Origin of the sequence: Thermoanaerobacter sp. X514 (assembly GCF_000019065.1) — a bacterium.
Classification (GTDB): Bacteria; Bacillota; Thermoanaerobacteria; order Thermoanaerobacterales; family Thermoanaerobacteraceae; genus Thermoanaerobacter; species Thermoanaerobacter pseudethanolicus.
Map to the genome: position 1 here is coordinate 1,880,172 of NC_010320.1, position 57,671 is coordinate 1,937,842.

59 protein-coding genes, 4 pseudogenes and 2 other annotated features (2 of these 65 cut by a window edge) are annotated in these 57,671 nt (G+C 33.9%); of the genes and pseudogenes, 6 read left to right on the plus strand and 57 right to left on the minus strand.

Annotation, left to right across the window (positions count from 1 at the left end; all coding sequences use genetic code 11):
- The 9 genes and pseudogenes from trpB to TETH514_RS12395 all read right to left on the minus strand — a co-directional run.
- On the minus strand, positions 1-410 hold the beginning of the coding sequence (gene trpB / locus TETH514_RS09395; RefSeq protein WP_009052483.1) for a tryptophan synthase subunit beta. It extends 766 nt beyond the left edge of the window; 410 of the gene's 1,176 nt are visible here — the first part of the coding sequence; it begins with the start codon at positions 408-410; the stop codon falls past the left edge of the window.
- The gene (locus tag TETH514_RS09400; protein ID WP_009052484.1) at positions 407-1,018 is read right to left on the minus strand and encodes a phosphoribosylanthranilate isomerase; all 612 of its coding nucleotides are present in this window, start codon (positions 1,016-1,018) and stop codon (positions 407-409) included. Before TETH514_RS09400 ends, trpB begins: the two co-directional genes overlap by 4 nt.
- A 1-nt stretch (position 1,019) precedes the next feature.
- Positions 1,020-1,802, minus strand: coding sequence for an indole-3-glycerol phosphate synthase TrpC (trpC, locus tag TETH514_RS09405; RefSeq protein ID WP_009052485.1), 783 nt, complete (start codon positions 1,800-1,802; stop codon positions 1,020-1,022).
- On the minus strand, positions 1,802-2,818 hold the full coding sequence (trpD, locus tag TETH514_RS09410; RefSeq protein ID WP_003867686.1) for an anthranilate phosphoribosyltransferase: 1,017 nt from the start codon (positions 2,816-2,818) through the stop codon (positions 1,802-1,804). Before trpD ends, trpC begins: the two co-directional genes overlap by 1 nt.
- Positions 2,799-3,386: an aminodeoxychorismate/anthranilate synthase component II gene (locus TETH514_RS09415; protein WP_009052486.1), complete on the minus strand. Its 588-nt coding sequence runs from the start codon at positions 3,384-3,386 to the stop codon at positions 2,799-2,801. The genes trpD and TETH514_RS09415 overlap by 20 nt, the downstream gene beginning before the upstream one ends.
- Complete coding sequence (gene trpE / locus TETH514_RS09420) at positions 3,386-4,813, minus strand: anthranilate synthase component I (protein ID WP_009052487.1); 1,428 nt, start codon at positions 4,811-4,813, stop codon at positions 3,386-3,388. Before trpE ends, TETH514_RS09415 begins: the two co-directional genes overlap by 1 nt.
- Before the next feature lie 37 nt (positions 4,814-4,850).
- Positions 4,851-5,148, minus strand: a binding site (T-box leader).
- A gap of 103 nt (positions 5,149-5,251) precedes the next feature.
- A complete protein-coding gene (locus TETH514_RS09425) occupies positions 5,252-6,430 on the minus strand; it encodes a CapA family protein (protein WP_009052488.1) in 1,179 nt (392 codons plus the stop codon).
- A 32-nt stretch (positions 6,431-6,462) separates the two neighbouring features.
- A complete protein-coding gene (locus TETH514_RS09430) occupies positions 6,463-6,756 on the minus strand; it encodes a thiamine-binding protein (protein WP_003867682.1) in 294 nt (97 codons plus the stop codon).
- A gap of 20 nt (positions 6,757-6,776) precedes the next feature.
- Positions 6,777-6,992: pseudogene (locus TETH514_RS12395) on the minus strand (PLP-dependent transferase); the annotation flags it as partial.
- A gap of 138 nt (positions 6,993-7,130) precedes the next feature.
- Between TETH514_RS12395 and TETH514_RS09435 the strand changes: the two are divergent.
- The 3 genes from TETH514_RS09435 to TETH514_RS09445 all read left to right on the plus strand — a co-directional run bounded on the left by TETH514_RS09435 (position 7,131) and on the right by TETH514_RS09445 (position 9,992).
- Entirely contained in the window at positions 7,131-7,712 is a 582-nt protein-coding gene (locus tag TETH514_RS09435) for a DUF6431 domain-containing protein (RefSeq protein ID WP_003870792.1), read from the plus strand.
- Between the two features lie 136 nt (positions 7,713-7,848).
- Complete coding sequence (locus TETH514_RS09440; protein WP_009051794.1) at positions 7,849-9,174, plus strand: IS481 family transposase; 1,326 nt, start codon at positions 7,849-7,851, stop codon at positions 9,172-9,174.
- A 17-nt stretch (positions 9,175-9,191) separates the two neighbouring features.
- Positions 9,192-9,992, plus strand: a complete 801-nt coding sequence (locus tag TETH514_RS09445; protein ID WP_009051793.1) for an ExeA family protein — start codon at positions 9,192-9,194, stop codon at positions 9,990-9,992.
- A gap of 169 nt (positions 9,993-10,161) precedes the next feature.
- Here TETH514_RS09445 and TETH514_RS09450 read toward each other — a convergent pair whose 3' ends face one another.
- From TETH514_RS09450 to TETH514_RS09565, 24 genes are all read right to left on the minus strand, one after another.
- Positions 10,162-11,187: a PLP-dependent aspartate aminotransferase family protein gene (locus TETH514_RS09450; protein ID WP_012268745.1), complete on the minus strand. Its 1,026-nt coding sequence runs from the start codon at positions 11,185-11,187 to the stop codon at positions 10,162-10,164.
- Between the two features lie 89 nt (positions 11,188-11,276).
- Complete coding sequence (locus TETH514_RS09455; RefSeq protein ID WP_003867680.1) at positions 11,277-12,077, minus strand: QueT transporter family protein; 801 nt, start codon at positions 12,075-12,077, stop codon at positions 11,277-11,279.
- A 135-nt stretch (positions 12,078-12,212) separates the two neighbouring features.
- Entirely contained in the window at positions 12,213-12,983 is a 771-nt protein-coding gene (locus TETH514_RS09460; RefSeq protein WP_003867679.1) for an S-methyl-5'-thioinosine phosphorylase, read from the minus strand.
- A gap of 14 nt (positions 12,984-12,997) precedes the next feature.
- A complete protein-coding gene (locus tag TETH514_RS09465; RefSeq protein WP_003867678.1) occupies positions 12,998-13,756 on the minus strand; it encodes an energy-coupling factor transporter transmembrane protein EcfT in 759 nt (252 codons plus the stop codon).
- A gap of 8 nt (positions 13,757-13,764) precedes the next feature.
- The gene (locus TETH514_RS09470) at positions 13,765-15,489 is read right to left on the minus strand and encodes an ABC transporter ATP-binding protein (RefSeq protein WP_003867677.1); all 1,725 of its coding nucleotides are present in this window, start codon (positions 15,487-15,489) and stop codon (positions 13,765-13,767) included.
- A 10-nt stretch (positions 15,490-15,499) separates the two neighbouring features.
- Positions 15,500-16,537 (minus strand): S-methyl-5-thioribose-1-phosphate isomerase, encoded by a 1,038-nt coding sequence (gene mtnA / locus TETH514_RS09475; RefSeq protein WP_003867676.1) that lies wholly within the window; start codon positions 16,535-16,537, stop codon positions 15,500-15,502.
- Between the two features lie 21 nt (positions 16,538-16,558).
- Positions 16,559-17,515: an alcohol dehydrogenase catalytic domain-containing protein gene (locus TETH514_RS09480; RefSeq protein ID WP_003867675.1), complete on the minus strand. Its 957-nt coding sequence runs from the start codon at positions 17,513-17,515 to the stop codon at positions 16,559-16,561.
- 24 nt (positions 17,516-17,539) lie between these two features.
- Complete coding sequence (locus TETH514_RS09485) at positions 17,540-18,280, minus strand: GntR family transcriptional regulator (RefSeq protein ID WP_009052489.1); 741 nt, start codon at positions 18,278-18,280, stop codon at positions 17,540-17,542.
- Positions 18,281-18,296: 16 nt separating this feature from the next.
- Positions 18,297-18,944, minus strand: coding sequence for an L-fuculose-phosphate aldolase (locus TETH514_RS09490; RefSeq protein ID WP_003867673.1), 648 nt, complete (start codon positions 18,942-18,944; stop codon positions 18,297-18,299).
- A 229-nt stretch (positions 18,945-19,173) separates the two neighbouring features.
- Positions 19,174-20,469, minus strand: a complete 1,296-nt coding sequence (locus TETH514_RS09495) for an amidohydrolase (protein ID WP_009052490.1) — start codon at positions 20,467-20,469, stop codon at positions 19,174-19,176.
- A gap of 47 nt (positions 20,470-20,516) precedes the next feature.
- Entirely contained in the window at positions 20,517-23,315 is a 2,799-nt protein-coding gene (gene ileS, locus TETH514_RS09500) for an isoleucine--tRNA ligase (protein ID WP_009052491.1), read from the minus strand.
- Between the two features lie 54 nt (positions 23,316-23,369).
- Positions 23,370-23,588 (minus strand) — a binding site (T-box leader).
- A gap of 58 nt (positions 23,589-23,646) precedes the next feature.
- The gene (locus tag TETH514_RS09505; RefSeq protein WP_003867670.1) at positions 23,647-23,892 is read right to left on the minus strand and encodes a TM1266 family iron-only hydrogenase system putative regulator; all 246 of its coding nucleotides are present in this window, start codon (positions 23,890-23,892) and stop codon (positions 23,647-23,649) included.
- Entirely contained in the window at positions 23,882-24,367 is a 486-nt protein-coding gene (locus TETH514_RS09510; RefSeq protein WP_003867669.1) for a DivIVA domain-containing protein, read from the minus strand. Before TETH514_RS09510 ends, TETH514_RS09505 begins: the two co-directional genes overlap by 11 nt.
- Positions 24,368-24,394: 27 nt before the next feature.
- Positions 24,395-25,141 carry an RNA-binding protein gene (locus TETH514_RS09515; RefSeq protein ID WP_003867668.1) on the minus strand — a complete coding sequence of 249 codons (747 nt, stop codon included), beginning with the start codon at positions 25,139-25,141 and terminating at the stop codon, positions 24,395-24,397.
- Positions 25,138-25,440 (minus strand): YggT family protein, encoded by a 303-nt coding sequence (locus TETH514_RS09520; RefSeq protein ID WP_003867667.1) that lies wholly within the window; start codon positions 25,438-25,440, stop codon positions 25,138-25,140. The genes TETH514_RS09515 and TETH514_RS09520 overlap by 4 nt, the downstream gene beginning before the upstream one ends.
- 16 nt (positions 25,441-25,456) lie before the next feature.
- A complete protein-coding gene (locus TETH514_RS09525) occupies positions 25,457-25,870 on the minus strand; it encodes a cell division protein SepF (protein ID WP_003867666.1) in 414 nt (137 codons plus the stop codon).
- Positions 25,871-25,873: 3 nt separating this feature from the next.
- Positions 25,874-26,578, minus strand: a complete 705-nt coding sequence (locus TETH514_RS09530; protein WP_172632707.1) for a YggS family pyridoxal phosphate-dependent enzyme — start codon at positions 26,576-26,578, stop codon at positions 25,874-25,876.
- A 6-nt stretch (positions 26,579-26,584) separates the two neighbouring features.
- Positions 26,585-27,772: an HlyD family efflux transporter periplasmic adaptor subunit gene (locus tag TETH514_RS09535; RefSeq protein WP_009052492.1), complete on the minus strand. Its 1,188-nt coding sequence runs from the start codon at positions 27,770-27,772 to the stop codon at positions 26,585-26,587.
- 295 nt (positions 27,773-28,067) lie between these two features.
- Complete coding sequence (locus TETH514_RS09540) at positions 28,068-28,445, minus strand: RidA family protein (RefSeq protein WP_009052493.1); 378 nt, start codon at positions 28,443-28,445, stop codon at positions 28,068-28,070.
- Between the two features lie 250 nt (positions 28,446-28,695).
- Positions 28,696-30,039, minus strand: coding sequence for a GntP family permease (locus TETH514_RS09545; protein ID WP_009052494.1), 1,344 nt, complete (start codon positions 30,037-30,039; stop codon positions 28,696-28,698).
- Between the two features lie 21 nt (positions 30,040-30,060).
- Positions 30,061-31,194 (minus strand): glycerate kinase, encoded by a 1,134-nt coding sequence (locus TETH514_RS09550; protein WP_009052495.1) that lies wholly within the window; start codon positions 31,192-31,194, stop codon positions 30,061-30,063.
- 136 nt (positions 31,195-31,330) lie between these two features.
- Positions 31,331-32,476: a sugar diacid recognition domain-containing protein gene (locus TETH514_RS09555; protein ID WP_009052496.1), complete on the minus strand. Its 1,146-nt coding sequence runs from the start codon at positions 32,474-32,476 to the stop codon at positions 31,331-31,333.
- A 40-nt stretch (positions 32,477-32,516) separates the two neighbouring features.
- The gene (locus TETH514_RS09560; protein WP_009052497.1) at positions 32,517-34,136 is read right to left on the minus strand and encodes an acyl-CoA dehydratase activase; all 1,620 of its coding nucleotides are present in this window, start codon (positions 34,134-34,136) and stop codon (positions 32,517-32,519) included.
- A gap of 22 nt (positions 34,137-34,158) precedes the next feature.
- Entirely contained in the window at positions 34,159-35,409 is a 1,251-nt protein-coding gene (locus TETH514_RS09565; RefSeq protein WP_012268748.1) for a 2-hydroxyacyl-CoA dehydratase subunit D, read from the minus strand.
- A gap of 485 nt (positions 35,410-35,894) precedes the next feature.
- On the opposite strand from TETH514_RS09565, the gene TETH514_RS12595 reads away from it, so the two are divergent.
- Both TETH514_RS12595 and TETH514_RS09570 read left to right on the plus strand, forming a co-directional pair.
- Positions 35,895-36,053, plus strand: coding sequence for a helix-turn-helix domain-containing protein (locus TETH514_RS12595; protein WP_003867657.1), 159 nt, complete (start codon positions 35,895-35,897; stop codon positions 36,051-36,053).
- Between the two features lie 98 nt (positions 36,054-36,151).
- Positions 36,152-36,421 (plus strand): annotated as a pseudogene (locus TETH514_RS09570) (transposase); the annotation flags it as partial.
- Between the two features lie 93 nt (positions 36,422-36,514).
- On the opposite strand, the gene TETH514_RS09575 reads toward TETH514_RS09570, so the two are convergent.
- The 5 genes from TETH514_RS09575 to TETH514_RS09590 form a co-directional block, all read right to left on the minus strand.
- Positions 36,515-37,735 carry an IS110 family transposase gene (locus tag TETH514_RS09575; protein ID WP_003867655.1) on the minus strand — a complete coding sequence of 407 codons (1,221 nt, stop codon included), beginning with the start codon at positions 37,733-37,735 and terminating at the stop codon, positions 36,515-36,517.
- Positions 37,736-37,952: 217 nt separating this feature from the next.
- Positions 37,953-38,132, minus strand: coding sequence for a hypothetical protein (locus TETH514_RS09580; RefSeq protein ID WP_003867654.1), 180 nt, complete (start codon positions 38,130-38,132; stop codon positions 37,953-37,955).
- Between the two features lie 73 nt (positions 38,133-38,205).
- Positions 38,206-38,337, minus strand: a complete 132-nt coding sequence (locus tag TETH514_RS12400) for a hypothetical protein (protein WP_232195821.1) — start codon at positions 38,335-38,337, stop codon at positions 38,206-38,208.
- Positions 38,338-38,347: 10 nt separating this feature from the next.
- Positions 38,348-38,659 (minus strand): hypothetical protein, encoded by a 312-nt coding sequence (locus tag TETH514_RS09585; RefSeq protein WP_003867652.1) that lies wholly within the window; start codon positions 38,657-38,659, stop codon positions 38,348-38,350.
- Between the two features lie 409 nt (positions 38,660-39,068).
- A complete protein-coding gene (locus tag TETH514_RS09590) occupies positions 39,069-39,623 on the minus strand; it encodes a transposase (RefSeq protein ID WP_003867651.1) in 555 nt (184 codons plus the stop codon).
- 370 nt (positions 39,624-39,993) lie between these two features.
- On the opposite strand from TETH514_RS09590, the pseudogene TETH514_RS09595 reads away from it, so the two are divergent.
- Positions 39,994-40,731 (plus strand): annotated as a pseudogene (locus TETH514_RS09595) (transposase); the annotation flags it as partial.
- A 671-nt stretch (positions 40,732-41,402) separates the two neighbouring features.
- Here TETH514_RS09595 and dhaL read toward each other — a convergent pair.
- The 19 genes and pseudogenes from dhaL to TETH514_RS09690 form a co-directional block, all read right to left on the minus strand.
- A complete protein-coding gene (gene dhaL / locus TETH514_RS09600) occupies positions 41,403-42,044 on the minus strand; it encodes a dihydroxyacetone kinase subunit DhaL (protein ID WP_029688068.1) in 642 nt (213 codons plus the stop codon).
- Positions 42,045-42,494: 450 nt separating this feature from the next.
- The gene (locus TETH514_RS09610) at positions 42,495-43,490 is read right to left on the minus strand and encodes a dihydroxyacetone kinase subunit DhaK (RefSeq protein ID WP_003867647.1); all 996 of its coding nucleotides are present in this window, start codon (positions 43,488-43,490) and stop codon (positions 42,495-42,497) included.
- 35 nt (positions 43,491-43,525) lie between these two features.
- Positions 43,526-43,921, minus strand: a complete 396-nt coding sequence (dhaM, locus tag TETH514_RS09615; RefSeq protein ID WP_009052499.1) for a dihydroxyacetone kinase phosphoryl donor subunit DhaM — start codon at positions 43,919-43,921, stop codon at positions 43,526-43,528.
- A gap of 150 nt (positions 43,922-44,071) precedes the next feature.
- Positions 44,072-45,601 carry a xylulokinase gene (gene xylB, locus TETH514_RS09620; RefSeq protein WP_009052500.1) on the minus strand — a complete coding sequence of 510 codons (1,530 nt, stop codon included), beginning with the start codon at positions 45,599-45,601 and terminating at the stop codon, positions 44,072-44,074.
- 42 nt (positions 45,602-45,643) lie between these two features.
- On the minus strand, positions 45,644-45,994 hold the full coding sequence (locus TETH514_RS09625; protein WP_003870781.1) for a hypothetical protein: 351 nt from the start codon (positions 45,992-45,994) through the stop codon (positions 45,644-45,646).
- Entirely contained in the window at positions 45,995-46,393 is a 399-nt protein-coding gene (locus TETH514_RS09630) for a hypothetical protein (protein ID WP_003870780.1), read from the minus strand.
- A 175-nt stretch (positions 46,394-46,568) separates the two neighbouring features.
- Entirely contained in the window at positions 46,569-48,023 is a 1,455-nt protein-coding gene (locus tag TETH514_RS09635) for an aldehyde dehydrogenase (protein ID WP_009052501.1), read from the minus strand.
- Positions 48,024-48,413, minus strand: a complete 390-nt coding sequence (locus tag TETH514_RS09640) for a dimethylsulfonioproprionate lyase family protein (RefSeq protein ID WP_003870778.1) — start codon at positions 48,411-48,413, stop codon at positions 48,024-48,026.
- A 171-nt stretch (positions 48,414-48,584) separates the two neighbouring features.
- Entirely contained in the window at positions 48,585-49,559 is a 975-nt protein-coding gene (locus TETH514_RS09645) for a hydroxyacid dehydrogenase (RefSeq protein ID WP_009052502.1), read from the minus strand.
- Complete coding sequence (locus TETH514_RS09650) at positions 49,556-50,455, minus strand: dihydrodipicolinate synthase family protein (protein WP_009052503.1); 900 nt, start codon at positions 50,453-50,455, stop codon at positions 49,556-49,558. The genes TETH514_RS09645 and TETH514_RS09650 overlap by 4 nt, the downstream gene beginning before the upstream one ends.
- 272 nt (positions 50,456-50,727) lie before the next feature.
- A complete protein-coding gene (locus tag TETH514_RS09655) occupies positions 50,728-51,654 on the minus strand; it encodes a class II fructose-bisphosphate aldolase (RefSeq protein ID WP_009052504.1) in 927 nt (308 codons plus the stop codon).
- Between the two features lie 13 nt (positions 51,655-51,667).
- Complete coding sequence (locus tag TETH514_RS09660) at positions 51,668-52,675, minus strand: PHP domain-containing protein (protein ID WP_009052505.1); 1,008 nt, start codon at positions 52,673-52,675, stop codon at positions 51,668-51,670.
- Between the two features lie 271 nt (positions 52,676-52,946).
- Positions 52,947-53,242, minus strand: a pseudogene (locus TETH514_RS13055) (HAD family hydrolase).
- Positions 53,155-53,427 (minus strand): HAD hydrolase-like protein, encoded by a 273-nt coding sequence (locus TETH514_RS12950; RefSeq protein WP_012268753.1) that lies wholly within the window; start codon positions 53,425-53,427, stop codon positions 53,155-53,157. The pseudogene TETH514_RS13055 and the gene TETH514_RS12950 overlap by 88 nt, the downstream one beginning before the upstream one ends.
- Before the next feature lie 18 nt (positions 53,428-53,445).
- On the minus strand, positions 53,446-53,907 hold the full coding sequence (gene rpiB, locus TETH514_RS09670) for a ribose 5-phosphate isomerase B (protein ID WP_009052506.1): 462 nt from the start codon (positions 53,905-53,907) through the stop codon (positions 53,446-53,448).
- A gap of 10 nt (positions 53,908-53,917) precedes the next feature.
- Positions 53,918-54,865, minus strand: coding sequence for a transketolase family protein (locus tag TETH514_RS09675; protein WP_009052507.1), 948 nt, complete (start codon positions 54,863-54,865; stop codon positions 53,918-53,920).
- A complete protein-coding gene (locus tag TETH514_RS09680; RefSeq protein ID WP_009052508.1) occupies positions 54,858-55,703 on the minus strand; it encodes a transketolase in 846 nt (281 codons plus the stop codon). Before TETH514_RS09680 ends, TETH514_RS09675 begins: the two co-directional genes overlap by 8 nt.
- Before the next feature lie 31 nt (positions 55,704-55,734).
- Positions 55,735-56,937 (minus strand): transaldolase family protein, encoded by a 1,203-nt coding sequence (locus TETH514_RS09685; RefSeq protein WP_009052509.1) that lies wholly within the window; start codon positions 56,935-56,937, stop codon positions 55,735-55,737.
- Positions 56,938-57,143: 206 nt separating this feature from the next.
- Positions 57,144-57,671, minus strand: partial view of a sigma-54-dependent Fis family transcriptional regulator gene (locus TETH514_RS09690; protein WP_009052510.1) — the final stretch only. 1,200 nt of this gene lie beyond the right edge of the window; only the last 528 of its 1,728 coding nucleotides appear in the window; the start codon falls outside the window, past its right edge; its stop codon occupies positions 57,144-57,146.

Genomic DNA, 57,671 nt, shown 5'->3' on the forward strand with positions numbered 1-57,671 from the left:
TTTATATCTTCTTCTCCCATGAATATTTCGCATTCCATTCCAAACATTGCAGCAGCTGTAGCAGTTGCCACTCCATGCTGTCCTGCCCCTGTCTCAGCTATAACTCTCTTTTTATTCATCCGTTTTGCCAATAAAATCTGTCCCAATACGTTGTTTATTTTATGGGCTCCTGTGTGGTTTAGGTCTTCCCTCTTTAGATAAATCTTTGCCCCACCCAGCTTTTTAGTAAGATTCTCAGCATAATACAAAGGTGTAGGCCTTCCTGAATATTCCCTCAAGTAATACCTATATTCTTCCATGAAATCTTTATCCTGTTTAGCTTTTTCAAATTCCCTCTCTAATTCTATAAGCGCATTCATCACAGTCTCTGGCACATACTGACCTCCAAAACGTCCAAATCTTCCACTCATCGAATACCCCTCACTTTTTCAATAAATGATTTCATTTTTTTAAAATCTTTATAACCTTCTGTCTCAACGCCACTGGAGACGTCAACAGCATAGGGATTTACTATTCTTATAGCTTCCTCTACATTGTTTTCGTTTAGCCCTCCTGCCAAAATTATTGGAACATTCAATTCAAATCCTTTTAAAACTTCCCAATTAAATGTTTTTCCTGTACCACCGTATTCGTTTTTTGTCAAAGTATCAAATACAAAACTATTTACTTTAAATTCTTTTGTTTTTTCCAAATCTTCTTTGTCTTTTATGCGTATTGCCTTCCACACTGTGAAATTTTTAAAATTATCTATATAATCCTGTGTTTCATCACCGTGAAACTGTAAAACATCGAGATTTAGTGTTTGAGCTATTTTTAATGCATTTTCCACTGGTTCATTTACAAAAACTCCCACTGTTTTGATCTCTTTATCAAGAAGGCTTATGAGGTCTAAAGCCTGTTCTACCTCTATTTGTCTTTTGCTTTTTGCAAAGACAAATCCTACATAATCAGGTTTTAGCTCATTGGCATATTCAATATCCTCTTTTCTTCTCAGTCCGCAAATCTTTACTTTTACCAATTTATCCTCCTCCCTTGGCCTCCTTTACAAAATCGCTGATTTTATCAATATCATCTATGATTTTCATAAAAGTCTCACCAATTAATACAGCATCTACTCCCAAAGAAGCCAGATACCTTATATCTTCCGGCGTTTTTATTCCACTTTCAGAAACAATTGTTGTATTTTGAGGTATATATTTAATCAAGTTTTCTGTTGTGTTTATATCTACGTTAAAAGTCTTGAGGTCTCTGTTATTTATGCCTATTATATCACATCCAGCTTCCAGTGCTATTTCAAGCTGTTGTCTGTCGTGAATTTCCACAAGCACATCTAAACCTACACTTTTAGATAAATTATAAAAATCTCTTAATTTGTCACCTAATACAGATACAATGAGAAGTACTGCGTCGGCCCCTAAAATTTTTGATTCATATATTTGGTATTCATCCACAATAAAATCTTTTCTCAAAATAGGTTTTGAACTCACTTTTTTTACTTCCCTGATATAGTTGTCATCCCCTTTAAAAAATTCCTTCTCTGTCAAAACGGAAATAGCGTCAACATCAACTTTCTCATACACTTTTGCAATTTTTACTGAATCAAAGTCTTCTTTTATAATTCCTTTAGATGGAGAGGCTTGTTTTATCTCTCCAATAATTGATATACCCTCTTTTTGAAGTACTTTCTTGAAATTGCCAGAATAGCCTCCTTTAATTTCGTTAATTAGTTCCTCTACTGGCTTTATTCTTTTTTTCTCTTCCACCTCCTTTTTTTTGTGTCTCACAATCTCATCTAATACCATCAATTAAGCCTCCTTTGGTACTCCAAAATCTCTGTAAGCTTATCAAGAGCTAAACCCGTATCTATTAGATAATTTGCGACTTTTATTCCCTCTTTTAAATCTTCCACAACTTTTCCTATATATAAGGCTGCTGCTGCGTTTAAAACGACTATATCTCTTTTAGGCCCTTTTTCACCTTTTAAGATGTTTAAGATTATTTGAGCATTCTCTTTTGCATCTTTGCCTTCTAAATCTTCAAGTTTTGCATAAGGGATACCGTAATCCTCTGGGTCTATCACATAATCAATGACTTTGCCTTCTTTTACTTCACTGACAAAAGTAGGAGAAGTAGTAGTTATTTCATCAAGGCCATCAAAGCCGTGGACCACCATAGCCTTTTCAGTTCCCAATCTTAAAAGTACTTCAGCGAGAGGATGAGTCAATTCTTTATCGTAAACTCCTAATACCTGTCCTTTTACAAATGCGGGATTTGTCAATGGTCCTAAAACATTAAATACCGTTCTTGTGCCTAACTCTTTTCTTATGCCTGCTACGTTTTTCATTGCGACGTGATATTTGGGCGCAAACAAAAATCCCATACCCTTTTCTTCAATTAATCTTTTTGTTTTTTCTGGCACCATTTCAATGTCAAATCCCAATTCCATCAAAACATCTGCACTTCCGCTTTTGCTGGAAACAGCTCTGTTGCCGTGTTTTGCAACTTTTACTCCTGCAGCAGAGGCAATTATCGCCACTGCCGTTGAAATATTGAATGTCTTCCCACCATCGCCACCTGTACCACAAGTATCTATTACATAATCCGAAGCAAGTTCTAATTTTATGGCGTTATCTCTCATTGCCTTTGCAAAACCTGTTATTTCTTCTACACTTTCCCCTTTTAATCGGAGTCCTATTAATATACCCCCTATTAAAGAAGGAGTTGCATTACCACTCATAATTTCATTCATAACAGCATAAGCTTCTCTCTCTTCAAGGTTCTCTTTTGAAACAATTTTTTTAATAGCTTCTTGTAACATGGTATCCCACCTCCAAAAAATTTCTCAAAATTTCTTTACCCTGCTCTGTCAAGATAGACTCTGGATGAAACTGTAAACCATATACAGGGTATTTATTATGCCTTACTCCCATAATCACTCCTTCCTCTGTATAGGCTGTAATTTCTAAATTTCTTGGAAGAGTTTGTCTATCTATAACAAGAGAGTGATATCTCATTGCCTCTATAGGATTCTTAATATCTTTAAATATTTTTTCACCTTCGTGAAATACGAGAGAAGTTTTGCCATGCATTATCTTATCTGCTTTTACAATTTTTGCACCATATGCATATCCAATCGCTTGATGGCCAAGACATATTCCTAATATTGGAATTTTATCCCCTAAACTTTTAATGACATCAACGCATATGCCTGCATTTTCAGGTCTTCCTGGTCCAGGTGATAATATAATTTTCTCAGGATTCAGTTTTTCAATCTCTTCAATATCCATTTCATCATTTCTTATTACAAATATTTCTTTGTTCATTTCTCCCACATATTGATAAAGATTATAGGTAAAGGAATCGTAATTATCTATAATCAGAATCATCAAAGAACCTCCTTAAGAGCCATTGCCTTATTTAAAGTTTCACAGTATTCCATCTCAGGAATTGAATCATATACAATGCCTGCTCCCGCTTGAACGTAAGCATAACCTTCTTTGAAGAGAATAGTCCTTATTGCTATGCACATGTCCATATTGCCATTGTAGGAAAAATATCCAACAGCTCCTGCGTAAAAAGACCTTCTCACATTTTCAAGTTCGTCTATTATTTCCATCGCTCTTATTTTTGGTGCCCCAGAAACTGTACCTGCAGGAAGACAAGCTATAAGAGCATCAAAAGCCGTAAGTCCTCTTTTTAACTTTCCTGAAACAGTCGATACAATATGCATTACATGAGAGTAAAAATCTACTTCCATAAAACGCTCTATTTTTACACTTCCAAATTCACTAACTTTTCCTATGTCGTTTCTTCCAAGGTCAACTAACATCACATGCTCTGCCCTTTCCTTTTCATCTTTTAAAAGTTCCTCTTTAAGTCTTAAATCTTCTTCTTCATCTTTTCCTCTTCGCCTTGTGCCTGCAATGGGATTTGTAGTCACTTTGTCTCCAAAAACACTTACAAGGCTTTCAGGTGAAGAACCAAGAAGCTGAAAATCACCAAAATCGATGTAAAAAAGATATGGAGATGGATTTTTTGACCTTAATCTTCTGTATATCTCGAAAGGGTGGGAGCTTACTGCTGCTTTTAACCTTTGAGACAACACTACTTGGAATATGTCTCCTTTTTCGATGTATTCTTTTGCTTTTTCAACAATTTTACAAAACTCTTCTTTTGTAAAATTGTAATAAATTTCCTTTTCTTGTTGTGATGGAAGGTCATGAAATTGAGGAGCATTTGATTTTACCTCTTGCAAAAGTTCATTAATTTTTTGCAAAACTTCTTCATATTCTACGTCTTCCTCAGGATACACATTATAAACAACATAGATTCTGTGTTTAAGATGGTCATAGCAAATAAAACTTTTATAAAACATAAAGTATACGTCCGGTATATTTATTTCATCAGGGTTTTTATCTGGTAGCTTCTCATAAAGTCTAATCAGATCATAGGAAGCATAACCTATAGCCCCACCTACAAACGGGATATCAAGCCCTAAGGAATTGTACTTAAAATTCATAATATCTCTTATTTCATCAAGAATTAAGCCTTCTTTTTCTTCTTCACTTTCACCTATAAGTTTTATCCTTTTTCCATAACTTAAAATTGATAAATAAGGGTCTTTTCCTATAAAGGAGTACCTGCCCCAGTTAGTGCCTCCATTTGCACTTTCCAGTAAAAATTTGTTTTTGCCTTTAAGACTATAAAAAATGTTTATTGGTGTCAGTTCATCTCCGTTTATTTCTGCATAGACTGGGAAGACATATCCTCTTTTTTTGTGTTCGCAAAAATCTTCTTTAGAAATGTTTACCACTTTATCACCTCCTGAAAATTAAAAAAGTCACTCCGCCCATTGGGGCGAAGTGACTCGCGGTGCCACCCAATTTGTCCTGTATTACTAAAAAAAGCATTTCACCAAAAGGGCGAAATGCTCGCTTGTGCCACCTTTTTAACACAGGACCACTCTTTCGGGTACGGAAATTCCTCGATACCCTGTCTTTTTAACGGTAGACTACCGGATACTGCTACTTAAAGTTCGCATCTCACCTCACGGGCCCATTCAATATCAGCTACAGTACTCGGCTTCCACCCTCCCGAGCTCGCTTTGACTAAACGCTGATATCTACTCTTCCCGGTCATTGGTTTTCACACATATTTAAATTGTGTTATTTTAATTCTATAACGCATTAAATTATTTGTCAATATATTTTTATGCAAAATAAAAATAATTATGCAAATTAGCTGGTTCTAATTAGTCTTTAATTTTTATCCCATCACTACCTACTATGTCAGTTGTTTCTTGCCATACTTCTCTAATTCGCTCAAGTTCAGTACTTGATAATTCTTCACAATTTAAAAATTTCCCTACAGGCAATATTCTATATTGTGTCTTGCCTTCTTTTTTAAAGACTCTTACCCAAGTAGGAACATAACTTACTTCAGTAATACTTGTTTTATCATTTTTCTTAGTAATAGTGATATTTACAATTACACCACTATCTTGATAGCGATCTCTTTGATTAGATATAAAATTTCCCAATGAATATGCCACAAAAACTTCTTTTTCTTCTCCCTCATCTGTAGTTATTTTCTTTTTCTCCATAGGCTGTATTACATGAGGATGTGTACCCAATATTATATCCGCACCAGCTCTAAATAATTTATCAGTTAAAGTTTTCCTTTCTTCATCAACCGTTCTAGCGTACTCCATTCCCCAATGTAAATACAAGATTACTATATCTGCTCCTTCTTCTTTTGCTCTATTTATATCTTTTAAAATTTTTTCTTCTTCGATATAATTTACCATATATTTTAACTTACCCCTATCAATGTGAACCTCCATACCATTTGTTCCGAAAGTATAAGCAAGTATCGCTACTTTTATACCTTTTTTATCAATAATTAATATTTTTTTGCTTTCTTCCTCATTTCTATAAGTGCCTGCATGAAATAGACCATATTTATCCAAAGCATTTAAAGTATTTACAACTCCAAATTCTAAATTATCTAAGCTGTGATTATTAGCAGTAATGACTACATTAAAACCTGTATACTTTATTGCTGGAATAATTTCCTCTGGTGACCTAAAACGAGGGTATCCAGTATAACCCTTTACGGGAGTACTTATAGTGGTCTCAAGGTTACATATCGCTATATCACTGTCTTTTATGTACTCCCTTACCTCCTCAAAGTGAGGGGTAAAATCATAGCTTCCATCTGGCTTTATAGCACTTTTAGCTTGTGGCATATGAACCATTATATCTCCTACTGCAGTTATAGTAATAGTTTTTATATCTTTCTTCTCTTCTGACAAAGCTCCCTTTGTAGGAATATCAGTACTTGTATAAAAGTTACACCCGCTCATTAAAAATAATAAGAATATCAAGAAAGCTAATATTATAAAATATTTTTTCCTCAAATTAAAAAGCATCAAATCAACTCCAAAGATAATTTTTCATCCTTTTAAAGATTCTCATATTTTTTTATCTTCTCGTCAATTGTAACTCCTTCCGGTTTATAATCAATTTTTACAATAGAGATGACCCTATTTGTACCTTCTTTTATACAAATTTCTTGTGCTTTCTTCACTATCTCTAAAAGTGCATCAAGGTCTCCTTCCATTGTAGTTTCCATTGGCCCTACTACATACTTCACACCTGTACTCTTTATATATTCTATGACTTTATCTACAATTGGATATATATTTTCTTCAGAAACTACAGGCAATACTTGCAGGCTTAAATTGACAATAGGCATTTTCTCACCTCAATATATCCCTAAATTTGATTAAGAGCTTGATCTAAATCCTCTATGATATCATTGTAATCTTCGAGCCCTACTGATATTCTCACCATACTTTCACTCAATCCAAACTCCACAAGTTTTTCTTTTGGATACCCTCTGTGAGTCATAAGGGAAGGTACTTCCACTAATGTTTCTGTATCTCCCAAGCTTACCGCTAACTGACACAATCTTAAATTACTTATAAACTGTCATTTCTCAAATTAATTTAGCCCAAAACCGATAAAATTTTTCAGATTAAATAATCTTGTGATAAAATTAATGCTAAAGGAATTTAAAAAAATTTTTTCAGATTCCTTTAGCATTAATTTTAATTGGAGAGGTTACTTATGCAAATAATTTTCCATGTTGATAACATTGAAGAATATTTACATAAAGGTAAAGATTACAATTTTCCTGACCCACCAGATAGATGTCCTTATCCCGATTGCAAGTGTAGAGTAAAACTAAAAAAGCACGGGTTTTATTACCGTTACTATTTAGATGGACCTAACTGTATAAAAATAGCCATAAGAAGATATATATGTCCTGTGTGTAAAAGAACTCTTTCCTACCTTCCTGATTTCTGTCTTCCCCATTTTCAGTATTCTTTCAATATGATTGTAAAGTCTTTAAAAGAGACACTTACAAGAGAAAAAACTCTCAGTTCTTTCATAAGTGACTTAAAAAGAAACTTTCCCACCATACTATTTTCAAGACAGCATATATATTTTTACACCAAAAGGATAATGAATAATTTAAGTTTTATCATATACGGATTAAGGCAAATAGACCCTTACATAAAGTTATCTGAGACTGACTCACAAAGAGAGAGGGCCAGAGAGATTTTGGACATAATAAGCATTGTACCACTCTTCTCCCAACGGTTTTATGCTCATTGCCAAAAATCATTTCTGGCCTCTCTCACATAATTTTAGCATTAAATCCGAAAGATTTAAATAAAAATTTTGATTTTTTCTTAGCAACATAACTTTTTCCTTTAATGTCCCCCAGGTATGAGCTAAAATTACGATTAAGAAATCAAAAAAGTGAAGGGGGAACATATAAATGCTTGATGAAAAAGCGAGAGAAGCTATAGCATTAAAGAGATTTTCACTGATAAGTCCGGTGCTAAACGGACAGGTAAAAAATCAGAAAGAATATTTTGATGCTCTTTCCGATAAACCTATTGAGATACCTTATCTTGGAATGAGAAGATATACTCCCAAGACACTTAGAGGGTGGCTATATCAGTATTTAAGAGGCGGTATAGAAGCGTTAAAGCCGGGTTATCGAAGCGACAGAGGCAAATACAGAAAGATAAACTTTGAACTTTCAGAGAAAATAAAGCAAAAAAAGCTTGAACATCCTGAAATGCCAAACAAACTTCTTTATGAGACATTGATAGGAGAAGGAATAATCTCACCGGATAAAGTATCCCTTTCGACATTCTATAGGTTTTTGAAAAACATTCCTGTAAAATCTTTAGATAAAGAAAAAGAGGGTAAAACAAAGAGATTTTCCCATGAATTCATCAATGAACTGTGGCAGACTGATGTCATGTATGGGCCATATATTAAAGAAGGTAAAACAAAGAGACAAACGTACCTTATTGCATATATAGATGATGCTTCCAGGCTGTGTACCTATGCTCGCTTTTACTATACCCAGAATTTTTTAGCTTTAAGAGACTCATTTAAAGAAGCAGTGCTAAGAAGGGGAATACCCAAAATGCTCTACACTGACAATGGAAAGATATATAGAAGCACTCAATTTGAATATATATGTGCATCATTAGGTACATCTCTTATTCATGCTGAGCCCTTTTCACCTCATTCAAAAGGGAAAATAGAAAGATTCTTTCATACGGTGAGAATGAGATTTTTAAGCACAATAGATCCTACATCCATAAAGAGTATAGATGAGCTCAATATGATGTTTTTTAAATGGCTGGAGGATGATTACAACCGAAAAGAACATAGCAGTATTGGCATGAGTCCTTTAGATTTTTTCATGTCTCAAATATCAAGGGTAAATATGTGTGGTGACATAGATATGTTGAATGAATGTTTTCTCATAAGAGTAAATCGTAAAGTAAACAAAGATGCCACACTTAAAGTGGAAAATATACTTTACGAAACAGAAGAAAAGTTTAAAGGTATGCGCTTAGAAGTCAGATATGACCCGCAGTGGCTTAAGGATAATACACCCCTTTTACTTTTTCATGAAGGCAAAAAAGTAGGGGAAGCGTATAAGGTAAATTTTCATGATAATGCTAAAATTCCTGTAGAATATATCGAAGACAGAAAGGTTGTAAGCGAAAATGAAGATACTGTGGATTTTGCGGCAAAACCTAATTCCCCAGTAATATCCTTTAATGATATCATTGATTAAAAAAAGAGGTGTTTACAATGTTTACCCAATATTTTGGAATGAAATTTAATCCATTTTCTAAAGAGATAAGTGTAAACGACCTTTACATAAGTGAAGACATTGCTGAATTAAATGCCAGGCTAAAATATTTACAAGAAACAAGGGGTATAGGACTTGTCGTTGGGGAGGCCGGTTCAGGCAAATCTACCGCATTAAGAAAATATGCTGAAAGCCTCAATCGTTCTACATTTAAACCATGTTACTTTGCCCTTTCTACACTCACAGTGAGAGAATTCTATCAAGCATTGGCTATGATTTTAGGCGAAACCCCCTCATACAAAAAAGTAACGCTCTTTCACCAGATACAAAGAGCGATAACAGAACTTTACTATAGCCAGAAGATAACTCCTGTCATAATATTAGATGAAATACAACTGGTTTCTAATGATGTTCTTGAAGATTTGAGAATAATATTTAACTTTAATATGGATTCTCAAAACCCGTATATACTGATACTTTCAGGACAACCACACATAAGAAACAAACTAGCCTTGAATGTAAACAGTGCACTAAGGCAAAGAATTTCTATAAAGTATGTAATGCAAGGGCTAAAAAAAGAAGAAATTCAAGATTATATAAAAACAAGAATGAAAATAGCTGGAGTGATGGATGATATATTTACACCATCGGCATATGAAGCAATATATTCTCTAACAAAAGGGCTGCCAAGGATAATAAATAACCTGGTAACGGCTTCTCTTCTCTATGCGTATTCTAAAAGGCTAAGAGAAATAGATGAAGAAGTAATATACCAGGCACAAAATGAAATCAGTTTATGAGAGTAGTAGCTTTCGCTACTCTCATTTTTTATTATACTTCAATTAACCCAAATTGCCAATAACAGATATTAACATATTTTGGCGGTTATGCTCTTAAAAAGTGAAAAAAATTTTTAATCAGGCTGTGATAATTTGAGAAAAAATACTTTTATGCACTTAAAAAATGCCATTATAATTTGAAAATCTTTGGAGATTTAATTTGAGAATTGACAATAAACTTCTCTAAATTTTTGGTTCCTCCCTCTATTTCAAAACTTATGATAGCTCCGAATCCTCTCATTTGTTTTTTCGCTATTTCATAACCTTTAAAACTTTTAAGACCAGGATACATAACGTTTTTTACTTTAGGATGCGAATTTAAAAAATTTGCTACCTCTATTGCATTTTTTTCATGTTGTCTCATTCTTATACCTAAAGTTTTTATACCTCTCAACATCAACCAAGCATTGAAAGGACTCATTACTCCACCAAATTCACACATATAATCAAATTTTAAATAATGTATATACTTTTCATCTTGGGAAACTGCAACTCCCCCAAGTGCATCACCGTGACCTCCTATATATTTAGTAGCACTATGAACAACTACATCGGCTCCCAATAGAAGAGGATTTTGAAAATAGGGGGTAGCAAAAGTATTATCAACAACAATTTTAATATCTTTTTTATGACATACCCTTGCAACCTCTTCAATATCTATAATAGATAAATTTGGATTAGAAGGGGTCTCAAAATACACAACTTTTGTAGAGTCATCTATACTTTTTTCTAATTCGCTTATATCTGTAAGATCCACTATTTTATAATTTACTCCATATTTAGGCAAAATATTTGTCACCACGTTATAACTTGAACCATAAAGAGTCTTATGAATTATTACATTATCTTTGGGTTTTAAAAGAGAAAATAAAACTGAACTAATAGCGGCCATCCCGGAAGAAAAAGCTACTGCCCCTTTACCATATTCTAACTCCGCTAATCTGTTTTCAAATAATCTTAATGTAGGATTATTACCTCTTGTATAAACATAGTCTTGAGATTGAAAAGACATCACCTTTTCAACATGTTCAAGGTCATCAAAAACAAAAGTAGTCGTCTGGAAAATTGGAGGATTCAAAGCATTTTCAGGGTTTTTCTTAAACTCATTTCCATGAATTACTTTTGTGTCAAACCGATAGTTTTTATTTACTCCCATAGGACTTCCTCCTATAATTTAATCACAATACTCCATATCAATGACATACCGGGTATGCTCTTTAATTATAGCATACCCGGCTTATAAATTTATTGCAATAAACCAGAGAGTATAAATATTATTGTGCTTAATCCCGCTATTATTTGTACACTAAGAGAACCAGTTCCACCTGCTGCAAAACCTGCAGCAAACAAAGCCTGCCCTACTCCTACTGCTGCTGCTAAACCACCAAAAAGTCCTATGATTACTGCAAGCGTCATTATTATTGCAGCTACTCTTGCTTTTGCATCTGGTTTAGAAATATCTTCTTCCTCCATTATATCAGTCCACAATAAATTCCATTTCTTAATTCTTGGATACAAAATTAACAATAAAGGTATTCCTAATACAATTGAAGGAATAGAATTATTTACAGCTATTATAGAAGCTAAAGCCGCAAAAGGAACCATTTTAAGAAGGTCCAAACCCCATCCTATGGTAAGAGCACATGCAAAAGCTCCAATTAATGCTGCTACTATGTATGCAAAAACTTTTCTTCCAGAATTTAAGTTTGGTTCTAAGTCGTCTGCTTTCAACATTCCAAGATTTCTCCAAAGTTTATAAGGGACATAAGCCTGCATAAAGTTTCCTATAAATCCAAAAATACTTCCAACTCCCAGCGTACCAAAGAAATCACCTATTAAATTTCCAAAAGCAGAACCCCATGCCCCTGCAGGTCCAAAGAGTAATCCTAAAACAGGTGGTAAAGTATTAGCAGGTCTTATTTCTGTTATGCCAGGAATGAGGACAAAACCTTTGAAAGGTATTAAAACTGCTGCATATAATCCTGCACTTAAAGCAACTAAAACAACCATTTTAGTATTCTTCCACATGCTAAAAATTTCCTTCATAACTCCAACTCCCTTCTTTTTAAATATTTATTTTTTGCCATCTAACAGTTATACCCAAATAACTTTCCCACCTCCTTCCTTTTTATGAAAATATACCATAAATTTTGTCCTCAACTATAAAAATAATCAAAAATATTATAATTCAATCACTGCTCTATTACAACTACAGTGATTTTGATCTAATTTTTCTTCTAAAAAAACTCTTATAAATGTTTTTATCACTTTTTCTTTGTTCAATTCTAAAGTATCTTTTATTTCATGTAATGTTATACTGCCCTTCATTCCTGTAGCCCAATTTGAAACTATTCCCACCGCAGCATAGCACATTCCTAATTCTTTCGCTAAAATTACTTCTGGAACATTAGTCATCCCTACTACATCGGCACCTAAATTTTTATACATTCTTATCTCTTGTGCAGTTTCAAATCGTGGACCTTCAGTGCATACATAAACTGCATCTCCTTTTATTAATAAGTCTTCTTTTTTAGCAGCATTGTAAAATTTTGCCCTTAAATTGCTACAATAAGGGTCACTCATATCTACATGTCTTACCACTCCATCTTCCCCTTCAAAAAAGGTCAATGGTCTCGATTTAGTGAAATCTAAAAAATCTTTAAGTACTACAACATCCCCTGGCTCATAATTTTCATTAAAAGAACCAACTGCAGCTGTTGCATACACATATTTTACTCCCATTTGTTTCAATGCCATAATATTTGCCCTATAATTTACGAGATGAGGTGGAACTGCATGACCTTTCCCGTGTCGGGGCAAAAAGCCAATTTTTTCCCCTTCAATAGTCACAATATCAATTTCCACTTCTCCATATTTTGTCTCTACCAATTTTTTTGACACCTTTTGTCCTATTTCGTAAAATCCAGTACCACCAATGATCGCCTTTTCCATTTAAAATGTACCTCCTACATTTTGTATTTAACTTTGAAAAATATAGCAATTATCAATACTACAATTGCGATTGCTATTAGTATATAATCTTTAGCTGTATATTTTATTTCCAAATAATTTGTCCTCCTGTCGCTATATCCAAATCCTTTTGATTCTAAAGCCATAGCCAATATATTTGCTTGTCGTATTACAGAAATCAAAACAGGTATTAATAAAGGAATATATTTTTTGATTCTCTGAAGAAAACTACCTGTATCTAAATCTAATCCCCTTGATTTTTGTGCCTGAGTTATAGTGTAACTAGTAGCTACTATCATTGGAACCAATCTAATAGCTGTAGAAAAAGCAAAAGCAGGCCTATAAGGTATGCCTAATTTAACTAAGCCGAGAGATATTTCTTCAATTTTTGTAGAACTTAAAAAAATCATTCCTGAAATTATCATAATATCAAATTTTAATCCTATAGCTATGCCATAAATTATTCCTTCTTTTGTTATTGGCCCCCAAAGGCGAGTAGTTCCTGGATAAGTAAAGGCCCATAACAAAATCGACATAAGAGCAATCATAATTAAAATTACTTGTATGCGTTTAAGATTAGAAAGTACCTTCCCTATATAACCATATACAATTATCACTGCTGATAAGAGTAAAAGAACTGTTAAAGAACTAAACATGAGAGCTATTGCAAAGCTTACAAGCATAACGAAAATTTTTGTACGTGGGTCAAGTTTATGTAAAAAGCTATCTTTATCTAGATACAGAAACATATCCATTTTTTAATTTACCTCCTTGTGCAACTTACCATTTCTTCTACTGACAAAAAAGTTTTACCCAACCTATTACTCATGCTAACAATAGGAGGTGTTTTTAAAAAAAGTTGAAAAAATTTTTCGTCTTCTCTGAATACATCCCTTACTTTGCCATACATTTCTATTTTGCCATCTTTCATCACAGCTACTTTATGAGCGTACTCTGATACAATCCACATTGTATGAGTTATCATCACTATTGTATGGCCACTCTCATTCAATTTTTTCACTAATTCCATCATTCTCTTCTGTTCTTTATAATCTAACCCAGTAGTAGGTTCATCCAGAATAATGACTTTTGGCCTTGCTGCTAAAATTGAAGCCACAGCAATTCTTTGTCTTTCTCCTTTAGATAGTGAAAAAGGATCTTCTTTTTCAAAACCCTCCATATCAACAGCTTTTAATGCTTCACTTACTCTTTCCTTCACTTCTGCTTCAGAACACCCTCTCATACGAGGTCCAAAAGCTATTTCATCATATACGGTATCTGCAAATATTTGATGGTCGGGATTTTGAAAAGCATACCCTACATAATTTCCTATTTCAAATACATTCGACTTTTTAGTATCTTTTCCATATACTATCACACTACCACTGGTAGGTTTTAAGAGACAATTTAAATGTTTTGCCAACGTAGTTTTGCCACTTCCATTATGTCCTAAAAGTGCTAAAAATTCTCCTTCTTTTATCTGCAAGTTAATTCCATCTAATGCTTTTGTACCATTAGCATACACATGCTCTACATCTTTAACATCTATTATCACATCACCATAACTTTGTTCTCTTTCCTCTTCTTTCCTAAGAATTTCATTATACTTATCCTCGTCTATTTTAAGTCCTAATTCTTTAAACCTCTCAATCCCTTCTTCATAAGTAAGTGGTAGTTCTTCTCTTTTTAAAGAAGAAACTTGTAAAAAGTACTTGGGAATTTGCAAAGGCATTATTCCTATTTCTTCCATTAATTCTACTTCTTTGAGAATTTCTTCAGGTTTCCCATCTTTTATAATTCTACCTTTTTCCATTATAATCACTCTATCAGCATTCAACGCCTCTTCCGTTTCATGCTCTATTATAATCAGAGTCAAATCTTTATCTTTATGTAATTCTTTTGCAATATTAAAAATACCTATTTTGCCTATCGGATCTAAATCAGTAGTAGGTTCATCCATACAGATTATACTTGGCATACATGCTAACACAGAACCTATAGCTAATCTTTGCTTTTGACCACCAGAAAGAGTAGAAGGCTGTCTATCTTCAAGTCCTTCTAAATTAACAATTTTTAATATTCTCTCTATTCGTCTTTGTATTTCTTCTCTTTCTACTCCAAAATTTTCCGGACCAAAAGCTATTTCCAACCTTGTGTTTGTAGAAAATAGTTGTGATTCAAAATCTTGAAACACGAGCCCTATCTCTTTTGCCATCTTGCTTACTCTTGTTTCCTTTACTTTTATACCTTTCACTATAACATCTCCGCTATAGTGCCCTTTTGTAAAATGAGGGATGAGGCCATTTAAGCATTGCGCTAATGTAGATTTCCCTGCCCCACTTGGTCCCATAATCACTACAAATTCTCCTTTTTCAATTTCTAAGTTAATATTTTCTATTGCATTTCTTTCTTTTTGGTCTTTATATCTAAAAGTTAAATCCTTTATCACAATCTCCTTTGAATTAACATTTGTTTCAATAACTGACATCCTATCTCCCTCACTTTAGTTTTAATATATTTTCTTTATATGGAGGTTTAATTATCCCTTTTTCTGTTATTATACCCGTGATGTTTTCATGAGGAGTCACATCAAAAGCTGGATTGTATACTTCTATCCCCTCTGGAGCAATTCTAACACCGTTTATATGAGTAACTTCCTCAGGACTTCTTTCTTCTATTATTATTTCTTTTCCGCTCTCAATTTCAAAATCAATTGTACTGGTAGGAGCTACTACATAAAAGGGAACATTATATACTTTTGCAATTACAGATAACATAAAAGTCCCAATCTTGTTAGCAGTATCTCCATTTAAAGCAATTCTATCAGCTCCTACTAATATCACATCTATTTTCCCATCCCTTATTAAAGTAGCAGCAACACTATCAGCAATTAATTTTGCAGGAATTCCTTCTTGTACTAATTCCCAAGCTGTCAACTTACTGCCCTGTAATCGAGGCCTTGTCTCATCAGCGTACACAAATATATTCTTACCACTATAGTGAGCCTCTCTAATGACACCTAAGGCTGTACCATATCCTACAGTGGCAAGCGCTCCTGTATTGCAGTGGGTTAAAATAACAGCATTTTCTTTAATTACTTCGTTACCAAACTTAGCCATTTTTTTATTAGTCTCTATATCTTCTAAATAAATACTATCTGCTTCCTTTTTTAAAGCTTGATATATATCTATTAGTTCTAACTCCTTGTTTTTCTCTATAACTTTCTTCATCCTTTTTACTGCCCACATAAGATTTACAGCTGTAGGTCTCGAGTTTGCAATAACTTCTAAGGCCTCCTCTATTTTTTCAAAAAATATTTCTCTATCTTCTTTGAGAAATTCTTTAGCTGCCAGCACAACACCATAGGCTGCTGCAGCACCAATAGCAGGAGCCCCTCTTACTACCATTTCTTTTATAGCAAAATTTACATCCCTATAAGTTTTGCATTCAAAAATCTCATAACTATTAGGTAATTTCCTTTGGTCAATTAAATACAAAACTTCGTTTTTAAACTCTATTGATTTAATTTCTTTCATTTTTTCACCTCGTCCTCTTCATTATTTTCGCAGATCTATAACTGCTTTTAATTTATTCTTTTTTGAAAAAGCCTCTTGATATTCCTCTAAAGAATAGATGCCACTTATCAAATAATCTGTAGAAATCAATTTTCTCTGGAGTAGTCTCAGGGCTGCTTCCATAGGTCCACACCGCGTACCTACCATTTTTATTTCATTAACAACCCAATCAGTGGGACTCAGAGTAGCAAGGAAATTGTAGGTACTTTTTAATATAATAGTACCTGTAGGTTTTACTAATTCTTGAGCTAATTGCAAACCTCCTTCATTTCCTGTACATTCAATAGCAATATCAAATTTATTTTTTAAACTTAGTCTATCTAAATTATCTAGTAAAATAATATTTGCTTTACTTTTTAGGTAATCCAGCTTTTCTTGATGCTTCCCTACCACATATAAATTAGCCCCAGTAAGAGCAACAACTTGAGTAATAAACTGTGATAATTTACCATCCCCAATTATTATTACTTTATCAGTGGGTTTTACGTGATACATCTCAATAATTTCTAAAGCTGCAGCAATAGGTTCCGTAAAAACTGCTTCTTCATCTTTGATTTCATTTGGTACAATATAAAGGTTTTTATTTGGCAGCGTAAGATATTCAGCAAAAGCGCCATCCTTATCCTTTATCCCTAATACTTTTCTATTACGGCAATGGTGGTAAAGTCCAATTCTACAAAGGTCACATTTACCACAGGCTATATTGATATCGCCTACTACTCTTTTTCCTATTAAATTAGGGTCATCAGATTCCTCTACTATTCCTACAAATTCATGGCCTAATATTCCCTTAAAATTCTTGTATCCTTTCATTATCTCAATATCTGTATTGCAGATAGAAGCCAACACAACTTTAATCAAAGATTCGCCTTTTTGGGCCTTAGGCTTTTGCAAATCAGTCCGCAGCTCTAACTTGCTATCAAAATGCAAGCCCCTCATTCTTATCCCTTCTTCCAACTTAATTTACCGACTTCGTATAACTTTAAATTTAAATATTTTTGGATCAAAATAATCTAAAGAATAAAATATAGTCCTTCCTTCTTTGTCATAATGTAATTGATAAAGCAACAAAAACAGGGAATTTTTATCTACACCTAAATATTGAATCATCTCTTCAGTAGGGAAAGTCGGTATAATTTCTGAAATGGCATATTCAATAATTATTCCAAACTCCTTTTCCATGTATTCAAACAGGGATTCAAAATTAATTTGATCAGGTTTTTTGTTACCAAGTATTTTTTTCGCAACTGTATCTACTAAAAAAGCAGCAGGTTTGCCATCAGCCGTTCTAATTCTTTTAAAAGTAATCACCTTTTCCTTTGGTTTAAGATTTAGTTTTTTCACCATATCTTTTGTAGGTATAGTTTCCTCAATACTAACCCATTTTGTTCCCGGCTCATATCCAAATTTTCTAATAATTTCTGTTATGCTATCCAAATATTCTAATCCACTCTTTATCTGTATAGGCTTTTTGTTTACAAAAGTACCCTTACCTTTAATTTTATATATTATCTTTTCCTGTTCTAAAAGGGCCAAAGCCTCTCTTATAGTATATCTACTAATCTTGAACATTTTTGTCAGTTGACTTTCCGAAGGTAATTTATCATCTGGTTGTAAATTTTCTTTTTCTATGTACTCCAATATTTTTTTCTTTACTTCTTGGCTTAAAGAAACAGACTTCTTACTTTTTCTAAACTCTGTCATACTATCCTTCCTAAAATTATTTTTTAACTTGTCCATAAGTTTTAAATTTTTCTAACATCAATTTCATCTCATCTTCAGAAAGAATTACCGGTTCTCCTATGGACTTTGCTCTATAGTACAACTCCGCAACATATTCAATCTGTTCACTTATATTAAAAGCATTTGGAAGGTCTTCGGCTCCCACTAGTAATCCATGATTAGCTAATAAAACAGCTTTTCTGTCCTTCATTGCTTCAAAAGCATTTTCCGCTAATTCTTTAGTACCAAAAGTCGCATATTTCGCACATCTCACATTTGGTCCAGCTAAAGCTACTAAATAGTGAACTGGTGGAAGGTCCCAATTTAAACAGGCAAGAGTAGTAGAATACACTGGATGTGTATGTATAATGGCATTTATATCCTGCCTATTAGCATAAAAAATTCTATGCATTTCATATTCCGAGGAAGGAGTTCTATCGCCTTCTATCCTTTTGCCATCTAAATCCATCACAACAATATCTTCCGGTCGAATTTCAAAATAATCCATTCCAGAAGGAGTTATAGCCATTAATCCTTTTTCTCGATTATAAATACTTAAGTTTCCACCTGTACCTTTGGTAAGATTAGAGGTTATGAGTTTTTTACCATATTCTACTATTTGTTCCCTTTCTGATTGCATTAGCAACGTCATCACCCTCGATTTTTAATCATTTTGCAGAACAACTTGTCTGACAAGTTGTTCTGAGAAAATTATATAGTATTGCAAATAAACTGTCAAGTTTGTTATTTAAACAATTTACAAAAAAAATTAAGGTATTCTGACTTATTGTCAGAATACCTCAATTTTTTGACAAACTTTTTATGCCAAATTCAAAAACTTCTTAAATGAGACCTTGTCTACAATCCAGAACACCTTATCTTTGTATCAAATTTTTTGCTCTTTTCTCCACGTTATACATTACTTTTTCCACATCTACAGTTTTTATTTCTCTATTTTCCATTATTATTTTGCCATTTATTATTACTGTATCCACATCTGATGCTTGAGCAGTATAAGCTAAAGCAGAAATTAAGTTGTGGTGTGGATAAAAATGCGGCTTGTCAATATCAATAATCACTATATCCGCTTTTTTCCCTACTTCGATGGAACCTATCTCTTTATCCCACAATAAAGCTTTAGCGCCATTGATTGTCGCCATTTTTAGAGCTTCCAAGGCCGGTACGGCAAGAGCATCGTAATTTAACGCCTTATTAATAGTGGCAGCAAAATGAATCTCTTCAAACATGTTTAGGTTATTGTTACTGGCTGGACCATCTGTTCCCAAAGCTACGTTTATTCCTTTTTTTAGCATTTGATCCACAGGAGCAAAACCACTGGCTAACTTGGCATTACTGGTAGGATTGTAAACTGGTGATACCTTCATTTCCTTTAATATTTCAGTGTCTTCATCGCTTACATGAACACAATGAGCTGCTACAGTCGGAACATCAAATACTCCTATGTCCTTTAAATGTTTCACAGGAGATTTTCCATGCTTTTGGAAACTTTCTTCTACTTCTTTTTTTGTTTCTGATACATGAATATGAATTCCTGTATTTAACTCCTTAGCCAATTCTACTACTTCCTTCAAATAAGAGGAGCTACAAGTATAAGGTGCATGAGGACCCACCATTACTTTGATTCTTCCATCCGCTTTATTATGCCAGGTATTATAAAGTTTTCGCGTATCTCTTAACTTTTCCTTATTTATTTCAGCGTCACTTTCTTCTATAATACCCCTTGTCAACACTCCTCTTATCCCTACTTCTTCTGTTGCTTTAGCTACTTCATCCATAAAAAAATACATATCGCAAAAAGTAGTAGTACCAGAATAAATCATCTCTATCATACTCAATAAAGAACCCCAGTAAACGTCTTCTGCTGAAAGTTTAGATTCAACAGGCCAGATATGTTTACTCAACCAATCAAATAACGGCACATCATCTGCATAATTCCTAAGTAAAGACATTCCCAAATGAGTATGAGCATTTATAAGACCCGGCGTTGCAATTTTTTTTGTTCCATCTATGACTCTGTCAACTTTTATATCCGGATTAATTTCTCCTATGTAAGTTATCGTGTCGCCTTCAATATAGATATTGGTGTTTTCCATAAGTGGCTGTTCTTCTTTCATAGATAGCAAAGCTACATTTTTTATAAGCAGATTCATAATATCCCTCCTAAAAATAATGTTTAAAAAGGGGAAAAATCCCCTTTTTAAACTTGTGTTTGCTGCTCAATGTGAGAAGCACATCTTGCGCAAATAGTTGGATGCTCTTTTATAGTTCCTACTGTTTCACTGTACATCCAGCAGCGTTCGCATTTTTCCCCCGGTGCATGGGTTACCACAATCTTCAAATTATAATCATCACTTTCATAAGCATTTTGAGGAGCAGGTTCTTCTGGTTGGTGAAGTACCACTTTTGAAACTATGAACACATATTCGAGGTCATTAAAGCCTTTAAAGAAATCATAAAGCTCTTGAGATGGATATATATCCACTTGTGCCTCTAAAGAGTGACCTATCTTTTTGTCAGTTCTCGCTATTTCAAGAGCTTTAGAAATATCTTTTCTTATGTCAAAAAGTTTTTCCCATTTTTCTATTATATAAGGATTATTGTATTTTTCTTGGACTTGAGGCCAATCAGCTAACTGAACACTTTCAAAATTATTTTGACTGTCGTGCTTCATATATGACCATATTTCTTCTGAAGTAAATGTAAGCACTGGTGCTATCAACCTTACAAGAGTGTCTAAAATAATGTAAAGTGTCGTTTGAGCCGCTCTTCTCTCTTTAGAAGTAGCAGGATAAGTATACAATCTGTCTTTTAAAATGTCCAGGTAAAGGCTACTCATATCTACTACACAGAAGGTATGAACCAGATGGAGAAAATCGTAATACTCATATTTATCAAAAGCCTCTGTAAGCTCTTCAACTACTCTGTTAAGCCTAAATAAAGCCCATTTATCTATCTCTAAAAGCTCTTCGTAAGGGAGCATATCCTTATCAGGGTCAAAGTCATAAAGATTGCTTAACAAGAACTTACTAGTGTTACGTATTTTTCTGTACGCTTCTGTCATCTGTTTTAAAATCTCTTGTGAAATTCTCATATCTGAAGTAAAGTCAGCAGAAACAGTCCAAAGCCTCAAAATATCTGCTCCATATTCTTTAATTACATCAGCTGGGTCAATACCATTCCCTAAAGATTTTGACATTTTCCTTCCTTCACCGTCTACAACAAACCCGTGGGTCAATACGTTTCTATAAGGTGCTTTTCCACGTGTTGCCACAGATGTCAAAAGGGAAGACTGGAACCATCCTCTGTGTTGGTCTGAACCTTCTAAATAAAGCTCTGCAGGCCACTTTAGGTCAGGATGAGTTTGCAACACAGCTGCATGGCTGGAGCCTGAATCAAACCACACATCCATTATATCTGTCTCTTTCCTAAACTTCGTAGAACCGCATTCGCAAGTAATCCCTTTTGGCAATATCTCTTCAGCTGACATTTCAAACCATGCATCTGAACCCTTTTGCCTGAAGATCTTTTTAACTGCATTTATTGTATCATCATTTATAAGCGGTTTCCCACACTTTTCACAGTAGAATATAGGAATTGGCACACCCCATACCCTTTGCCTTGAAATACACCAGTCTCGTCTATCTCTTACCATGTTAGTTATGCGCTCTTCGCCCCATGAAGGATACCAATTAACTTCTTTAATAGCTTTTAGTGCCTCTTCTCTAAATCCTTCCACAGAAGCAAACCACTGTTCTGTCGCCCTAAATATTATTGGACTTTTACATCTCCAACAGTGAGGATATGAGTGGGTAATACGGGTTTCTGCCACTAATGCATTAGCTTTTTTCAAGTCTTCCTTTATGACCTTGTTAGCCTCTTCATAATACAGACCAGCATATCCTGGCGCTTTATCTGTAAAATATCCCTTATCATCTATTGGATTTAAAACCTCAAGCCCATACTCTTGCCCAACTAAAAAGTCTTCTTCGCCATGGCCGGGAGCAGTATGAACACATCCAGTACCAGCTTCTAAAGTTACATGCTCACCCAAGATTATTAAAGAATCTCTGTCATATAAAGGATGGGTAGCCTTCATGCCCTCCAAATCTTTTCCTTTAAATACAGCAACTATTTCATAATCTGAAAGGTTAGCTTCTTTCTTTACAGTATCTAACATGTCTTTTGCCATTATATATACTTCGTCTCCAAACTTTGCAAGCGCATAATCAAACTCTGGATTTAAAGCAATTGCAAGGTTAGCCGGAATAGTCCATGTAGTAGTTGTCCATATTACAAAATACACATTATTAAGATTCTCAACAATTCCCTTGAATTTCCCTAAATCATCTTTAACTCTAAATTTTACATAAATAGAATCAGAGGTTTCATCAAAGTATTCAATTTCTGCTTCTGCCAAAGCAGTCTCACAGCTGGGGCACCAATATACAGGCTTTAGACCTTTATAGATATAGCCTTTCTTAGCCATTTCACCAAATACTTCTATCTGTTTAGCTTCATACTCCGGATTCAAGGTAAGATAAGGATTATCCCAATCTCCCCTTACTCCCAATCTTTTGAATTGAGCTTTTTGCTTTTCAATCTGAGAAAAAGCAAAATCCCTACACACTTTTCTAAATTCTGTAGGACTTACTTCATGCCTTTTTATACCTAAAGTTTTTATAGCTTGCTGTTCAATAGGAAGACCGTGTGTATCCCATCCTGGCACATAAGGAGCATCATAACCCCTCATTGTTTTGTATTTCACTATAATGTCTTTTAATACCTTATTCATAGCAGTTCCAATGTGTATATCTCCATTAGCATAAGGCGGCCCATCGTGTAAAATATATTTTTCCTTGCCTTTATTTTTTTCCAATGTTTTATGATAAATATCCATTTCTTCCCATCTTTTTAATATCTCTGGCTCTCGTGTTGGCAAATTAGCCTTCATAGGAAAATCTGTCCTCGGCAAATTAAGTGTCTTGTTGTAATCCACTGAACATTACCTCCTCTTCAAATATTATCTTTCAAACTAAAAATAAAACTTCTCGTCAGGGACGAGAAGTTCGCGGTACCACCCTACTTATTAAGACAAAGAAAAACTTTGCCTTAATCTCTCATTTAAGATAACGGGAAGCCCGGCACAGCTTACTGTAGTTCAGCCTGCAGCTCCGAGGTGATTTTCAGTAGAAACGAACTTATTGGCTCGCACCTACCGCCAACTCTCTGGAAGTCGCTTCTACTTACTCGTCCTCATCATAGCTTTTAACAATATTTTTTACACAATTATATAATACCACAAGTTTTTCGTCAATAGTATGCATATCTCATGCAGTCAGAGCAGATTTCACTTTTACACCAGGAAGACTTCCAAGTTTACCAGTAAGAGCCCCTATTTCATCCGTTGTACCATCAACTATTAAAGCGATAACCGATACTCCCCTATCTTTATAGGGTATACCCATTCTTCCTACAATAATGTGGCCGTACTCACTCAATATGTGATTTACCCTATCCGCCACATTTTCTCTATTTTGAATCAATATTCCAACAACCCCTAATCTATTCTGCATCCTTCTCCTCATCCTCATCTGGAATCAATTCTTTCTCATCTATTGAAAGTATTGATTCCAACTGGGCTTCTAAAAGAGATTTAAATTTCGCTTTAAAAACATTTAATTGCTTGCGATATCTTTCTAACTCCATTCTTATTCTTACAACTTCTTGATTTGCCTTCTCTAATATTTTTTCTGCATTTTGTTGTGCATTTTGTATGATAAGTTGTGCTTCTTTTTCTGCATTTCTTTTCAATTCCTCTGCAGTATTTTGAGCAACAATCAAAGTATTGTTTAAAGTGTTCTCCATATTTATGTAACTTTGAAGTTTTTCATTCATTATATTAATTCTATCTTTTAACTCCGCATTTTCTTTGTATAACATTTCATAGTCTTCCATAATTTTATCCAAAAACTCGTCCACTTCCTCTTCATTATAACCCCTAAAAGACCGCTTAAATTCTTTATTATGTATATCCATAGGCGTCAGCATAATATTACCTCCTTTTCTTTTGTAACATTATATAAACCTTAGAATATGTACAGAAACGCGACCTTTTTTTGTATTACCTCTCACTTCTTCTAATCTAATTCTTCCAAAACCACGTAAAGAAATTACATCTCCCTCTTTTACTTCTGAAGAAGGGTCTTCTGTATACTCCCAATTTATTTGAAGAAGACCGGACTTTATAAGTTCTGAAGCCTTCGTCCTTGATATACCAAAACCTGCAGCTGCCACACTGTCAACCCGTAGTGAGGCTACGGTAGAAAAAATGTCCTTATATTTTATTTCAGGTTCTATCACATCTTTCAAGTCAATTGAATTAACTCTTACCTTCTCTTTCCCGACTTTAAAAAGGTTCATAAGTACATAACTTTCCACATCTTTATGTAACAATATGTCACATTTATCCTCTTTTACAATTATATCGCCTATTTTTTGTCTTTTTATCCCTAACCCTAAAAGTGAACCCAACACATCTCTATGAGATAGCTTAGAAAAATTGCCTTCAATTCTTACAGCGCAAATAGGGGTATCTTCCGGCTGTAAAAAATCGGGGTAAATAATTGCTATCTTTCTTTCTGCTAAAGGATATCCTCCATCTAGATTATAGTTTATATCTTGCTGTCGATACTTTAATATAGTTTTTTCAAAAATTTTTTGTTCAGAGAGGCTTAAAAAGTCTGTATATTTTACTCTTTTAGATTTTAAAACGCCTTTAATTATGTCTTCAAATCGGGATACAGTAAATTCCTTGTCCATCATATATACCTCATCAGTAATAATACTAATTTAAAAACTAAAGGACGAACTAAATACTGAATCACCAAAATCGCCAAAACTGGCGAAAAATCTATCATTAAATTTCTTCCAATAGAAGACCTAAATTGTAATGCCCTAAAAGGCTCAAGTATTGGTTCTGTCGTTACGATCACAAAGCGAGAAAGTGGATTTGACATATTCTCCATTCGTAGCAAAGATAAAATAACCCTTATCAATATAAGCCAATTTATAACTTCAAAAAAATAATCTAATGCTGTTAAAATTGCAAAATTTACAGGCAAAATCATTTCCTCCTTATCAATTTAGATTGTATAAAGAATTTACTTCATCTTTTATATCCCCTGTAATATCAAAATTCTCAGGCGCAACTAAAAATATATAGCCAGATATCTTCTTTATCTCTCCATTAAGAGCATAGGCTGCACCGCTTAAAAAATCCACTACTCTTTGAGCTTCATTTTTGTCCATCTTTTGTAAATCTACAATCACCGGTTTTTTATTTTTCAATTCATTACATATATTCATCACTTGTTCAAACTTTTCTGGCTTTAAAATCAAAACTTTTACTTGGGGCTGTGTATGAATATTGACAATTTTAGGCTTTCTATCGTAAGGTATGACAGGTTGTAAAGAGTCTACTTCTTCTTTCTCTTCTTCTGGCTCATCGATACCAAAGAAACTCATTAATTTATCAATCATTTTTGAAGACATTAATTATCCCTCCACATTATATTGTCTTTGCCCAAAAATAGAAGTGCCAATTCTAACAATATTCGCCCCTTCTTCAACTGCTACCCAATAGTCATTGGACATACCCATTGACAAAAATTCTACTTGTACATTATGTTGCTTAATTTCTTTTAGCTCTTCAAATAATTCTTTCATCTTTCTAAAATAGGGCCTTACCTCTTCTGGTGGAAGGTAAGGAGCTATTGCCATAAGCCCTCTAATTCTTATATTATCATATTTTTCCATTTCTTTAACAAAATTATGCATTTCTTCAGGAGGAATTCCGTATTTACTTTCCTCTCCACCAATATTGATTTCCACCAAACAATCTATTATGAGACTCTTTTGTTTAGCCCTTTTGTCTATTTCTTCTGCCAGTTTAATACTATCTAAAGAATGTATCAACTTAACTTTGTCAATAATGTATTTCACTTTGTTTGTCTGTAAATGTCCTATAAAGTGAAATTTTACCTCATTTTTTAAATAAGGATATTTTTCATTTAACTCTTGAACCTTATTCTCACCTATGTCAGTTATGCCACAAGCAATAGCCTCTTTTATAGTCTCTACACCGAAAGTTTTAGTAGCTGCCACAATTAATATTTCCTCTGGATTTCTGTTTACCCTTAACGCATGCTCTTTTATGTTTTCCTTTATTTTTCTTATATTTTCACATATAGTCGTATTTATCCCCCCTTATTTGCTCAAGTAATCCTCTCCATTTACCGCTATTTCGTCATATATTTTTAATCCAGATGTTTTATCAACGCTTTCTACAATTGCATATTTGCCATCTGTAGCCTTTATTACTACTTCTTTAAAAGTAGGAACTTTGCCATTTTTTATTACAAAAACTCCTTCTTTTCCTTCTTTTTGCACAATAGAAGAAAGAGGTATTTTAAGTCCATTGAACTCTTTAACTTTAACTTTTACATTTATTTTAGAAGTTTTATAAAAGTTGGGATATTCATCTATCATCTCAATTATTCCTATATATAATTTATCGTCACCTTTGTAGGTTTTTATAACTTTTCCCCGCAATTCACCACTATAATTATCAATCAAAATTTTCACATTACTACCTTCTTTTAATAAGTCCTGTTGTTTTTCATTTAAAACCAACGCTAAATACCACTCCAAATTATCCACTATTTTTACAAAAGGGTAATCTCCTTTTACTTCTGTACTAATTTCTTTGGATTGAAAGTTTAAATTTTCAAGTTGTGTCGGATTTAAATTGAACATATTTCTTTCATTTAGAATACTTTCACTGCCATCAAAATAGTAACTTACAATTCCTGACTCTGGTGAATTTATAGTAATCGCATTTTTTTCTACATACTTTTCTAAATACTCTTTTTGCTCTTTTAAGTTTTCAATTCTTTGAAGTATTATTGGCCCTTTACTTAAAATTTCTTCTTTTTTGGCTTTTAAGTCTTCAATCCTTTTTTGTATTTTATCTGCATCAGGGCTATTTTGCTGTATCGCATTTTGATAATTTTGCTCTTCTGTCTTTATCATGTTGTCTAATTTTTGAATATCTGAATAAAAAGGTATATTAGTATCCTGATTTTTTAGTTCTCTGTCTATCTCTTCTAATTGATGTAGTTTTTCTTCATCAAAATCGGCAGAATAAACTTGCACAATAGGAGTACCTTTCGGAATTTTTTCTCCACTTTGTACAAGTTTTTTTATTTTGCCATCGAAAGGAGCATTTATCAACATTTCATTCTTTATAACATATCCTTGGGCATTAAAGGCTATTAAAATACTTCCATAAGTCACTACTGTAGTTTTATTTTTGTTTGCAAAAGTCGTTATTCCTACTTTACTTATGTAAACTATCACCAATAATATAACTACAATTTTAGCTAATTTTTTCACATCTCTCACCTATCAATATATTCTATATAAATGCCGATTTTCCTTCTACAAATTTATGCATATATTCATTTTATCACAGTTTTCGATATTTTTATAGACAAAATAAGGAGATGGTGAATTGCCCATCCCCTTATTTTTTATTCTACCGGTTCTAATCTCGCAGTAAAATGCCTCAATATTGGCGGCTCATAAGTAAATCTATAAGAGAAATTTTAGGTAAAACAGTATAATTGTAACTAGAGGGATAAATAAATTTGTACGCCTTACAATTCCAAGGAGAGTTTACGAGAAAAATTTATTTATGAGCAACGACTTCTATTTCTATAAGAGCACCCTTAGGAAGACTTTTTACTTCAACTAAAGAACGGGCAGGTGGATTGTCTTTAAAATACCTTCCATAAATTTCGTTAATTTTAGCAAAATCCCCCATGTTAGTGACAAATACAGTTGCCTTTATAACATTGTTAAGGTCCATCCCCGCAGCTTTTAAAATCGCTTTTATGTTCTCTAAAACCCTTTCCGTCTGCGCTTCGATACCTCCTTCTACAAGTTCTCCTGTAGCAGGATCAATTGCTATTTGCCCTGATGTGTACAAAAAGCCGTCTATCATTACAGCTTGCGAATATGGTCCAATAGCTCTAGGGGCGGTATCGGTGTTTATTATGGTTTTCATTTATTTTCATCCTTTCAGTAAAAGTGTTATACAATATGTAAAATCTGAATACACGAAATATTATATCATTAATATTTATGGCTTATCAATATTTTTTTAATGATTATAAAATTTTTTGCACTCCTTTGTTGTCAAAAATTTTAATATTAAACCCCATACTTAGCCCTACTTCCCCTCTCTGCACTTCCCAAAAAATACATTGAAAAAGGAGAGGTGAGAATTCCGCCTCTCCTTTTTTTATTTTTTTAAATTAAAGTAGGAACAACGACAAAGCGAGAACTGTGATAATTGTTACAATTCCCATTATTAGAGTTGCAACAGTTTGAGTCTTGTATGCAGTTTTAACATCTATTCCACCAAATTGAGAAACAACCCAAAAATAACTATCGTTTGCATGGCTAACGGTCATAGCACCTGCACCTATTGCCGCAACCACAAGGGCCTTTGCAATATCTGAAGTAAATCCTAAAGATGGTAGTAGCGGAAGCATTAATGCTGATGTTGTTATAATGGAAATGGTCGAAGAACCTTGTGCAGTTTTAATTGCTGCTGCAATAATGAATGGCAAAAACATACCAAGATTTAATCCCGACAAAGTTTGTCCGAGATAATCACCTACTCCTATTTCTTTAATTACATTACCTAATGAACCACCTGCTCCAGTTATAATTAATATTGTTGCTGAATCCTTTATTGCTTCGACAATCCAGGAATTTAATGTTTCAGAACTTAAATTTGGTAAAAGCAAAAATGCAAAGAACATACCTATTAAAAGTGCATTTACAGGTGTTCCTAAAAATACAAATAGTTTATAAAAAAAGCCCTCTCCAAATGGTTCACCTGGGAACTTTGCGATTGAGCCAAGTGCCATTAAAATTATGGGAACAACAATTGGGGCAAATGATTTCCAAGCATCTGGAAGTTTGCCGTATTTTTTTAAAACTTCCTCATAGCTTATGCTTTCATCAATATTAGCTTGATATTTTGAAGCAACTTTATTAGCAAATATATTACCTGCTATCATTGCTGGTATCGCTACCAAAAGTCCTATTAAAATAACCAATAAAAGATTATTAAGTTTAAGATTGGAAGCAGCCGCAATTGGACCTGGAGTCGGTGGAACTAAAACGTGTGTTGCATAAAGTCCTGTTGAAAGTGCTACAGACATTGCAACAAGAGATGTTTTCGTTTTCTTTGCTAAAGCTTTGTTCAATGAAGAAAGAATTATAAATCCACTATCACAGAAAACAGGTATAGAAACAATGCAACCTATGATACTCATTGCTATTGTAGGTCGCTTTTCTCCTACAAACTTAATAATTGTTTCAGCCATTTTGATTGCAGCACCTGATTTTTCAAGAATGGTTCCTATGATAACACCAGCTATTATTACTATTCCTATGCTTGTTAGTGTGTTACCAAAGCCTTGAGAAATTATCCCTGCAATTTTATCAGATGGCATAAATGCTGCAAAAGCTAAAAAATATGATGCGAAAATAAGGGCTAAGAATGGATGAAGTTTAAATTTTGCTGTGGCAATTACGATAAAAAGTATAGTCAAGAATAGAATAAAAACTAAATATGAACCTGACATTAAAAACCCTCCTTTATTTTTTTAAGCCTTTATGGCTTTGATTAACCTAAAAATTCTCTCAGCAGATTTTTCTACCAATGTTGGTGCGTTTTTTATGGCATCTTCAAGAAACATTGGTTTTTCCATAGTTGAAAAAACGCTGCTAACTCCAATCTCATAAAGTTTTTCTATATCTTCAACCGTCCCTGCTATTACAATAAGCGGTTTATTATGCTTTTTGCACAATTTAGCTATTCCTGAAATTGTTTTCCCAAACGCTGTTTGAAAATCTATTTTTCCCTCACCGGAAATTACTATATCAGCTTCTTTTATTTTTTCTTCAAGTTTTAATGTTTCAATTATTATTTCTATACCACTTTTTAACTGCGCATTTAAAAATGCCATAAGTCCTGCGCCTAAGCCGCCTGCAGCACCTGAGCCTGGAACATCTATTATTTTTTTATTAAAATACTTTTCTAAAAGTTTACCATAATGTTCAAGGTTTTTATCTAAAACTTCTACCATCTCCTTTGTAGCGCCCTTTTGTGGAGCGTAAACTCTTGACGCACCATTTTCTCCAATTAAAGGATTTGCTACGTCGCAGGCTACGATAAACTCACATTCCTTCAGTCTCTCATCAAGATTTGAAGTATCTATTGAGTAAATTTTTGAAAGTTCTCCTCCTCCAAGACCTATTTCTCTACCATCTTTATCATAAAATTTAACTCCTAACGCTGTTGCCATACCAGTACCACCATCGTTTGTTGCGCTTCCACCTATTGCTATAATGAATTTCCTACAGCCTTTATCTAAAGCGTCTTTTATAAGCTGACCGGTTCCGTATGTTGTTGTAATCATGGGGTTTCTCTCATAATCCTTCAAAAGATAAAGTCCTGAGGCAGCAGCCATTTCTATAACTGCTGTTTTGCCATCACCTAATATTCCATAAAAGCTTTCAATATCTCTAAATAGAGGATCCTTTACATTTGTTTTTATTATTTTTCCTCCAGTTGCATCAACTAATGATTCAACAGTCCCTTCGCCACCATCTGCCATAGGGACTTTCACGATAACGGCTTTTGGGAAAACCTTTAAAATTCCTTTTTCTATGCTATCTGCAACCTTTAAAGCGGATAAACTTTCTTTGAATTTATCAGGAGCTATAAGAATTTTCACAACATCACCACCGAATATCATCACTACGATTTTAACTTTATCATAAAACTTGTTTATTTAAAATATTCAAAAAGAACAATAGTTTGTTATAATTTCTATATAATTTTTGTGCATAAATAATAAAACCCCTCATCACTCAAGGGGATAATTGATTAATCAATATTGATATATAAACTTTCATACAAACATAGGGATTTGTTATATCTACATTAAATTCTTCTTTTATCTTATTTAATCTATAGGTAAGAGTATTTCTGTGAATGAAAAGTTTTTTAGAAGCAAGATTTATATTCATTCCGCTTTCAAAATAAACTTTAATAGTGTTTATTATATCTTTGTTTTTCGAATTTAAAATATCTTTATACTCTTCAAAGAATATTATGCTATCATTGATGGATAAGCTGTGAATCAATAGTTCTATTTTATAATCTTTAAAATCTAAAATATCTTTGTCAATCTTTCTCCCAATATCTATTAATTTATTTGCAATTGTAAAAGAAGTATGATAGTTTTTTATATCTTTACAATCTGGACCTATTCCTATGATGCAGGAAAGATTAAATTTCTTTTTAACCCCTTCTTGAAGTTCTTTACAGAAAGGCATAGGGTTTTTAGAGCTCAGCATTATAACAAATCTATCTTCGTTAAAGTTAAAGACTATCTCATCGTGATTTAATTTACTTTTTATAAATTCTACAATGTTTTCCTTTAATTCTTGAATATCTATCTCTTTCAAGTTTTTGGATAAAATGAAATCATTAAAGCCTCTAATATCAGCAACAATTAAACTTCTCTGCTTTTTTATATCAAAGCCTATAAGTTTAGCCCTGCTTTTTAAAATTTTTTCTTCCTCATGCCCTATATTAGGGTGATTGAGAATTTCTTTAATGAAACTTACCATTGCTCTCGAATGTAATGCTTCATATTTTTTATTCTCATATTCTTGAATCATAAGCTCAACTAATTCTTTAATTATTCTACCAAAGCCAATTATTTCTTTTGGTTCACCCGTAATTCCAACAACACCTATTACTTCACCATTATAAAACAAAGGAATGTTTATCCCTTTTTTAGTTCCTTTGTAATATTCTATATTGCTATCATCTATAATAACATCAATCTTTCTCGAGGCTGCAATTTTTGCCCCTTCATGGAAAGAGCCTATCCTTGTAGAATCTCCTGATGCTATAATTACCCCTTTTGTATCCATAATGTTTATATTTTTGCCAAGAATATTCATAAGCCTATTTACAATCTTTTGATAATCCTCATGACTGAGCATAAGCATCCCTCTTAAAAATTAATTGACTATAGTGATGCCCTCATTTACCTTCAAGTGAAATTAGCGCTGCTCCAAGTGCTCCAATAATCTGTGGTTCAAATGGAATTATAAGTTTTTCGCCGAGCCTGCTTTCGATGGCATAAACTACTCCCTGATTTTTGGCAACGCCCCCTGTCATCATGTATTTTCCTTTTCTCCCTATTCTGTCGACCAGGGAAATAGCTTTTGAAGCAATGGATTTATTGAGGGCATGTATTATATCCCTCTGGTCCTTATTTTGGGCAATAAGAGATATTACTTCCGATTCTGCAAATACAGTGCACATACTGGTAATCGTGATATTTTCTTTTACTTCCTTATGGACTTTTGCCATTTCTTCTATTGAAATGCCTAACGTTCTCGCCATTACTTCAAGAAACCGGCCTGTCCCTGCTGAACATTTGTCATTCATCACAAAATCAATAACATTGCCGCTGTCATCTAACCTTATCACTTTGCTATCCTGTCCACCTATATCTATAACAGTTCTAATAGCATTGTCTATAAAAAATGCGCCTTTTCCGTGACAGGTAATTTCAGTTATAATTCTATCTGCAAAGGGAATGCTTACTCTTCCATACCCTGTTGCTACTATTGATGTAATATCCTTTTTTTGAAGGCCCGCACTGTTTAAAGCAATTTCAAAAGCTTTAAAAGCACTTTCTAGAGCTTTAGGACCTGTTGGAATAATAGAATATGATATTACGTTTTTGTTTTCGTCGATTATGACTACATTTGTAGAAGTAGAGCCACTATCCACTCCTACAAAATATCCTTTCTTGGCTTTCTGTTTTTCCATCTTTTTTATACCGGTTGATTCCAAAAAAGCATCTATTCTTGTTAAAATCTGTCCGCTATTTGAATCGTTATAGTCAGTTTCAATTTTTAAAAGTGGGATGTCTGCTCTGCTTTTGAGTTCAGCATATTCATAGGAATAAAAATCACAGAACTTTATGGTGTTGTATATTATCCCCTTCAATTCTTTATTGATTAACTTGCTTCGATCTTCTGCCATTCTCATACAGGGTGTAAAATTAAGAAGCGATTCCGCGTAGCTTTTTAATAAATTATCTTTTGCTTCAATATTGAATACTCTTTCTTCACCTGTGCAGGTAAAATTTATTACGTTTGCTGTACAAGAATTTCTGATTTTTTCTATAACATCATCTTTAAGCCTCGCACCTAATATAGCAATGCTTTCAGCGGATTCTTCTTTATTAAAAGACTTGCTTTCTAGAATTTTTAGCAAACTCTCTTCATCAAAACTCTTGTTTTTAAAGGCCTGATACGCTTCTATAAATTCAATTATTTCATTGTAAAAAAGATCTATTGCGAGAAGATCTTTTTTTCTGGGGAGGTCTAGAAGATGGATAAATTTTACTTTATCTTTTAACACATCATAAAGTCTTTTTATACTATCACAACAGGCAGTTAATACAACCTCTTCAATATTATTTTCAATTATATTTTCCAAAACCCCTTTTGCAAAGCTGCACATATTTGAATGAATCAGTGCTTCAGCACGCTCATGAGACTTATATCCTGGATCAAGTCTTACCGGTTTTTCTCCAAAAGCTTCGATTATTTCTACAGGCGTGTATTTGCAAATGTACCCTATCAATTTTTCACCTCCAGAAGGATTACTAGAGCATTTCAAGAAAGGCTTCGAGCCTCGTCCTATTCTGTCCCTCTTGATTATTTCTTTTGTCTACACAATCCCCATCTAAATAAAGAAATGGAATACCCAATTCTGAAGCAAGATTTTTAATTATAAACGTTCCACCCATCGACTGTTTACAGCCCAAATGACAAAACTGTATAATGCCGTCCGGTTTTATTTTTTCTATCAGTTCTCTGATTCTTGCAACTTTTCTATTTATTTCACCATTAAAAGAGTTTAAGATAAGCTTTTCAGCAATTCCCTTGAATGGGTCGTTTTCATCAATTTCCTCAAGAAAATCATAATTTAAATCACTACCAGCAATGTGAAATTTATCGTTGAAATTAAAGTAATCTTTAAAATTTTTCTCAAACATAGGAAGAAGGTGTATAAAAAATATGCTTTTTCCACTTCTTTCAGGAGCTCTTTTTATATCCTCCACTAACATCTCATAAAAATGCAATACTTCCTTGCTTCCAATGAATACATGGGATGCAAAAAGCATATACATTTCAAAGGTCATAGTAGGTAAAAATCTTTTTTCTCCCGCATGATTTAAATACTCTCTCATAAGTGCTCTTGTTTTATTTTCCGTTTTTACGACTTCCCTCAATTTATCAGTATCAAGCTTTCTGTTAAAGACTTCCTCAAGCTTTTCCGCCACTTCTAAAAGTTGTTTTTTTACATACACTACAGCGTCTTTAGAATATTTGTAGGGAATATCAATAATGTACAGTGGAACCCCGTGCTTTTTTGAAAGATACTTGAAAGTAGGTATATTCGCATCACAGATCATGGAAGTAGTCATCATAAATTTAGGTTTTTTGAGAATATTAAGCTCACTGGCTCCTATAAAAGTTTTATGGTAACTGCATAAAGTATTTGACATGCCTCTCGATTCGGCAGTATCGACGAGATAATCTTCGATGAAGAAGCCTGACATGAAAGAAGAATATGCTTCAATAAATAAGGGTTTTATGTCCATAGCAATCAAAAATTCAGAGGGTGCAAAGAGGTTTACCCAAGCAGAATTTTGAGGATTTGCTAAAGAATCTTTTATGCTTTTTATAGAGTATTTATTTAGGTAATTAAGAGATTTGGGAATCCTCTTGTCTTTGAAAAAGCTCACATAATAATAAGCAGCGGTAAGACCAAAGTTTATTAGCTTATTTACTTTTTCCGGTCTATCCATATTCTCTTTTATAATATTGGTATAAATCCTTATTGTATCCATTTTATCACTACCCCATAAACTCCCCTTCCTCACAGAAGTGGTTTTTTCTCCAGTTGATATTTATTTCTCATCTCCTAGATAATTTGTTTTGCCCTTTCCCTAAGCATTCTTTCTTCTTCATTCTCAGGCTCAGGTAAGGTAACATTATGCGGCGCTGGCCTTCCATTCTCATCTACATGAATAAAAGTAGCAAAGCCTAAGATGCGCAATACTTATTTCGTTCATCATTTTAGTCTCCTTTAAATTAATTCTATTCATTGGCAAAAGAATGCAAAATCCTTTAATTCAATATTACCACAGTTTTTAAGTTTAGCCAAACCCGTTTTATGAGAAACATTCTTGACAAGACGATGAAGTAGAAGAATCACTTATAGAGAGTGTAACGGATTTATTATCACTGTGAAGTGTGGTTATAAGTAGAAGGTAATTAAGGAGAAACGGAAGGAAGAATATGTTGAGAAATTGAAGAATCTGAAGCATATAAGATGATATTGGAGAAAGGAATAGAGAAAGAAATAGAAAAAGATGTAATGCAAGAAAAAATTGCTATTGTAAAAGAAATGTTAAAAGAAGGCATAGATATCGACAAAATTGCAAAAATTACAAAGTTACCTGTAGAAGAAATAAAGAAATTGCTAAATTAATGTTTTAAAAGGTTAAGAAGAGTTTCAAAAATGAGACTTTTTTATTTTCAAAATAATGGTACAGATTTTTGAGACTGTAAAGACTCAATTTGGCGAAATGGAATGTTTTAAGTCCATTTTATAAATTTCCTAATGAAGTAAGGAAAATAATGTATACAACGAATATAATTGAAGGATTCCATAGGCAGTTAAGGAAAGTTACAAAATCAAAAACAATATTTCCATCCGATGAAGCATTAGAAAAAATGCTATATTTGGTAAGTATGAATGTATTAAAGAAATGGACCGTAAGATATAAAAATTGGGATATAGTATTAAACCAATTGATTATAATGTATTCAGGCAGATTAGAAAAATATCTATCCTGAAAATAGTGTCTCTCAAAAAGGCAACAAAGAACTAAACCCATACCAATGTAAAAATATGGGATAAATGAATGATTAATAAGGTTAAATTAAAAGTTAAGACGCTACAGATTCGACCGTGACCTTAAGACCTAAAGACTCTAGCTTTTTTAAAGATTGACGAATAATCATATTACGCTTTTTCTCTTCATAATAAGTAGGACCTAATTCAATATATGGTTGCTTTTGCTTGAGAATATGATAAACTATAACTAAAATGCTATGTGCCACTGCAACTGCTGCTCGGTTTGCTCCTCTTCGAGCAGCGATGCGGTGGTACTGACTTGAGAGATAAGTATCTTTTGCCCTTGAGGCAGCCCTGGCAGCTTCAATAAGAGAGCTTCGCAATTTTTGGTTACCTTTTCGAGTTCTGGCAGACTTTTGTTTACCAGCACTTTCGTTATGACCTGGACACAGCCCTGCCCAGGAACACAAATGGGCAGCAGAGGGGAACTGTTCCATATTTGTACCGATTTCGGCTATTATTTGTTCTGCAGTTCTTCTTCCGACACCAGGGATAGTATCCAGCAGTGCCAGGTCTTGTTCAAAAGGGTGCATTCTATTTTTAATTTCTTCATCTAATTTAGTTATTTCTTGGTCAAGATAATCAATATGCCTGAGTTGAATTTCAATGAGAGTTTTTTGGTGATGATTAATTAGGCCTTTTAAAGAGCGTTTTAGTTCATCCATTTTATTTTTCAATTTACCTTGGGAAAGCTGTGCTAAGGTTTCAGGATTTTCTTCACCATTTATGATAGCCTCAAGAATAGAGCGACTAGAAGCTCCATTAATATCAGAGACTACCGAAGACAGTTTAATATTAGCACCTTCTAAGACCTTTTGTATGCGGTTAAGCTCTCTTGATTTTTCTTCAATGAGGCTTTTTCTATAGCGGACAAGTTCGCGAAGCTCTCTTTGTTCTCTGTCTGGGACAAAGCTGCCTTGCAAAAGGCCATGTTGCAAGAGACTTGCTATCCACTCGGCATCTTTTACATCAGTTTTTCTACCAGGGACATTTTTAATATGCTTAGCATTGACGAGTAGGATTTTAATATTCTCAAGCTCAAGGAGATTGTAAATAGGTTTCCAGTAAGAGCCGGTACTTTCCATAGCAACAACAGAACAACCTTTAGCTTTAATAAATTCTTTTAATGCAATAAGGTCATCGGTCATAGTTGAAAAAGTGCGGATTTCTTTACCTTCTGGTGTTATTATACAAGCTACGACATTCTTTTTATGGACATCTAATCCGCAAACGTGAGAATAAACTAAATCCATGAAAGAACCAACTCCCTTTTTAAAATTTGAACGATAGCGACTTGTAATATTGAAAAGCTGGTGCAACAACCATAAGGGGTTATTCTATCCTGCGTGCTTCCCGTAAAGGGAGCAACAATCTGTGGTGCACCTGGTCGTTGGAGTCTGCCTATAAGTCGGGCTCAAAGCACCAAGGTAAGAACGACCTTTCTTCACCAGCCGCTGTACTAATTATACATCAAAAAAGGGTATTTTCATCCTCTGATGGTGCCGTAGTTACGGCATAGAGGTCTATAAGCTTTATAAATTCTCCTCCCGTAATTGACATAGTTAATTTTAAAAGAATGTCAGTGTTGCTCTTTTTCCTTGGACTTCCGGAAATATATAAAATATTCATCTCCTCACCCTTTTCATACATTTTAACACTCTGTGTCAACTTTCAACTTGTTTGACAGCACTATTTTATAAAAACAATGTCTACTGAAAAACCATTAAAAGCTACTTAACGCTTTTTCTGCTGCTTCTGCTATTATTTCACTTAATGTTGGATGTGTGTGTATAGTTGCCGTAATATCCTCAATTTTTCCGTTCATTCTGATAACCTGCGTTGCTTCTGCAATCAACTTTTGCCAACTATCTGCATTCCATATAATTTATGTGTCTTGGATACTTCTTCTTTATCCAAGGCCCTAATTTAAGATATAAAATCAGTAAAATAATCTGAAAGATAGGCATGGTAGCCGCTGGTATAGCAACCATAGGAGAAAAAGCAGCAGTAGCTTTCACTAACAAAGTCCTTGTTAAATCCATTGGCAAAATAAGAACTTCTAATATAGACATAAGTAGTTGACCTGTCGGTACAGGAACGTTCGTATGAGAAGCAAAAATCCTCATCCAAAATGGAACTGCAAAAATTGCAGCAATAAAACTTAAAGCCACAATCATAGTGCTTAATTCAACATCTCCTTCAGCAAGGCAACTTTGCCGGCTTTTAATGTATTTATGTATACAAAAATACAGCTTATATACTGGTATACAGTATTATTAGCAATTTTACTTGCTATATTGTGGATAAGCACTTTTATAAAGTCTTTGATTGGAACGCTTAATGGGACACTGTTGGTTCCTTCAGAAAGTAATAAAAAATAGTTGTGATATTTTGGCCAGTAGGCTAAAATATTTTAACTTAAATATTCGATAAATCGAATATTTACAAGCTCTTTTTAAACCAAAAAAGGAGTGTAAGAAATAGGTAATCTTAAAAAATTGCAAAGCCATCTCAATGATTCTTTTTATCCCTAATTGCTGCATTGGCACACTGTATTAAGAGAGGTTTTAAGTAAACGCCTGCTCTTTAGACATGGACAGATTTTTTCTTACCTGCACTTTCGTTGTTTTGAGGAGTAAGACCAGCCCAAGAGCAAAGGTGCTTGTCAGATTTAAAAACTGTCATATCCGTGCCGATTTCAGCGATGATATAAGTTGCCGATTTTTCGGTTATGCCAGGGAGGGTAACAGCGATATCAATCAAGTCTTGATAAGGTTTGGCTAATTGAGAAATGGCTTTATCTAAATCAGAAACACATTGATTGATAAAGTCATAGTGTTTTCTGCAAACCTTCAACTTGACTGATTGATCATCCCTCAATTCGTATCCAATAATCGACTGAATGACTTCGTCAGCCTTTTTATAAAGACTTTTGTGTAGAAGTGACTTGCAGTATTCAGGGTCAAAAGTATCGCAAGTTAAAATATATTCAATGATAGAAGAAGCAGATTTACCGAAAGAATCACTGACGACGGAGGCTAAAGCGATATTGGATACGGTGAGGGCATTTTGAAGCCTGTTTTTTTCACTAGAGCGATGTCCAATAAGTTTAAAACGATAGCGAACAAGTTCACGTAACATGCGGATATCCTTAGGAGGGACGAAACTAGAAGGGACGAAAAGCTTAAATATGAACGTATTAAAAAGCGTCGGGGTCATAAACGTACAATTGTTGCTATTGCTCGTATGATCCTCACCTGCCTCTATCATATGCTTTTGAAAAAAGAACCTTTTAATCCATCTGACTCCGATTACACTAATATGCCAGAAAAACTTTATCAAAAGCATAAGCAACAATATATTAAAAAAGCTATTAAATTTTTAGAAAAAGAAGGTTGTACTATTATCCCTCCAAAAATTACTTAACATCATTATATATTACCATTATTTGGTTTTGGGCAGCTTTATTTGGTGCCCTTTTTGGTGTGCCCAAATTTCACTATTTCACTTTCACACTAGTTTCTATGACGATGATTCTTTAGATGTCAATGACGCTAAATCTGCTGCCGAGTTTAAAGATTTGTACGATTCTAAAACTTTAATCCCTTCTCTTAAGGAATTCTTTAATTTACATCCTATTTTCTCTTATAGATACTTCTTAGGTGACGCCGGGTTTGATTCTTTTGATAATTATAAATACTTGTTCTCAAAGCTTGGCATAATACCTATTATCCCTATTAACCCTCGAAATTCTAAAAACTTACTTCAACCTACTTTTAACTCTGATGGTATCCCTACCTGTCCCCGTGACCCTTCTCTTAAAATGTCCTATGATGGTATCGTTCGGGAAAAAGGTAGAACTACCAGAATTAAATGGCTTTGCCCTATGTCCAAAAAAGTTAGACTAAATGGTAAAACTACTTATATTCTTGAATGTGATAACCCTTGTACCTCTTCTAAATGTGGCAGAATATTCTATACTACCCTTGATATTGATTTTAGAAAAAATACTGTTGTCCCTCGTAACTCTAAAAAGTGGTCCAAACTTTATGAAAAACGCCCTATTATTGAAAAATCTATTTCTCTTTTAAAAAGTTCTATCGCTGTTGATAGCTTTAAACTCATAAATACCAGGTCAATCAAAGCTGATGTTTTTCTTGGGGCTATCACTCAGCATATTGGTTTAATTATTACTGCAAAGCTTGGTACTTTTGAACATCCTTTATCTTTGAAAAAACTTTTGGCTTGATAACTTGTTCTTATGGTTTGATTTGTTTGTCACCTTTTTACATTAAAAAGGTGTGTTAAGTATTGTCTTTTTTGAATTTGTATCTTTTTTCCATTTCTCTTTTCCCCTCTTGAGCGTGCCTTTAAAATGTAATTTCTTTATTTTGTTCCTTGTAATGTAACTTTTTTACTCTAATATTTATTTCATTTTGCAATCACCTAAATTCATTTTTTGGTTTTTGTAGAACCCTTATTTTATAAATAAGGAATTCTATTACATATTTTTAAAGGAATTCCCCTAATCCTGTAAAATTTATATCGTAGCCGAATTCAAAAAATAAAATAAAGGAATTCCCAGGAAAATCAAATCCTAATTATCACTTTATGCTTGCTTTTTCAATTGTCCAAAAAATTCTCTATTCAACTATTTATTCGTATCCTTTAAGAGAACTTATAGCTTCTCAAGGATTTCCTATTTTTTAATCTGTGAATCTTTTAATTTTTTAATTACTTGCTAAACTTTGGCATTAGATTTCACCATTTTTTCAATTTTAAAAGTACCGATTATACCTGTCCAATTTAACTCCGAATTTACATGTATTCAAAGTACAATATTGTTATTTTGTTTATTTAAAAAGTTGTCCTACCTTAGGATAAACAAAATCCTCTTCTTCTACCAAAAAATTCCCCTAATTACGGTAAATTATTTCTAAATGTCTCCAATATCAATACTGACGAAGCTGCACCTGGATCAAGGTGCCCTATTGCCCTTTCTCCGAGTCTCATTGCTCTACCTTTTTTTGCTACCAATGGAATAGTAGAATCTGCACCCTTCTTAGCTGCTTCTACAAATATTTCAAACGCTTTTTTGGGCTCTATATTTTCTTCTATAGCCTTTGTAAAAGCATCCAACCCAGGCCTTAAAGCGTCAACCATCGTTTTTTCTCCTACTACAGCTTTACCCCTCATTTCAACTGATTCTATTGCCACTTTAAACATATTGTAAAAAACTTCAAAATCAACTTCTTCTTTATTTTCCGCCGGTTCCCCAAATTTCATAAAAAAGCTCCCATACAATGGTCCTGCAGCACCACCAACTTTAGATAATAAAGCCATCCCTACTTTTTTAAAGAAAAATGTTAGATTTCCTTCTTTCCATTCTGGCAAATTTTTCATAATTTCTCTAAATCCTATACTCAGATTTACTCCATGATCACCATCACCTATTTCAGAGTCTAATTTAGTCAAATAATCTTTTTGCTGTTCTATAACTTCCGCTAAATTTTCAATAACTTTCACAAAATAACTTTTATTAAGTATGTAGTCTTTATACATGAACATTTCCACTCCCTTGTATCAATTTAATTAGACTTGTGCAAAATTCAGAAGGCTTCATTTAAGCCATTCTACAGACATACTTTTTTCCTATCACTCTTGAATTTTTTATCTTTTATGTAGGATTTCCCCTCCCATTTGTCGAATTATTATATATACACTATAAAAAATTTTTTAAGAAGGAGGAAATCCTACATGTATCAGCTTCAATTGCTTTTAAATATACCTGAACTCTTTACCTCTCAGTCTAAAATTGATTTCTATTCTTCTATGTTTGAAAATCTAGACCTGTCTTCAATACCTGAATTCCCTTCCTCTAGTCCTGGCCGTAAGGGTTATTCTCATCATGCACTTTTTAGTCAATTTAATATATTAGTTCTAAAAGGGTTAAGCGAACACCAGCGAAGTCAATGGTGTTCGCTTCTGGTCAATTGGTCAACAATTATTTCATTACTTGATAACACAATAAGGAGTATCGCAAGGATAATCTAATAGTTCTTTCAATTCGTTGTCTAATTTCATTAAAGTAACTGACATGCCTACCATATCCATTGTAGTAGCATATGGTCCCACAAATGATCTATAAATCTTAATTCCGTTTTCTTCTAGAATCTGAGCTACTCTTCTAAAACAAATATGTAAGTCCATTAACGGAGTAGCCCCTAAACTATTTACAAGTACTGCTACTTCATCTTCCTTATTAAACGGTAAGTCAGGTAATATATGATTCATTATTTCATCAATTACCTTATCAGCTTCCTGTAGTTTACCTCTTCTAACGCCTGGTTCACCATGTATACCCATGCCTATTTCCATAAGTCCTTCCTCTAATTCAAACATTGGTTTACCTGTTGATGGATGTGTTGCTGCTGCAAGTGCAACTCCCATTGTTCTTGTGTTGTCATTTGCTTTTATTGCAGCAGCTTTTACTTCATCCAAATCTGCACCCGTAGCTGCTTTAGCACCTGCTATCTTAAATACAAAGAAATCTCCCGCAATTCCTCTCCGATCTTTAATATTCGCTGAAGAAGCCACATCATCAGTTACCAAAACTGTCTCAACTCTAATTCCATCCGCAGCTGCCATTTCAACTCCCATGTCAAAATTCATTACATCTCCTGCATAATTTCCATATAAATATAGGCATCCACGTCCTGCATCCACAGCTTTAACCGCATTATAGCACGGTTCTGGAGAAGGAGAAGTATTGATATTTCCTATAACCGCTGCATCTGCAAAATTTTCACCAACATATCCTAAGAATAACGGTTCATGTCCTGAACCTCCTCCTATAATTATTCCTACCTTGTTCTTTACTGGAGCCCTTTTATAAACTACTACGCGCCCATCATTTTCCAGTAACTTTACATGTTTATCATGAGCTTTACAAAACCCCTCCAGCATTTCTTCCACCACGTCATAAGGATTATTGATTAGTCTTCTCATAAAAATCTCCTTCCTTTTAATTTAATTAATTTAAATTAACCAAATTTATTTACTTTTTTGCTTTCTTCTGCTGCATGAATAATTTCGCTTACATTATTAGTAATTGAAGCTTGTATAACAGCTGCTATCGTCCCTTCAACCAAAGGTGCATCTACAAGTGTGATTTTTTTTCTTATTTTCTCACCTAGCATATCTAATACCATTTGAGTCGCCATAATAGAACTTCCTATATCTGCAAAAATAAAAATATTGTCACCATCATAAATTTCCTCTATTACCTTTTTTATTTTTAAAGGATTAGTTCCTATACGTTCATCTTCTGTACCACCAATTGGTATTAACTTAGAATTTTTGTTATTCATTTGTTCAACTATCTCTACAACACCCTCAGCAACCTTTTTGCTATGTGATACTATTATAAAGACTGCCATTTAAATCCCTCTCTTTTGTATCGCTATAATACAATACATTTGCAATAAACTTTAGGATTTTATTTCCTGATCAGATAACATAGAATATTTGCATATTAAGAAGGAACATAGATACCCCCGTATAAAAGCGGGGGTATCTACTACTTATTATCATAGTTCGCTTATTTTATCATTAACTTTCTTTAAAGCATAGTATATTTCTCTATATATATCGTAAACTTTTTCATATTTGCTCTTATTTTCAGCAATTGGCATAGTTCTAGTTTCTATTTTGAGAAGTTTTCTTGCTGCTTCTTTAACTGATGGCCAGAAACCCGCTCCTACTCCTGCAAGTATAGCCGCACCATATGATCCTCCTTCGCCACTGTAACTCACTGTAACAACTTCTGTACCTAATATATCTGCTTGGATTTGTCTCCATTTAGGATTTATAGCTCCTCCTCCACTTACTCTAACCTGTGTGAGGGGAACACCTAATGTTTCAATTAATTTTAGTGCATCCTTCAAGCTGAAAACAATGCCTTCTAACACAGCTCTTACAAACGCTCTTTTATCATGCATAACATTTATTCCAACAAAAGCACCTCTTGCATTTGGATCAGTGTAAGGACATCTTTCACCTACTATATATGGAGTAAACAATAATCCATTAGCCCCTACCTCAACTTGCATAGCTTCATTAACTAAAATGTTATATGCATCTTCTCCGCTCAGATTTGCAATAATTTTTTCTTCGAGACCAAATGAATCTCTAAACCATTTGAAAGACCCGCCAGCCGCAAGGGTACATCCGAAAATATTCCATTCTCCTGGTACTCCACCTCTAAAAAGTTGTAAGGAACCTCCTGGATTGCGTCCAAATTTTGAAAGAGCGACGGAAGCAATTCCTGCTGTACCAATTATAAGCATCGCTATTCCTTCTTCTGTTGCTCCAGTTCCTACTGCCTGAGCTAATACATCCCCTGCTCCGCCTACTACTGGAGTACCCTCTTTTAAGCCTAATATTGAAGCTGCTTCAGAAGTTAAATGTCCACTTATTTCTGGACTTTCTACTACATCTGGGAAAATGCTTTTCTTTATTTCAAGCAAATTTATTAAATCATCTGACCATTTATTTTTCTCAACATCATATAAGCATGTACCACTTGCATCAGAAACATCCGTAGCAATTTTCCCTGTTAATTTATATCTAATATAGTCTTTAGCTATTACAAATTTATCTATTTTTTCGTAATTTCCCGGCTCTACTTCTTTAATCCACAGAATTTTTCCAATAGTATATCCAGGTAAAGCAGTATTTGCAACATAGTCTATTAACCTATCTTCTCCTCCAACTTTGTTATGAACCTCATCACATTGTTTTCCAACACGATTGTCATTCCACATTATAGCATTTCTTATGACTTTTCTATTTTTATCAAGTGGTACTAGAGTATGCATTTGACCGCTCAATCCAATCGCTGCTATTTCTTCAGGTTTGATTGCAGCTTTTTCTAAAGCCTTCTTTATTGTGTCAACAGTTGCATCCCACCACACTTCAGGGTCACTTTCTGTCCAGCCGGGTCTTGGAACAATAAAATCATATTCTTTTGTTGCTTTAGCTACAATTTCACCTGTTTCGTTAACAATTATCGTTTTACATGCAGAAGTACCAACATCAATTCCCAACACATATGCCATAATATACTCCCCCTTCATCCTTAATGTAAACTTATTAAAACATTAAACTGTTGCATACAACAATAATCCACCCAATAAACCTCCTAAAATTCCTGCCAAAATTGCTGCCCAATTTATTTTTTTGCGATCAAACAAATCAGCTACAAAAGCACCCCAAAATGCCGTCAATGCTTGGTCACTCCATGGTCCTGGAAGATGGCCACTCATTTGTGGCTCAAAAATCAGCCCTATTCCATGATTAACTAACCACACCGTACCCACTATAAAAAATCCTGCAAGTAAGCCTCCAATGCTTTTCCATTCCTCAGCAAGTTTTCCCCACATTAATCCTATTGCCAGTGGAAATAAAATGCCGCCAAATATAGTAGTTACTACATGTTGCCATGTCCACATTTATGCATCACTCCTTCTGAATAGATGTAATAAGTAGCCAGCTATTGTAGCTCCTATTAATTCGAGAACAATGGTCACTAAAGCTGGTCCAATACTTATTCCATGATATAAGCCATAAGAAGCTCTTACCAGTTCGCCATTTGTTTTTAGTTGTATATTACCCCCCAGCAAAGATGAAAGCCATATGGCAAATGCCATATCTATCCATGCACCATCTGGATCATTTGGAAATGCATTTGCATAGTGGTTTAACCACCATGCTGTGGTTATTATAAGTCCTGCTGCAAGCCATCCACCAAGCCAATGCCAATGAGCTAATGCTGAAGGCCATATTGTGAATACACCGTATCCAGCAAAAGCACCTGTAATTGCTCCTATCAAAATTCTTGACAGCTTCATAATGTAAAATACTCCCCCTTTTTTATAAAATTTTTGGTTTTCCTGCAGAACCCCTTTTATGATAAAAGGAGTTCTGCTTTATATTTCAAAGGAATTCCTCCCACCGGTAGAAACCATTTTTACTTATATCGAATACAAAACTAGGTAGAAAGGAATTCCTTTAAAACCAAACTAATTAAATGAAGTAATGTATCCTTACATGTTTTTGGATTAAATACTCATGCAAGCCCTCAGGACCATGCTCTGCTCCTAAACCACTATCCTTCCATCCACCATATGGAGCATTAATTACTCCCGCATCTACATTATTAATAGCAACATTACCTGCCTGAATCTCTTGTGCACAACGTTTAGCTATGTTCATATTATTTGTATATACTATTGCTGCTAAACCATAATTGGTATCATTTGCTAATTGTATTGCTTCATCTATGTTATTAAATGGCATAACTCCAACCGCCGGACCAAATGTCTCTTCGCGCATTATCAGCATATCATGGTTAACATCACGAACAATAGTTGGTTCATAGAAAAAGCCCTTTTCAAATTTTGGACCTGACGGTCTTTTACCTCCGCACACTATTTTAGCACCTTTGGCTACAGCATCGTTTACATGACGTTCAACTTTTTCAACACCTGCTTTTGTACACATAGGCCCCATATCTACATTTTCGTCTATGAGACTATTCCCGACGACCAGTTTTTTTGTCTTTGCTCCAAATTTCTCAAGAAAAGTCTCGTATACTTCTCTTTCTACATATATTCTGTTTACTGCAATGCAAATCTGACCAGCATTCCTAAAACTACGCCTGACAGCCCCCGTAACAGCAGCATCTAAATTAGCATCTTTAAAAACAATCATTGGTAAACTGCCACCAAGTTCAAGAGTTACTTTCTTTATCCCTGAAGAAGCACTCATTTTTAAAATTTCTTTTCCTGTTTCTGTAGAACCGGTAAAGGCAACACGCTTAACCAATGGATTTTCTATTAATGCAGGCCCTACAGTCCCTCCGGAGCCTGTTATTACATTTAAAACTCCTTCTGGCACTCCTGCATCCACTAAACATTCAACAAATTTTAAAGGAGAAAGTGGAGTTTCACTTGGCAATTTAGCTACTATCGTACAGCCAGATGCCAATGCTCCTCCTATTTTCCAAGCCAGCAATTCAATCGGATAATTCCATGGAGTAATAGCTGCTGCAACTCCAATAGGTTCGTATACAACTATACTTTCTGTATCCTTTTCTTCATTTGCTATTACACGTCCATAAATTCTTTCACCTTCTTCTGCATAATATCTAAGAATTTCTGCTCCTTTTTCTACTTCTCCCTTGGCTTCTTTTACTGGCTTACCCAATTCTTCTGTCATAGTCCTAGCAATTTTTTCAGAACGTTGAAGTACTATTTCAGAAGCTTTTCGAAGAATTTTACTCCGTTGAAATGGATTTTCCTTTTTCCATTTTAAAAAAGCTTCCTGTGCCTTTAAAATTGCTTCTTCGACATCTTCTTTAGTAGCTGCTGGAACAGACGCAAACACCTCCTCTGTGGCAGGATTTACCACTTCTATTATTCCGCCCTTTTTTGCATCTACCCATTTTCCACCTATTAGCATTTTATAGTGCTGTACCATCTATATCTCCTCCTCATTCACTTTACCAGTCACCCATACAACAACTAACGGAATATTGCCTACCTGTCGAGTAGTGTGAAATTCTCTTGGTGGAACATATAATGCATCCCCTGGCTTTATTGGAAATTCGTCATTCCCTACAACCATTACTCCTTCGCCTTGTACTACAAAGTATACTTCTTCCTCATCATGTGCATGACCTGTTGTAGTCCCTGTGGGATATATTATCGTATACCCCATCTTTAAACGCCTAGAAGGCGAATTCTCTGGATCAACTAACCAGTAAGTATCTCTTAGCGTTGGCTTCTCCCTGTTCTTCACCCATGCCCTTAATGACCTCGTTGCATCTACATCCGGTTCCTTAGAATTAACATTTACTACATATTTCATAAATATATTCCCCCTTTAAATTTTTTAGAATATTTTCTAACCTTCAGAAGTTATTAGCTTACATTAAAACCCCTTAAATTATTCCATCACCTCCTTCAAAAATCGTTTACTAATCTGTATAAAAAGTAAGGATTTATTTACTATATTATTTAATACTTTCAGATCAACAAATTATATATACCCCTTCTCTTTTAAAGCTTTGTAATTATAAATATATTTTGGTTGACGGCCTTCAAAATAATCAATAACGGCTTGGACAGCTTCTACTGCCATACGTACAGTCGCTTCTTTTGTTAGAGCTGCTGAATGAGGAGATAGTATTACATTCTCAAGTCTTAATAATTCATTATCGCTTGATGGTGGCTCTTGCTGAAACACATCAAGGCCTGCTCCTGCGATCCTTTTTTCTTTTAAAGCCTCAATCAAAGCTTGTTCGTCTATTACTGTTCCTCTTGCCGCATTTATTAAATAAGCTGTATGCTTCATAGAATATATAAGCTCTCTCGTTATCATTCCTCTTGTCTCAGGTATATCAGGACAATGCAACGTTACAAAATCTGATTCTTTAAATAGTTCCTCACGCGTGTCAACAAATTTATAATCATAACCCCTAAACTTTTCTTTTACATATGGATCATAAGCAACTATTTTCATTCCCAATCCATCATGGCACTTTTTTGCAACTAAACTTCCTATATTCCCCATTCCAACAATTCCAAGTACTTTCCCTTCTATCTCCACTGAAATATTAGAGTTTCTCGCTCCCCAATTGCCACTGCGAACAGCTTTATCCATTAAACTTAACTGTTTTGATAAATTTAGTATCATTGCTATTGTGTGTTCTGCTACAGATAAATTATTTACTGCTGGCAAATTACAAACCAATATACCTTTTTCTGTTGCTGCATTTACATCTATATTATCAACTCCTGCCCCTGTCCTCGATATTATCTTTAAATGTGGAGCATTCTCGATTACTTCCCTTGTAATCTTTGATCTAGTTCTTAAAATAATAGCATCTACATCTTTTACCATAGATATAAGCGTTTGTTGACTTGTATCAGGTGCTGTAACAATTTCAAATTTTCCCTCTAATAACTTTCTTCCCTCTGGATGTATCTCCTCTGAAAGCAATACTTTTTTCATGCAAGTAGCCCTTCTTCCTGTAAAATTCTTCTAATTTCCTCAATTTCATTTTCATTTAACGGTAATAATGGTAGTCTTGGCTCCATTCCATAATAACCTAACCAATTCATTGCTACTTTAACAGCTGTTACTCCACCTTTGCCGGATATTTTTTCATTAATTTTACAAAGTCTGTTACTTAGTTCTTCTGCTTCTTGATACTTGCCCTCATTAAATAATTCTTGAATTTCACAGCAAAGGTCAGGCAGGTAATTTGCCATTGAAAGAACACCGCCTATAGCTCCTTTTTTTAGACCGTCCAAAAATTTATTTATAGAGCCGGAAAGTACATAGAACTCTGCTCCCTTAGGTACAGCATTTACATAATTTCCTATATCTTCTTTTGAAGAATCTTTTATGCCAACTATATTAGGATGTTGCGCAAGTACAGAAATTGCTCGAGGAGAAATTAATACTCCATTTGCAGATCTGGGAATGCAATAAATTGTTATCGGAATAGGAGATTTATCAGCAACTTCAGTATAAAATTTGATTAATGCTTCATCAGTCATTTTACTAGCAAAATAATGAGGTGTAAGAACACTGGCAAAATCAACTCCAAAATCTGCTACTTTTTTAGTAAATTCTATTGTAGCCCATGCTGATTCTCTTCCTGTACCAGCAAGCAAAGTTTTATCTTTTGATTTACTCTTTGCAGCTGTTTTTATAACTTTAATTGCCTCTTCATCTGTTAAACTTCTAAATTCGCCATTGCTTCCTAAGCATAAATAACCTTTTAATTTAGAACTATTTAATTTCTGAATATTCTCTTTCAACTTTTCATAATCAATTTCTTGATTAACAAAAGGAGTTACAAGTGGCGCAAATACTCCTGTAAGTTTTTCTCTTATACTCATTACAGTAATATCCTCCTTTTTTAGTTTAAAACTACATTTAATAATTTACAGTCATTATTTTCGTTTTGTTTTCTATTTCAACCTCTATTTTAAGCAGTAAAGCAAAAATTGTGCCAAAGCACGCAAAACGTTTGATAGTGAAGTTTCCTATCGTTTCACAGTCTACATTAAAAATCGTTAATGCAAATTTGCCATTTATTTTTTATTTCAATGCACAAATGCAATGCTCACAGACAGTCTATCATTACCTCATTTGCAAACTAAAGTTATTGTTATTCTATAGCTTCCACATCTTTATTTCCCATTGCAAAACTTCTTTTATTAATAAGTTTTAATATCTCTGGTGCTTTATTAGTAGCATTCAATAGTTGTATTTTTTCTTTTACAGTCTTTTTTACATTTTCTCTTGCTACGGCACCATATTTTCTAACATCAACTAAATCCGGGTTATTTGATAATTTTTCCCTTAAAGCATTGGTAAAAGCCTTATTTAATTCTGTAGCAAAATTAACTTTTGAAATCCCAGCTTTTACTGCTTGAATAACAGAGTCATCCATTACTCCAGAAGCACCATGAAGTACTAATGGTATTTTTACCTTGTCTTTTATTCGTGCTATTCTTTCAATATCTAATTGCACAGATTGAACTTTCATTCTGTGAGCGCTTCCCACTGAAATTGCCAGTGAATCTACTCCTGTCTTTTCATAAAATTCTAGAGCTTCTTCTGGAGTCGTAAGATATTTTTTTACTTCCTCTGGAGAAAGGGGCCCCTTAGCTGCATCAGGTATTTTCCCAATTTCCCCTTCTAAAGGAATTCCTGCAGCATGTGCTATTTCAACTAATTTTTTTGTTTTTTTTATATTCTCTTCAAACGTAAGAGACGACCCATCAAACATAAGTGATGTAAATCCTGCTTTTAATGCTTTTATAACTGTAGAAAAGTTTACTCCATGGTCCAAATGGCATACTACAGGTACTGTAGCTTCCTCAGCTAATACTTTAATTAGAGCCGCAAATGATTTCTCACCCCCATATGCTATTGCTCCTTCACTTATCTGAATTATCACAGGAGCATTTTCCTCTTCAGCTGCCTCGATTATAGCTTGAACCACTTCCATGTTATAAGCATTGAAAGCTCCTACTGCAAATCCATTCTCTCTTGCATAAATAAGCATTTCCTTACTTGTTACAAGTGGCATTATATCAGCTCCTTTATATTAGATATTCTTTTATGAAATTAAATTCCTGTAATGTAACTCCTGCTTCACCTAAATGTCTTGGGTTAGATACTCCTTTTTTATGATCAGCATGGTAATCTGAACCCCCACTAAAGAATTTTACTCTTGTAGAATATTTCGTTCTAATATACTTCTCAATTTCAAAATCTTTTAAACTTCCTTTATAGCTTGTTTTACTGTAAAGATATCGTGCTTCCATACCGTCGATTCCATGGTTTATAAGCCTCTCTATATATTCTTCTCTTGTTAGATTTCTTCCATCGGGATAGTGAACTATTTCATCAATTAAAAAAGGATGTGCTAGTACCGCTGTTCCACCACATGACTTTATTAAATCAATTGCATCAAATGGACTTATTTTTTCCCTTCTTACATTTAATTCAGGATCATCCCTAACCATTATTTTTGCATCTTTCCATGAAGGTGCATATCCCTTCTTGGCCATTAATTCAAATATATGTTTTCTTTCAACTTCGTCTGGATCTCTATATCTTATATTTCCATCTTCATCAATATACTTTAATATCTCATTTTCATAGTCAATTGGCATTCCCTTAGCAGTAAGTATTTCACATAGCTTTCTATATGCTTCTGTTTTGCTTCTCCTCATCCTTTCTACTGCTTCCGCTAACAGTGGATTTTCCCAATCCATGCGATACCCTAAAATATGAACATCATCTACATAAGTATCGCATGAAAACTCAATTCCCAATACTATTTCTACTCCATGCTGGTGTGCAAATTCCTTTACGCTAATCCTACCTTGAGGAGTATCCAGATAAAGAGGAGGCGGTACGTCATGGTCTGTAATTGCAACAACTTTAAGACCACCTTTAGCGGCATTAATAACCAGTTCTTCCGGCGAATCATTTCCATCAGAACGCGTAGTATGACAGTGTAAATCACATTCGTATTTTGCATTTAATGAAGAAGAAGTAGTCACAATTCCAGGAGCTATCGAACCTTCTGCGAAAGATAACATATATACAAAACTCACCACCTTTCTGATCTTGCAAGATTTCATATTGTTACTTTTTATTTTATCATTTATTTAATTAATTATTATTTGAATTAATTATTTATACTAATACTAAGATACTAAAACAATTAATTTTGTTAAGTCGGTAATTACAAAATCTGGCTGCAGAGCAACGATAGACTGTAAATCTCCTGTTCCATATGTTACAGCACAGTATAAACTCCTGCATTTTTTCCACACAAAACCTCAACTTCAGAACCCCAATGTATAAAGTTTACTCTGAAACATTATTTATTTTTTGCAATAGCTTCTCTATTATTTCTGGATGAGGTTTTATATTTTTGACATCTTCTAAGCACAATACAGCTGAAAAATATTTCTCAATTCTAAAATGTTTAAAATCTTTTCTGTTATAATTCTGCATTTAAGAGTAGCAATTCCAATATTAATTTTCCTTTCTTTTAAAAAGTTTAAAGTTTCTCTTACTCCTGGAAATAAAGAAGTATAATTAGTACAGGACTCGCCATAAATCTTTTCAAATCTGCCGAATACTCTATCAAACAAATGCATATTTTTTCCCTCAAACCACACTTTATAACTGCTTCAGCACCGTTAGCAGTTAAAAATGCTAATGTTTTTTCAGGTAAAGTTGGAAGATTAAATTCACTAAATGCCTTATTTGCAGCTATAACAATATCTTTTTTTGAATCTATTAGCGTTACATCTAAATCGAAAATAACTGCTTTAACATTCAAAGTAAACCGCTCTTTTATTTATTTAGCCATACCGCGATATTTTGCATCTATCATTTTAATTTTCTCCACTTTTGGTAAAGAACGTCCTCCTTGAAATTCTGACTCAAGCCACACATCTACAAGTTTTTTAGCTAGTTCTGGTCCTACTATGACTCCACCCATAGTCATAATTTGTGCATCATTACTTTTACGTGCTCTTTCTGCAGAATACACATCATGGCATACTGCAGCTCTTACTCCAGGCACTTTATTGGCAACAATAGCCATCCCTATCCCTGTGCCACAAATAAGAATTCCTCTTTCAAATTCTCCCGATGCAACTCTTTCGGCAAGTGCTACAGCAATATCGGGATAATCCACTGGATTTTTATCATAAACCCCTATGTCAACTACTGCAATTCCTTTAGACTGTAGATGTTCTTTAATAACTTCTTTTAAATCAAAACCAAAATGATCACTACCCAAAATTATCTTCATCATTTTTTCCTCCTCACTTAGTTCTATTTTTAAGAAAATTCTCTATACTTATAGCTATTGTCTCACCATCTAGCCCAAACCCTTTTTTCAACATATCTTCTGAACCTGCCGTTCCAAATCTATTTTTTACTCCTAACCTCAATTGTCTAATTTGCGGCCTTTTTTCAGTTAAAAATTCTGCCACTGCACTCCCTAGTCCACCCGTTGTATTGTGATGTTCAACAGTAATGATATTATCTACTGAAGATGTAAGCTCCAGTAGCAAATCTTCATCTAATGGTCTTACAGTAGGCATATTTACAAGCGTTACTTTTATACCTCTTGACTGCAAAATTTCAGAAGCTTTTAAACTATCATATACAGCACCACCACAAGCAATAATTAAAGCATCTTTTCCTTCTTTTATAATTTCTCCTTTTCCAATTTTAAAATCTTTCTTTTTGTAAAAAATTACCGGTTCTTCTTTTCTACCTCTAAGCCGCATATAAACAGGACCATTGTATTCAAATATTGCTTTTGTAGCAACATAAGCTTCTGCTGCATCAGCTGGATCTATTATGACTATTCCAGGAATTGCTCGAATCACTCCCATATCCTCTAGTGCTAAATGTGTAAAGCCCAACCACGCTGATGAAAATCCTGTATCTGTTCCTATTAATTTAACATTTAATTTGCTACCTGCCACATCTACTCTTATTTGTTCTGCTGCCCTAAATGCTAAAAAATTAGCATATGATGTGACAACAGGTATTTTTCCACAAAGAGCCATTCCAGCAGCTACACTTACCATAGTCTGTTCTGCTATGCCAACATTAAAGCTCCTTTCCGGAAATTTTTTTATAAAATCTCCATATCGTGATGCTGAATCCGCTGCAACAGTTACAACATCTGGATTTTTCTCTCCCAGCTCAACAATTGCCTCAGCAAATGATGTTCTGGTTGACTTCTTTAATTCACTCATGATAAAGCTCCTCCAATGACATTTCATTTTTTAATTCCTCGTATTGTTCATATGAAAGAACTTTATAGTGCCAATCAACCTTATTTTCAGCAATTTTTAAGCCCTTTCCTTTTACAGTATTAGCAATAATAACAGAAGGCTGACCTTTAACAAACGGAATTTTATTAAAAGCTGTAAGTAATTTTTCTATATCGTGACCATCTATTATTTCTACGCCCCATCCAAAACTTTTCCATTTTTCAGCTAAAGGTTCTAACCGGGTTATATTTTCTGTAAAATCTCCTAATTGCAACATATTTCTATCTACTATTACAATTAAATTATCTAGTCCATAATAAGCAGCAGTCATGGCTGCTTCCCAGTTACTTCCTTCCTGTAATTCTCCATCTCCAGTTATTACAAAAACTCTGTATTCTTTTTTGTCCATTCTGGCTGCTAAAGCCATTCCTACTCCTAGAGCTATTCCATGTCCTAAAGAACCAGTATTAGCTTCTACACCAGGAAGCTTAATTTCTGGGTGACCCGGAAGCATAGTATCATATTTAGTACAAAAATCTCCTAATAATTTTCTTTCAAAAAACCCCATTTGTGAAAGTATAGAATAAAGTGCCAAACATCCATGGCCTTTACTAAGTATTAGCCTATCTCTATCAGGCCATTTTGGATTCTGTGGATCTACCTTTAATACACTTTTATATAAAGTAGCTAAAATTTCTGCTAATGAAAGTGCTGGTCCAAGGTGTCCTGTACCTGCCCGGGTACTCATCCAAATGCAATCTTTTCTTATCAAATCAGCAGTCTGTTTTATCAAATCAATTTCTTCAAAAGTAATGCTCAAAAGAATCAACTCCTTCAGTTATTTTTATTTTTTAAAATAAACTCCTTACATAATTTTCAAGGTCTATAACAGCTTTTGAAAATTGAGTATAAGTAGTAATAGTAGGTTCAAGTTTTTCAAAATCTTCAAGTGGTATTGTAGTTTCGCCATATCCTTCTGCAAAATAGGGAACCCTTAGTAGTTTTTCCATTATCTCATCCGGAACAGATTCTTCACATTTATCTTCAATTGGTCTGTCCATATACAGCATCATAAATGCTTTTATAAGTTCAGGATTCATAGTGTATACTAAATTACAACCTGCAAGTTTTTCTATATGCCATATATACTGTGTTCCATTTACTTTAGGGCTAACTCTGCTGGATGCTACTAACATTTTGCTCGGATAATCTCTCTTAGCCAATATCTTGCATGCTTTTTTTGTTATAGCAATTCCTGCCCACCTTTTCATTTCTTCGGTTAGTTCTATTCCTCTCTCTTTTGCTTGTTCTTCAAAAATTTTTGCATCTTCAAATCTTCCTATCATGATTGTAATCACAGAACGCCACTTAGAATAATCGGTTCCATATTTTTCTCCCAGTGCTTTTCCTTGTTTTACGGCTTCTGCTACTGCTATTATTTGTGGTAAAGTATAACAAAGAGTAGCATTTGTAGGTATTCCTAGCGCTGTAAGAATATATATTGCTAAAACACCTGCTTTAGTTGTCGGAATTTTGACCATAATATTGGGTTGTAATGCCTTTAATTCAAGAGCTTGCCTTACCATTTCTTTGGTATCCACTGAAATTCTTGGATCTACCTGTGCTGATACATAACCATATTTATAACCTGATTTCTCAAAAAGTGGCATGTAAAGACTTGCACCGCGTTTACACGCCTCTTTGTATGCTTCCCATGTTACTTGGGTATAATCCATTCGAGGATTATCCTTTATAATTTCTTGTATAATGTTTGTCCACTCCTCTTTTAAATTATCAAATACCGCTTTTGTAAGCGGGGGATTTGTAGTTACTCCTTTAAAAACCCAATCTTTTGGATCAGATTCTTGGTCCCATAGCTTTTTTAACTGAAAACTTATTAAATCTTTTAAGTCTTTATCTTCTATTGAATTTAAAAAGTCATTACACCATTTTTCATAAATTAAAGGATTTGAATCCCACCATAGTTCTACATTTGGTGACAATGAGTTAAGCCTTTCCATTGCACTAGGTTTGTAATTTTTATTTTTAGTCATCTAGTAACCCTCCAATAGGCAATTTTTCAAGCTTCTATCTAAGCTACCTAAGCAATATTCGTGCCAAAAAAATAAGACCCATGCACTGTAGTGCAAAGGCCTTATTATAATTGGAATGCATAATATTTTATTTACATCAAATAGTTCAATTTGTTAATGATTTAATGCATTTAAAAAATCTAATAACTGCATAATTGCATTAAAGTTTATGATAACATTGACTCGTATTTCTTTAGTTTCCTTATTATTGTAGATTGATCTACTCCTAATACTTCCGCTGCCTTATAACTGCTTCCACATTCTTCTATGGCTTGTTTTATAAGCTGATACTCTACAAGAGCACTTGCCTCTTTTAATGGCATCAATCTGGAAACATGCACTCCAAAAGAGTGATTTGTTTCTTCTTGGTTAAGTAATTCTCCAGGTAAATCTTTTTTTGTTATCTGATCATTTTCAGAAATTATCACAATTCTTTCTATAACATTTTCTAATTCACGAACATTACCTGGCCAGGGATACTTCATAAATATTTCCATTACTTCATTAGTTAGTTGTTTGGAATGACCGTATTTCTCATTATACATATTAAGAAAATGATAAGCCAATATAGGTATATCTTGAACCCTCTCTCTTAATGGAGGTATAGTAACAGGAACTACATTCAATCTATAGTATAAATCTTGTCTAAATTTTCCTTCTTTCACCAATTCTTTTAAGTCTTTATTTGAAGCAGC

Excerpts from the sequence above, each read along its gene's own strand:
- trpC (WP_009052485.1), bottom strand. The coding sequence starts at position 1,802 with ATGGTATTAGATGAGATTGTGAGACACAAAAAAAAGGAGGTGGAAGAG.
- trpD (WP_003867686.1), bottom strand. The coding sequence starts at position 2,818 with ATGTTACAAGAAGCTATTAAAAAAATTGTTTCAAAAGAGAACCTTGAA.
- TETH514_RS09415 (WP_009052486.1), bottom strand. The coding sequence starts at position 3,386 with ATGATTCTGATTATAGATAATTACGATTCCTTTACCTATAATCTTTAT.
- TETH514_RS09425 (WP_009052488.1), bottom strand. The coding sequence starts at position 6,430 with ATGCTTTTTAATTTGAGGAAAAAATATTTTATAATATTAGCTTTCTTG.
- TETH514_RS09430 (WP_003867682.1), bottom strand. The coding sequence starts at position 6,756 with ATGCCTATTGTCAATTTAAGCCTGCAAGTATTGCCTGTAGTTTCTGAA.
- TETH514_RS09435 (WP_003870792.1), top strand. The coding sequence starts at position 7,131 with ATGCAAATAATTTTCCATGTTGATAACATTGAAGAATATTTACATAAA.
- TETH514_RS09440 (WP_009051794.1), top strand. The coding sequence starts at position 7,849 with ATGCTTGATGAAAAAGCGAGAGAAGCTATAGCATTAAAGAGATTTTCA.
- TETH514_RS09445 (WP_009051793.1), top strand. The coding sequence starts at position 9,192 with ATGTTTACCCAATATTTTGGAATGAAATTTAATCCATTTTCTAAAGAG.
- TETH514_RS09450 (WP_012268745.1), bottom strand. The coding sequence starts at position 11,187 with ATGGGAGTAAATAAAAACTATCGGTTTGACACAAAAGTAATTCATGGA.
- TETH514_RS09455 (WP_003867680.1), bottom strand. The coding sequence starts at position 12,077 with ATGAAGGAAATTTTTAGCATGTGGAAGAATACTAAAATGGTTGTTTTA.
- TETH514_RS09460 (WP_003867679.1), bottom strand. The coding sequence starts at position 12,983 with ATGGAAAAGGCGATCATTGGTGGTACTGGATTTTACGAAATAGGACAA.
- TETH514_RS09465 (WP_003867678.1), bottom strand. The coding sequence starts at position 13,756 with ATGGATATGTTTCTGTATCTAGATAAAGATAGCTTTTTACATAAACTT.
- TETH514_RS09470 (WP_003867677.1), bottom strand. The coding sequence starts at position 15,489 with ATGTCAGTTATTGAAACAAATGTTAATTCAAAGGAGATTGTGATAAAG.
- mtnA (WP_003867676.1), bottom strand. The coding sequence starts at position 16,537 with ATGAAAGAAATTAAATCAATAGAGTTTAAAAACGAAGTTTTGTATTTA.
- TETH514_RS09480 (WP_003867675.1), bottom strand. The coding sequence starts at position 17,515 with ATGAGGGGCTTGCATTTTGATAGCAAGTTAGAGCTGCGGACTGATTTG.
- TETH514_RS09485 (WP_009052489.1), bottom strand. The coding sequence starts at position 18,280 with ATGACAGAGTTTAGAAAAAGTAAGAAGTCTGTTTCTTTAAGCCAAGAA.
- TETH514_RS09495 (WP_009052490.1), bottom strand. The coding sequence starts at position 20,469 with ATGAATCTGCTTATAAAAAATGTAGCTTTGCTATCTATGAAAGAAGAA.
- TETH514_RS09505 (WP_003867670.1), bottom strand. The coding sequence starts at position 23,892 with ATGCAGAATAGATTAGGGGTTGTTGGAATATTGATTCAAAATAGAGAA.
- TETH514_RS09510 (WP_003867669.1), bottom strand. The coding sequence starts at position 24,367 with ATGCTGACGCCTATGGATATACATAATAAAGAATTTAAGCGGTCTTTT.
- TETH514_RS09515 (WP_003867668.1), bottom strand. The coding sequence starts at position 25,141 with ATGATGGACAAGGAATTTACTGTATCCCGATTTGAAGACATAATTAAA.
- TETH514_RS09525 (WP_003867666.1), bottom strand. The coding sequence starts at position 25,870 with ATGTCTTCAAAAATGATTGATAAATTAATGAGTTTCTTTGGTATCGAT.
- TETH514_RS09540 (WP_009052493.1), bottom strand. The coding sequence starts at position 28,445 with ATGAAAACCATAATAAACACCGATACCGCCCCTAGAGCTATTGGACCA.
- TETH514_RS09545 (WP_009052494.1), bottom strand. The coding sequence starts at position 30,039 with ATGTCAGGTTCATATTTAGTTTTTATTCTATTCTTGACTATACTTTTT.
- TETH514_RS09555 (WP_009052496.1), bottom strand. The coding sequence starts at position 32,476 with ATGCTCAGTCATGAGGATTATCAAAAGATTGTAAATAGGCTTATGAAT.
- TETH514_RS09565 (WP_012268748.1), bottom strand. The coding sequence starts at position 35,409 with ATGGATACAATAAGGATTTATACCAATATTATAAAAGAGAATATGGAT.
- TETH514_RS12595 (WP_003867657.1), top strand. The coding sequence starts at position 35,895 with ATGATATTGGAGAAAGGAATAGAGAAAGAAATAGAAAAAGATGTAATG.
- TETH514_RS09575 (WP_003867655.1), bottom strand. The coding sequence starts at position 37,735 with ATGGATTTAGTTTATTCTCACGTTTGCGGATTAGATGTCCATAAAAAG.
- TETH514_RS09580 (WP_003867654.1), bottom strand. The coding sequence starts at position 38,132 with ATGTATGAAAAGGGTGAGGAGATGAATATTTTATATATTTCCGGAAGT.
- TETH514_RS09585 (WP_003867652.1), bottom strand. The coding sequence starts at position 38,659 with ATGATTGTGGCTTTAAGTTTTATTGCTGCAATTTTTGCAGTTCCATTT.
- TETH514_RS09590 (WP_003867651.1), bottom strand. The coding sequence starts at position 39,623 with ATGTTACGTGAACTTGTTCGCTATCGTTTTAAACTTATTGGACATCGC.
- dhaL (WP_029688068.1), bottom strand. The coding sequence starts at position 42,044 with ATGTATAAAGACTACATACTTAATAAAAGTTATTTTGTGAAAGTTATT.
- TETH514_RS09610 (WP_003867647.1), bottom strand. The coding sequence starts at position 43,490 with ATGAGAAGACTAATCAATAATCCTTATGACGTGGTGGAAGAAATGCTG.
- dhaM (WP_009052499.1), bottom strand. The coding sequence starts at position 43,921 with ATGGCAGTCTTTATAATAGTATCACATAGCAAAAAGGTTGCTGAGGGT.
- xylB (WP_009052500.1), bottom strand. The coding sequence starts at position 45,601 with ATGGCATATGTGTTGGGAATTGATGTTGGTACTTCTGCATGTAAAACG.
- TETH514_RS09625 (WP_003870781.1), bottom strand. The coding sequence starts at position 45,994 with ATGTGGACATGGCAACATGTAGTAACTACTATATTTGGCGGCATTTTA.
- TETH514_RS09630 (WP_003870780.1), bottom strand. The coding sequence starts at position 46,393 with ATGAAGCTGTCAAGAATTTTGATAGGAGCAATTACAGGTGCTTTTGCT.
- TETH514_RS09635 (WP_009052501.1), bottom strand. The coding sequence starts at position 48,023 with ATGGTACAGCACTATAAAATGCTAATAGGTGGAAAATGGGTAGATGCA.
- TETH514_RS09640 (WP_003870778.1), bottom strand. The coding sequence starts at position 48,413 with ATGAAATATGTAGTAAATGTTAATTCTAAGGAACCGGATGTAGATGCA.
- TETH514_RS09645 (WP_009052502.1), bottom strand. The coding sequence starts at position 49,559 with ATGAAAAAAGTATTGCTTTCAGAGGAGATACATCCAGAGGGAAGAAAG.
- TETH514_RS09650 (WP_009052503.1), bottom strand. The coding sequence starts at position 50,455 with ATGAGTATAAGAGAAAAACTTACAGGAGTATTTGCGCCACTTGTAACT.
- TETH514_RS09655 (WP_009052504.1), bottom strand. The coding sequence starts at position 51,654 with ATGCCACTTGTAACAAGTAAGGAAATGCTTATTTATGCAAGAGAGAAT.
- TETH514_RS09660 (WP_009052505.1), bottom strand. The coding sequence starts at position 52,675 with ATGTTATCTTTCGCAGAAGGTTCGATAGCTCCTGGAATTGTGACTACT.
- rpiB (WP_009052506.1), bottom strand. The coding sequence starts at position 53,907 with ATGATGAAGATAATTTTGGGTAGTGATCATTTTGGTTTTGATTTAAAA.
- TETH514_RS09675 (WP_009052507.1), bottom strand. The coding sequence starts at position 54,865 with ATGAGTGAATTAAAGAAGTCAACCAGAACATCATTTGCTGAGGCAATT.
- TETH514_RS09685 (WP_009052509.1), bottom strand. The coding sequence starts at position 56,937 with ATGACTAAAAATAAAAATTACAAACCTAGTGCAATGGAAAGGCTTAAC.